Consider the following 51600-nt stretch of genomic DNA (forward strand, 5'->3'; position numbering starts at 1 on the left):
TCTGCAAAACCTGGACAAAAGAACCCGAACGCTTCAGGATCAACCCGATCCAGCACACCGTGGGACTAAACACCTAGAGGAGTTGGCTAACGTTCCACGCTTGCAAAAGGCGGGGCGAAATGACAGTTTCCGCTATCCCCAGGGGACGAAGCTCGATCAGGGCGGCCACTGTTTTTTGGGGTTCACTTGCTCCGCCTAGGTTTAGTTTCATCGATGAAACTAGTCCAACCCGTAACCGCAAAATATATGACATCATCCATGGCGGGGATGTCAACTCAAAGACCACGCTGCGGTAATCTATGTCCAAATATGCATTTGGACATATTTCCTCATTCGGATGCTAACGATAAATGGCTGTGAAACGAGCACTAAAACTCAAATGAACGCAGAAAATCCCAACGGTTTTAATCGATCAGTTGTTCGGAACCAAGACCCTTCGGCTGCCGTTGCTCTCCATCGAACTGACGATCCCGGCCACTTCCATCTGTTCAACTAGGCGGGCAGCTCGGTTATAACCAATGCGCAGGTGACGCTGAACCAGCGAGATCGAGGCTCGACGCGACTCGATGACGATGGCCACGGCCTGGTCGTAGAGGGGGTCGTTTTCCTCGCCATTCGTGGCCCGGCCCCCTTCTTCGGCCTCGCTGTCGGCGGGGGCACCCAGCACGGCATCGATGTAATCCGGGGCACCATATTGCTTCAGATGTTCGGCTAGTGCATGCACCTCGTCGTCGGCGACGAAGGCGCCGTGAACCCGTTGCGGATAGCCGGTACCCGGTGGCAAATAGAGCATATCGCCTTGGCCGAGCAGGGTTTCGGCCCCCATCTGATCGAGTATGGTTCGGCTGTCGACCTTCGAGGAAACTTGAAAGGCAATCCGGGTTGGAATGTTGGCCTTGATCAGGCCGGTGATGACATCGACGGAGGGGCGCTGTGTGGCGAGAATTAAATGAATCCCGGCGGCACGGGCCTTCTGGGCCAGACGGGCGATCAACTCTTCGATTTTCTTGCCGGCGACCATCATCAGGTCGGCAAATTCATCGACGACGACCACAATGAAAGGCAAGGGTGACAGCGGTGCGGGGCTTTCCTGGACCAGGGGATCGGGATCGACAATCGTCCGACCAGCGGCTGCGGCAGCGCTAATTTTCTGGTTAAAGCCGGCCAGGTTGCGGACGCCCAGCTGGCTCATCAGGCGATAGCGGCGTTCCATTTCGGTGACACACCAATGCAAGGCATTGGCGGCCAGTTTCATGTCGGTGACCACCGGCGCCAGCAGATGGGGAATGCCGTCATAGACCGAAAGCTCGAGCATCTTCGGATCGATCATCACGAAGCGCACTTCATCCGGGGTCGCCCGGTAAAGCAGGGAGAGGATCATTGCATTGACCCCGACCGATTTACCCGAGCCCGTTGTGCCAGCGACCAGCAGATGCGGCGCCTTGGCCAGGTCGGCAACGACGGGTTGCCCGGTAATGTCCTGACCGAGGGCCATTGCCAGTTTCGAGGGATGCTGCTGAAAGAGATCGGCTGAAAGAATGTCGGAGAGGCGGATGGTCTGACGCTGGCTATTTGGTAACTCAAGACCCATGTAGGTCTTGCCCGGGATGGTCTCGACGACACGGATCGACGTCACACTCAGGGCGCGGGCCAGATCCTTCATCAGGTTGACCACCTGTGCCCCCCGGACGCCAACGGCGGGTTCTACCTCATAACGCGTGATGACCGGCCCGGCACAGGCATCGCGCACCGCCACCTTGACGCGGAATTCACCGAGTTTTTCTTCGATCAGACGACCATGTTGACTCAGCGCGGCAAGATCGACCGGGGTTAGCCGGTTTGACGGTGCCTTTAGCAGGTTCAGCGGGGGGGCATAGTTGTCCCAGGCGCGCGATACGCTGCGGGCGGGGACGCATTTTTCCTCGGCCAACGGCGGGTGGTCAGCCTTTGCGGGGGCATAGTCGATGGTCGGTGCGCTGGCAGCAGACGTTGCTGGTGCCACGACGACCGTGGTTGGCCGGAGGACGAGGTGTGGTTTGACGGCTGGCGTTGGCGCGATGATCGGCGTTGCCAGGGGCGGGTCGGTTGCGATTGCCGATTCGGCAATCGATGACGAGGCGGTGGGTATTGCCCCGGCCGTGATGGCTGGAGAAACGGCTAGCGAGGCGTCGATGGAATTCAGGGGGGACGGCGTCACTGTCGGCGGGTGCGCGGCAGCGATCGGTATCGATGACCGGGATCCCAAGCGGGCGCTCAGCCTTGCCGAGATGGGTTGCCGGGGGGCTGGTGTGCTGCGTTGTGCTTTGACCACCGGCTTTTCCTTGTGGGGTGGAAAGTCCGATTTTTCAAGAGTGGGGTCCGGTGTTGGCGGGATGGGGGCCGGTTTCGTCGATGGGACGGTGGCCGCCTGTCGTGCCAGTGGTGGTTCAGTGGTAGCCGGGGCAATTGCCACCACCTCGACGGTCGGGACGGCCATCGCGTTTATTCCAGGCGTTATGCTCATCGTGCTTGCCGGCAACGGGGTATCGGCCAAGACGGTGGGCACGGGTGCGGGGACGTCGATGGGGGCCGGTTGCGGTAACGGAGCCGGCGCGGGTTTAACGACGGCGCTACGTGGCTTGGCGGAAATGCGGGGTGGGCGCGACTGTACGGTCGGGATGCCGGGGATTGACGCAGTCGGGGTTGCAGACGGCAAAGTTGAGCTTGTCGGGGCAACGGGCAGCGGTCGTGGCGTGGGTAGCGGGAGTGTTGGCTTTGCGGCAATGTGTGCTGCGGGGCTGGGTGACGCCGCGGCGACGACGGTGGTTGGCCGCCCCGTTTTGCCCGGCAGGCGGCCACCGTGGATTTTGAGCAGGCGAGCGCGGATGGCATCTTCGTCCATCGGCTCGGCGACCTGGGGGCTGGTGTGTGTGGGCGACGGTGGGTGACCGGGATAGCGGCGCGCCAGATTCTGACGGATCCAGGCGTGATCGGCGGCCAGGTTTTCGCGCCGGTCGGTCGTTGATGACGAAGGACTGGGGGTGGCCTGACGGGTTGGCATGGCCAGGGATAATGCCGTTCGTTGTTCTGTTTGGGTGTGCTCGAGTTCCGCCTGGGGGATTTCGCGTGAAGGCAGCGATGACTCGCACGGCGCTTCGAAATTGACCAGCTGTTTGAAGGCCGACCCGGCCTGCTTCAGGCGATGCCCCAGATGACTGAGCAGTTCGTTGAGCGGCCCGAGCCTGTCAGAAATTTTGTGTGTGAGGCATAACATGTCGCCAAGGAGCATGTATGCCAAGCAAGACGAGCAAGAAGAAGCCGGCAGCGGCGCTGCCCAGCATCCCGAAAGAACTCATTGATCAGATGGTCATTGGCCCGATGGACACCGAGGCGGTGAATGCCGCCTCGATGGCGTTCAAGAAGGCGCTGATCGAACGCATTCTGGGTGCCGAACTCAGCCATCACCTGGGTTACCCGCCCGGCGCCGAGAAACCGGGCGAGGTGGGCAACCACCGCAACGGCGCCACCGGCAAGACCGTGCTGACTGAAGACGGGCCGCTGCGCATCGACATCCCGCGGGACCGTCGGGGCAGCTTCGAACCCCTGCTCATTCCCAAGCACGAGCGCCGCTTCACCGGTTTTGACGACAAGATCGTCGCCATGTACGCCCGGGGCATGACCGTCCGCGAGATCCAGGGCTTCCTGGCCGAGCAGTACGGCACCGAGGTGTCGCCCGAATTCATCAGTTCGGTGACCGATGCGGTGATGGCCGAGGTCACGGCTTGGCAGGCACGTCCGCTGGAGCCGATGTATCCGGTGGTGTTCTTCGATGCTCTGCGGGTCAAGATTCGCGAGGATGCCGTGGTCCGCAACAAGGCGATCTATCTGGCGTTGGGTGTGCTGCCGGACGGCACGCGGGACATCCTCGGGCTGTGGATCGAGAACACCGAGGGCGCCAAATTCTGGATGAAAGTCTTCAACGACCTCAAGACCCGCGGCGTAGCCGACATCTTGATCGCCGTCACCGACGGGCTGAAGGGGATGCCCGAAGCGCTAGCAGCAGTGTTTCCGGCCACCACGCTGCAGACCTGCATCGTGCATCTGATTCGCAATAGCCTCGACTACGCCTGCTGGAAGGACCGCAAGGCGCTGGCGGCGGCGATCAAGCCGATTTACACGGCACCCAGCGCCGAAGCGGCATTGGCCGAACTGGAGATCTTCGCCCAAGGGCCGTGGGGCGAGAAATTCCCCACCGTGGCCGCGGCCTGGCATCGGGCCTGGGACCGGGTCATTCCCTTCTTTGCCTTCCCGCCGGCCATCCGCCGGGTGATCTACACCACCAATGCGATCGAGAGCATCAACGCCCGCCTGCGCAAGATCATCAAGACACGCGGACATTTCCCGAGCGATGCTGCCGCCAGCAAGCTGATCTGGCTGGCCTTGCGCAACATCACCGCCGACTGGGGACGGGCTGCCAAGGACTGGAAGGAAGCCATGAACCAATTTGCCATCCTCTACGCCGAACGCTTTGAAGCCGCCCGCGGATAAAATGACCACCGACTTTCCCACCGCGCCGTCTGCCTACGGTCTGAACGGACCTTCGGCAGCCGTCACCGTGGAAAAGTCTCCTCACGCCTCACACACAGAAATTCTGACACCCCCAGCGGCCCATCTTCAGCATTGTCTGGAGTCGGGGTTGCTGGATCCTTGGAATTCACGCCCATTCTCCGTGGTGTGATGAATTGAATTGCACCAGAATCAGGATCACTGCCGACACCGCGTAAAACGCGCTATTTTAGCCTACCCGCTCGCATGGCGCCGCAGTTACGGCATCGGCCAGTTGCTCACGTAGCTCTTTCCCGGCTTTGAAGTGCGGTACATATTTGCCGGGGATCGCGACCTGAGCACCGGTCTTCGGGTTCCGACCGCTGCGCGGTGGTCGGTAATTCAGGGCAAATGAACCAAACCGCGGATTTCGACGCTATTGCCGGCGGCCAAGGTGGCTGTAATCGTGGTAATGATCTCGGCGACGGCCTGTTCGGCATCTCTCTGCATCAGTTGCGAAAACCACTGGGCCAGGGCGGCAATCAGTTCGGAGCGGGGGGCACCATTGCTGCGCTCCAATGCAACTTTCGTTATCCCTTTGGCCAAGCAATCAAGCTGATGCTTGTTGGCATCTTCCTGGGTCTTAAAGCGATACACGCCATTAGGAATAAATGCCGTGTTCTCGGTTGGCAACCGATGCAGTTTATCGTTGATTTGAGCACCTTCAGCCAGGAGCATCACCTGATGCCAGAGGAGTAATGAGGCCCTCTTTGCGCTGACCGATTGTGCTCATGCCGACCTCCTTTCCTTGAATACTCAAAGGGTACTTCAGCTTTAGAGCTTCAGTAGGCACCATTCGTTTTCAGCACAGGGGGCTCGCGGAGATTTCGTTCCTTGCCGTTAGCCGCCCTGAAGTTAGTCCATGCGGATTCGTTGTCGAAGTCGAAGGCGATCTCCCTTCATTGCCGCGCAATCATTGCATTGGCACGACATGTTCCCTTTTGCTATCGGCGATAGGGTAGCGTCGGTACTGTCGGTTTCGTCGGTGTAATCAAAACACGGAAACCTCTTCCAATTGTGTTACATCGTCAGTCTTGCCGAAGTTTGGCGTGTGGTTCCAGTAATATTTCGTGGTCGGGCGGCCGGGTCCCTGTGTCAGTGATGAGTGCAAGTGGCCGTCCCGGACCAAGGTCTGCAGACGGTTTTCAATATCCATCGGAGTCTTTAGACCGGCTTTGCACAAATTATTCCGAGGGCGAATTTCCCCTACCCCGGACGGATTTAGGCTAGGCGCACGGTTTGCTGGGTACCAAGTTGGGTGAAGCGGTTGAGCAGAGCGGCGCGGATTTGCAGCTCTGCGACCTGGCGGTCGAAATCCCGTGCCATGACTCGCTCGCCCAGGAGCTTGAAACAGCGCATCTTGGTTTCCACCAAGCTGCGGCGGTGATAGCCGCTCCACTTCTTCCATAATTTTCGGCCCAGACGGCTGATGGCTCGCAGGATTTCATTGCGAACCGCAGCGCCTGACTGATTCTCCTTCCATGGCTTGCCATTCTTACGCGGAGGAATGATGGCCATCGCCCCGCGCTGGGCCAGCACGGCGTGACAGGCCTTCGTATCGTAGGCGCCATCGGTGGTCACGGATGCGACAGGCTCGGTGGGCGGAATCTGTTCCAACAGGCTTTTCAGCATGGGGGCATCCCCCACCGCATTGCTGGTCACTTCGATGGCTCGAATCTCCAAAGTCTCAGCGTCAATCCCGAGATGGACCTTCCGCCACTGGCGGCGATAGTCGGCGCCGTGCTTCTTGGTTTTCCATTCGCCTTCACCGAGCATCTTTACGCCGGTGCTATCGACCAGGAGGTTCAGGCCAGCCGAGCTCGGACGGTACGGAATCACCACCTCAAGGTCCTTCTGTCGTCGACTCAAGGTGCTGAAATCCGGCACCGGCCAATCCAGCTTGGCCATTTTCAGTAGGCTGGCGACCGTTCCCGTGGCTTGCCGCAACGGCAGGCCAAACAGCCCCTTGACCATGAGGCAGAACTGAATGGCGGTATCAGAAAAGGTGTCCGAGCGGCCACGTTTGCCGCTCCGACCGGCAAACCATGCCATATCGGGGTCAAACCAGACCAGCAAGGAACCGCGTGACTTCAGCGCAGCGTTGTAAGCAGACCAGTTCTTCGTGCGGTATTTCGGGGCTTCCGGCTTCGACATCACGCTTCTTCAACAGAGGAAAGCTTCTGCCTCAGCAGCATTCATGCCCGATTTGTGCAACAAAGCCTTTCTGGGATGGGTTGTAGCTGTTTTGGTAGCAATACTCCGTTGCTATAGTGTAGTAACAATGGCTAGGATGATGGTTGTTGGTTGGTATGTTTCCCTGTCAATTCTTGCTCTTTACGATTTTTTTTCTTCTAACGGTGCTGTGTCAGCGGATGTCATGATGTTGTTAGGGGCGGTATTTTTTTCCCCAACAGACTTGCTTGGTCGAAACAGTGACGCTTGCCAATTTGAATCGAAAGAAGTCTCGAATTTCAAGGCTACGGGGGAATGGGGTGAGTATGGATACCGGAAATAAAATTGGCGGCTAACTTATTAGCCTGACGTTGCATCTTTTTTTTCCTCTGTTTTAATCAACACGCCGCATGGAGATCCGGCTGAGAAAATGGTTTTAAATCCGGCACTCCAGAACCCTGTCTGATAACCACGCTTGTCCAATTCCCGCGTGAGGGTGCTGACCCGCTCGATATTCCCTTCAAATAGCCGGGCACCGCCTTGTGTTGAGCCAAAGTTGCTGGATAACACGTAGTCACCACTGGCATGGAGAACCGGCAATGTCGTCCCCTTGTAGGCCATGGCATGTATCTCGCAGCCACCCTTCGAGCAGAAGCCACCCGTCATCGTGTGCTTCATGAGGTTCCCCGAAGCCTCAACTGAAATCGAGGATGCGCCAAGCGCGAGCTGCGCAGCCTCCATGACATCCTTGCGCATCATCTCTTTTGCCTCCTTTGTGGAAGCGGCCTTGTCCTTGCTCAAGGAGAGGACAAGCGTATCGATCTCAGAGAGTTTCTTTGAAGATGGCAGGAAGGCGCCAAACAGGATTCCTCCTGCGCCAGAAACAACCGCGCCTGCTGCTGCCGTGAGAACGCCGCCAACGATAAAGGCATCCCCACTGGGCGCCTTGACCCCAGAGAGCGAGGCTAAGCCTTCCTTATCCAAGACCTTGGTTCGTATGAACTCATCCACGATCTCACTCGGACAAATTTTAGGTGTCTCCTGAGCCATTGCAGACAAGGAGAGGAGGGCTAGGCCAAGAACAGAAAAATTAAGTTTAATGTGCATTTAATTGTTTGAAAGACCTATTAAATAACAACGCAATTGCCACAAAAAGCTGGTGCTTAACTTGTAATGTCGACTGGCTTCCTCATCACATGCCAGCGAATAACAACCACGATCATGTGCCTTTTTGACCAAAAAGATTATACGCCTCAATGGAACATCCTAATATATCGACCTGGAAAGCAAAGAATTTGCAGACTGCACGGCAAAAAACCACCAGCCTCTTTCGGAAACTGGCTACAGCCCCAGAGAATAATCTCCTAACGCCCACACACCGGGAAAATTCTCCCGGTGTCGAGCGTTGAGGTTTTAGACGCAGCGCAGAAAGTTGATGGTGAAATCCTCCGAATACAACTACATTTTGCCCTTTGCCCAAGCCTTAATTTCTGTTTCAGTTGCTTCAAACCAACCTCCATTTTGAGATTCACAGTGATTAACCACGGTTTTACTGGTATAGAGGCAGTTTTTTTCAACCTCGTAGTCAATCTCATCGCCTGGCAAGCCAAACATCGATGAGAGAAATTTAATCATTTCTTGGAAAGTACCGAAGGTTCTTACAATGGGATGATTGTTATAACCACAGCCGGTCGAATTACCGATTCCTTGATGATGAGTTCAGGTTCAGGTGGTGATGGTTGCAGATAGAGAGCGCACTGCATGGTTACTCTCCCACCGCCAGGATCTCGTCGGTATAGCCGTCGCGAGTTTCCAGAAGACCATTAATTTCGATTGCATCACCAATGTTGCTGGACATCCCGATCATTTCATTGACCTGGGCTGCCAGTGCATCGCGCAATGCTTGCTCGTCCAGAGATTCGATCTCACTTTTTTCGAGGCCAATCGTCACGACGAATTTCAGAGTCACCTCAACGACCGCATTTACGCTGCCGTCATCAGCTAATTGACTCGCCGCTACAATTTTGTTGATCAGATCCTGCATTTTGTTTCCCCTTGCTGTAAGAAGCCCGGAGAGGTCTGCCCAGGTGGGCAAAACCCACCGGGTTGTTGAGAACAGATCAAAATCAGACGGGGTTGCCGTCGACCTCGATCAAATCGAGATTTCCATCGATCGATGCTTCGAAAAGCACCGGGCTGCCATCCGGCCACAGTCCCGCGTTACAACTGGACGCATCCAGGATGTCGCGGATTGTGGCTTCCGCCTCGGCCTGTGTTTTGGCCTTGATACGGATGGATGCCATCAGCTTCAGGTCGAAGAGATACTCTGTGTTGGCCATGATTGCTCCTTTCTGCCAAGTACCCGAAGGTCAGGCTTCTGCTTCAATCAGGCGATAGTGGGTTACAGCCGCTTCAACGGCCTCTTCCACCGACTCGTAAATATCCGCATCGCAGCCGGTAAAACCAAACAGCCCGGTCTCCAATTCAGATTCGTACACGGAAACATTGCACTCGTTATCCAGTACACGCAGCCACTGAGGGAAAGTCCGACCGCCGATACCAACGGGGCGCACTTCCACTTCCATGTCAAAGCTCAAACATCCGTCCGCTTCCTGATCGCGGGCAATTTGCTCGGCCATTTCACGGGTTTCTGCTTCAACCTCGATGCTGCAGGTCTTGGTGATCTTTACAACGTACTTGTTCATGGTTTTGACTCCAGAATAAGCCCGTAGGGATTCCACCCTGAGCGGGAAGGAATCCCACGTGGGCGGATTGATTGATAACCGGCAAGCCGGTTGGGTTACAGGGTTACGAGCGCCAGGTAGATGTCCCCTTCGCCGAAGCTATGGAGGCACATCATTTCGGCGACTTGTGACCGATGGTTGTCGAGATCAGCCGCAGCAGCGGAATCATCTTCCGACAGGCGGTACCCGACATGGGCTTGATACCAGTCATCCAGTTCCTTGGCCGACATGGTGTCGACAACTGAGAGGAAATGGTTGGCCAGCATCGTGGTGACACTCGCTTCGAGGGTGAAGTGAAGCGAGCACTGATTGCGGACAGTGATGGGTACGAAACACTTCCATTCGTAACCGTGCCATCGCGCATAACTCGGAATGCTTCCCCCTCTTCCGTCCTGATTACTGCGCCAGCAGGAGCCTTGGCAGAAAGCAAGCGCAGATCGGAGAGATCGCTGGACGTGGCTTCCGAGATACAGAAAGCCATGTTGATTCCTTGATTATTTTCGTCATCTGAAAACCAGATGTCGTGCCCGACTCTGCCTTCGTGGATTGCATATGCGGCGCATTCGACAACAAACTCATCTGCCAGATCCTCGCTAAACACTCGGATACCGGGAAACAAGCCTGAGCCTTGGTGCACCACATCAGGAACAAGTCCGCAGACAACTTCCTGCACCCCGACGTTACGGCGATAGGTTTGGAGTTTCATGACTGATAAGCGCCTTTGAACTCTGCGTGGATGGCGCGGATCAGCGTCAGCATCTGTGCATCGGTCAGCCGCTTCCGGTTCGGCGTGCCGCCGCGCTTCCATGCCTGATAGCCACTGACGCTGACGTTCAACATCGCGCACATCACCGGCAGCGGGTAGGCATTCCGCTGTCCGTCGATCCAGGCGTACTTCACAGCGCATCTTTCGCGAAGTACGCCGTCGCTTTTTTTAGGATTTCGCACTCCATCCTGAGCCGGGCGTTCTCGACTCGCAGGCGCGACAGTTCCATTTGTTCCGCTGTAACGACCTTGCCACCCGGCGGGTTGAGCTTTCCCTGCTCGGCCGCCTTGACCCAGTTGCGCAGCGTCTGTTCGACCAGACCCAGTTCCCGCGCAACGGCCCCGATCGTGAGTCCGGACTTCACTCGCTTTACAGCCAGCTCCCTGAACTCCGGCGTGAATTCCGGCTTCGGCATCTTGAACATCGACTTCCTCCATTTTTCCGTCATCCTACCTACTCTTCTGGAAGACGAAATTTCGGGGGAAGCTCAGTCCCGACATTGGCAGCGATTTTGTCCTTGACAGGAAACATCAATACTCCTAATGTCACATAAGCAACGAATATACCGATTGTAGTGAAACGAGGGTCCCATGAACGGAATGACTAAAGCGCAGCAAACCACTGCCACGCCAACTCGTACTTCCCTGCTGGCGTCTGTCGATGCGAGAACTCAGCTTGCCGGGACGAACCGCCTTGAGATGTTGTTGTTCACCTTGGGGATCGGCTCCAGCGGCATACGTGAAACCTACGGCATCAATGTCTTCAAAGTCCGTGAAGTGCTGCGTACCCCGCAGATCACCGCTGCGCCCGATATGCCTTCGTCCGTCAAAGGGGTGGTTTCCCTGCGTGGCGTCATTATTCCGGTCATTGACTTGGCAGAGCATTGCGGCGTCACCAAGTCACAGAATCCGCAGATTCTGATCATCACCGAATACAACCGATCCATGCAGGGATTTCTGGTCGAAGCAGTGGACACGATCCTGCGCCTGGATTGGGAGCAGATGCGTACCCCGCCCGGTGCGCTGGCCTCATCCGAGCGGCAAGGGTTGATCGTCGCAATCGCGGAAGTCGCAGAAAAGCTCATCTTGATGCTGGATGTGGAGAAGGTGCTGGTCGACGTCTTGGGCGATGCGAGTGCGCGAGAGCTTGATCTGATTGAATCGGTCAGCTCCCCAAGGGCCGCCGAGATGATGATTACCTATGCGGATGACTCGTCAATCGCCCGAAAGATTGTCGGTGCCACGATCCACAAGCTGGGCTTCCAAAGTGTGGCAGCCATCAATGGCAAAGAAGCCTGGGAAGCGCTGCAAGGCATGGCAGAGAAAGCTACGGCAGATCGTGTTCGTTTGGCGGAGCGCATGCCCCTCTTGATCACCGATGTCGAAATGCCCCAGATGGATGGTTATGTTCTGACAAAAAAGGTTCGGGCTGATCCTCGCTTTGAGGGGGTTAGGGTTCTCATGTTTTCCTCCTTGTCCTCGGTTAATACGCATTTGGGCGAGACGGTGGGGATTGATGCCTATATCCCCAAGCTCAATCCGAATGAGTTGGCTGCGGCCATCAAAAAGTATCTGCCGGAGTTTGTGTGATGGACCATGCCGAACATCTTGGCGCGTCGCTGAGTCAGGTCGAGGTGATTCACGGCACTGTTGAGCCATCGCAGATACTTGATACCCCCGACCGCCTGCTGACGTTCTCAATGGGCACACGCGAGACATTCGCAATTCCGGTCGACTGCGTCGCCGAGGTTTCCGTTGCCCCGCCGCTGGACAGTCTGGCGGGAGCCGGTGGTCATATCGCAGGTATGTTGGTCTGGCGCGGCGAAGTGGCTTATGTGTATTACTTGAGCGACTTCCTTCTGATCAATGCCCGGCCAAATCGGGTGCTGATGATGCTGACCGGTGTGAACGGGCGGCGCCCCTTTGGTGTGCTGATTGATGCCGTCGGCAAGGTCGTCGATGTGCTCCCCGCACGCTTCCATGAAGTGCCGGCCTACTGCAAGGTCAATCAAGCCATCGCGTCGGTGGTGATTGACGATAACGACCGACTGATTTCCGTCCTGAACGCCGAGGCGATGTTCGGGACTTCCTCAAGAAATTCCCACTAACCCTCCTAAGGAGAACTGCATGTCGTTCAATTCCTCCCGCCGTCAGGCACTGAAACTCGGTGCTGCAGCGCTAGCCATGATTCCCGTTGTTGCCTTCGCAGCCAAGAATGAAGGTCTTCGCAAGTCGATGAAGTACGTCGATCAGACGGCCAACCCGCAGCAGCGCTGTGACAATTGCGCGCAATGGGTACCGGGCGCAGATGCCAAGGCGCTTGGTGGCTGCAAGATTTTCGCGGGCGATACGGAAGTTCAACCGGCTGGCTGGTGCACCGCCTGGGCAAAAAAACCCTGATTGATCGTTAAACATCGGGCAGCAGATCGCTGCTGCCCACACAAATCGTAGAAATCGTAGGAATGCACATCATGTCACTCCCTGCAAAACACAGTTTTCCCATCTGGTTGCGTTTGACCATTGCGATCACGCTCACACTCTTGGTGGCGCTGTCCGCCATGTTTGCTTGGCAGAATGCTGAAAATCGAGCGGCAGCTTTGGTGCAATCCCAGGATACCGCCAATAGCCTTCACCAGATGACGATGGCAGGGCTGACCGGCATGATGATCACCGGGACCATTGACCAGCGCGAAGTATTCCTTGAACAGATCAAGCAGCTCGATGGCGTGCGTGATCTGAATGTCGCTCGTTCCGAAGCCGTGATCAAACAATTTGGGCCTGGCAAACAAGGCGAGATTGCACAAGACCCCGCTGCCCAGGAGGTGATTCGCTCCGGCAAGCCATTCATGCAAACGCAGACGGATACGGTCGGTGAATACCTGCACGTTATCAAGCCGGTGATTGCCCAAAGCAACTATCTTGGCAAAAACTGTGTGACCTGCCACGCTGTTCCCGAAGGGACAGTGCTGGGCACGGTTAGCATGAAAGTGTCCCTGGATAAGATGAACGCCGCGATCTTCAGCCAAGGGATCAAAATGGCCATCGCATCGCTGGTGATGCTCGGGGTGGTGGTATCGCTGACCTACCTGTTCATCCGTGCCGTGGTGATCAAGCCGATTGAATCAATGACCCATCAACTCAATGAAATTGCTTCTGGGGAAGGGGATCTGGCGCATCGGTTACCCGTCACCCAGATGGACGAAATCGGTCGCGCCTCCTTGGCCTTCAATAAGATGATGGATAAATTCGCCGCTTTGGTTGGCAAGATCAGTAATACGGCCGGTGAAGTCAAGCGCTCTGTCGGAGGACTGGTCAACGTCGCGACGCAGGTTGAAGCGAGTTCCGTGGAGCAGCAAGCGAAAGCGGCCGTAGCGACCGCATCGGTCGGTGCCGTGGTTGATGGCGTTTCTTCCATCGTTAGTTCGGCTGACCAGGTTCGTCATCAGTCGCATGCCAATCTTGATGACTCGAAGCGCGGCCACGAGAATTTGGGGTCGCTGGTGAAGTCGATGGACGCGGTTGAGAAGTCCGTGAATGGGATCGTTACCTCGGTTCGGCATTTTGTCGATAGCACCACGCAAATTACCAGCATGACCCGCCAAGTTAAGGACATTGCAGACCAGACTAATTTGCTGGCACTCAATGCCGCCATTGAGGCCGCGCGTGCCGGCGAGCAAGGCCGTGGCTTCGCGGTGGTGGCTGACGAGGTTCGCAAGCTGGCTGAAAAGTCGAGTAGTTCAGCGAATGAAATTGATCAGGTGACGCAACAGATCACAAATCAGTCGACCCAGGTGATGTCAGCCATTGAGGAAGGTCTACGCCATCTGACTCGGAGCCAGGAAGACGTCGGTTCAGTCGCATCGGTGCTGCAACGGACCTCCGGCGGGATTTTGGAAGTCAATCTAGGCGTCGATCAGATCAGTGACGCAACCCAGGCGCAACAGAAGGCGACGCGCGAAGTCTCAGAAAGTATCGGGCAGATTGCGGAAATGGCGCAAATGAATACCCAGGCCGTTAATTCCGTCGTGGATGCCGCCCGCCAACTGGAGGATCTGGCCCATGGCTTGGCGGATGCCGTAGGACGCTTCCGTCTGGGCAGCTTCGCTTAATTGGAGAGCGATCATGGGTCAAAGCATGGGTCAGAACGGGCTTTCCATCCTTGTGATCGATGACCTTGCGGTCCATCGCATGCTGATGCGCGAGGGGCTCAAGAGAATGAATCCTGGGTGCGAAATTAGCGAGGCATGTTGTGTCGAAGAAGCGAAATCGATTTTGCTGAGTGGGCAACATTTCGATGCGGTGGTGAGCGATCGCAGCATGCCGGGGGAAGATGGCACGGAGTTGGTCAAGTGGATGCGCCGCATGCCCTGCTTTAATCGCACTGCGTTTGTCATGATTTCCGGGCGCATTCAACCGGAGGACATCATTAGCGCCTTCATGGAAGCCAACGTGGATGGCTATGTCACCAAGCCGTTTGGCCTGGATGACCTCCAGTTAAAGCTTATTTCCACGGTCAGCCGTCGCCGAAGCCCGGTACTTGCCTACAGCGCACCGCCTGCTTAGGCGAAAGCTAAAGCGACTCTCCGTACTAAGAAAAGTCTGACCAAGTGCCTCCGCAAAAATCACGACGCGAAAGAATCAAAGGGTTACGTGCAACGGAAGTGATATTCGACCACTTGTTCAGTCCATCCCTAAATAAAAACCAATCGATATATCAAGGTGGCTTCAAATGAACCCAGTTAAACATCTCTTCCCTGCATGCCTATTCATCGCTTGTTCAGGGTTGGTTCATGCGGATGTTCCTCGCACGGGCAAGGAAGTCGTGAATTCAGTCTGCGGTGAATGTCATGTGTCTGGAAAAATGGGCGCACCGAAAGTCGGAGATCAGGCTGCATGGTTAAAACGTATTGCCGATCAGAAAGGCCTGGAAAATCTGACGAGCAATGCCATCCGTGGCATTCGAAATATGCCAGCCCACGGTGGCAAAGGCGAGGTCACCGATTTGGAAATGACGCGTGCCATCACCTACATGGTGACGCTGTCTTCAAATACACCGGAGGTCGCAAAGCCGTACAGTTCGCCGGTGGCGATGAGCGGCAAAACGATTGTCGAATCCAGGTGTGCTCAATGTCATGGCGAGGGTAAACATGGCGCACCACGGAAGGGTGAGTTGGCCGAGTGGACGCCACGCATGGCGAAAGGGCTTGATGTCATGGTCGGCAATGCGATTCGAGGTCATAACAATATGCCTGCCCGTGGTGGTCTAGCATCACTCAGCGATGCTGAAATGCGCAGTGCGGCCATGTATCTCGTCAATACCCAGACCTTCTAATCTTAGCCCGGGCGGGCTGACCTATTTATGAATACTCCACTTCCCAATCAACAAATCGCCGCAGCTCTTGAGCGTTGTGCGGCTGAGGTTATCCATCGCCCGGGGACGATCCAACCACATGGCTGTCTTCTCGCGATCGATGAGCAATTGATCGTCCGGCATGCCAGCGAAAATGTCGAGGGACTGCTTGGGTTGCCGTGTAAAAATCTGCTTGGCTTCCCGATCGCCGATTTTTTGGGCGAAGCCTTGGTTGTGCGGCTTAGCCAGCTTTTCGAGAAGCAAGAGTCGGGCAAAGCCGTGACTTTGCAGACGACCATCCAAACGAATCATGTACCGCGATCATTCAACGGTCAGGCGCACTTTCACGACGGAATTGTCCTGATTGAATTGGAACCGGCGCAGGTTGATGGGGCTAGTTACCAGGCCCTATTCGACCACCTGTTTATTCCTGTACGTGACCGGCTCTGGGAATTGGAGGCGGAAAACGGGATTGAGGTGTACCTCAACGGAGTCGCGGAACAAATTGGCCGCTTGACGGGTATTGATCGGGTCATGGTGTATCGCTTCGACAGCCAATGGGATGGCGAGGTGATCGCCGAATACTGTCAAAAACCGGTTGAGTCGTTTCTCGGGCATCACTTTCCCGCTTCCGATATTCCGCCGCAGGCACGCGATCTTTATCTCAAGAATCGGCTCCGTTTGATTTCCGATGTCGAAGCTGAGAACACGCCTATTTTTCCGGCCGTCAATTTGGAAACCGGGTTGCCGTTGGATCTGAGTTACGCCGCCTTACGCAGTTTTTCCCCTGTGCATCTGGAGTATTTGCGCAACATGGGGGTATCTGCATCCTTCTCAATCTCCCTGATTACCCATGGCAGACTTTGGGGATTGATCGCCTGTCATCACTATTCACCATTTAGGCTAACACCGCATATTCGTGAGCTCGCCGACTTCGTAGGCCGATCAGCTTCCTTGAAAATTACCGACCTTGAACAAGGTGAGCTTGAAACGCGCGTACGCGACGCCGAGACCGTCGTTGATCAGCTGAGTCAATCGCTCGTGCAGGGGACCGCTGCAGACGGAGCGGGGGAAGCCATACTGCAGTTGCTCGGGGCAACTGGGGTAATCATTTGCATTAACCAGCACAAATTCCATATTGGAAAGACCCCTGATCTAGCCTTCATCAATCATTTGGTGAATTGGCTGCGTACGCGTTCGTCGGGTATTTTTGCAACCGAGGCGCTTCCGGAATCCTTCGCCTTGGCCAGCACATGCAATGGAATTGCCAACGGGCTGTTGGCGATCCAGGCGAACGCGGACTATACGAACTACATTCTCTGGTTTCGCTCTGAAATCACGCAGTTGATCCGTTGGGCCGGTAACCCTGAGAAACTGATTGAAACGACTGACGCTGGCGTACGTATTTCCCCGCGCAAGTCCTTCGGCGCGTGGCTGCAATCGTATCGGGGTCGAGCTGCCAAATGGTCGTTCGGCGACATCGATTTGGGGCAACGCATTGCGATGGCGCTTCTCAGACAGATCGCAGACCGTTATTTCCATAGTGAGCAAACCCTGTCGACCCGCGACATGCTCTTATTGGACGCGCAGACAATCGTCGGGCGCTTCAACGAAAGATTCGCCTACGACTACGTTTCGAACAATACATTGGGCCTATTAGGCTTCCAAAGTAAGGAGCTGGTCTCCCATCATCTCGTCGATTTCATCTTCGAAGAAGATATCCCTCGAGTGATGCACTACCTTCTGCAGGTGCACACCGGCAATTCTGATACCGCGAACGTGAGTTTCCGCCATTGCCGCAAGGATGGGTGCTATCTCTGGTTGGAATTGGAGGCCAAACTATCGTCGCCCCGCAATGGCAAAACGCTTGAATTCCGGGCCAAGGATGTCACGGAGCGGAAAAAATATAGTGCCGGCATGGAAGAGTTGCATCGCCGGTACCATCGCACGCTGGATATCAAACGTGAAGGTATCCTGGTGCTCGATGCGAACCACCGAATTCTGCATAGTAGTCCGAGTGCTGCCGAACTGTTGGGTTACGAGGCGGATGCCCTCCGCGGTCTGGACTACTGCGCGCAATTGTGTGGCGCTGAGCATTGTCCGTCCACCCAGAGTCCCGGCCGCGATCCTCGTTGCAAGGTCTCGGATATCGCCATCAACCAGCAGAGTATGCAATTCCGTAATGCCTGCGGCGCGACCGTCGGTGTTGACGTGTATGCCATTCCGCTGCTCAATGCATTGCCGGCAGAGCCGAATCAGGTCGTCATCTTTCGTTGTCAGTCGTCAGATCAGACAGAGTTTGCGCCGCTTGAGGACGTGGCCAAGTGTATCGGGATCATGGTGACCGATCGACACGGTCAAATTCAGTCGGTGAACGATGGATTTACCCGGATCACCGGCTACCAACCGGCTGAGGCGATCGGTCGAAGCCCGTCCATGCTGCGCTCCAACGTCCACTCCCATGATTATTATCAGCAGTTCTGGCAGAGCCTTGCCGATCAAAAGCGATGGCGCGGTGAGTTGTGGAATCGCCGCAAAAATGGGGAAATCTATCCCCAGTTCAGTCATGTGGCTGCTGTTCAAAACGTCAGCGGCGAAGTCCGGAATTACATCGCGGTATTTCAGGATATATCGACATCGACGCAGTCGGGAGAGCGGGTCCACGCGCTCCCTGAACACGATGCACTCACGGGTTTGCCAACCCGGATCCTGTTTGAGCGGATCGTCAGTAACGCCCTAGCCTCGAAAGATCTGCTCAGCACATTTGCCATTGCCTTTATTGATCTCGACCACTTTGCAGAGATCAACGATGCACTGGGCCACATTACCGGCGATCGCCTCCTGTATCTGGTGGCCAATCGCCTCTCCTCCACGCTACGCGTGGATGATCGAATCGGGCGCTGGTCAGGTGATAAATTTGTGGTCTATCTCCCCGGCGTGGCGAATCAGAGCGATGCTCGCTCAGTCATGCAACGGCACTTGTCTTCCTTGACCGAGCCTTTCTCGGTCTCTGGGCAGTCGGTGCGACTGCAGGCGCGTGCGGGGATCAGTCTCTATCCGCGCGATGGAACGGATGTCGATACCTTGATGGGCGCCGCAGATCTGGCACAAAGTCACGCTAAGAAGTCGGGGCCAGGAACCATTGCGCTTTATGAAGCGGGTCTTGCCGCAGCAAGTGCTGACCGGTTCAACCTCGCTGCCGAACTGCGGCATGCCATTCAGGCGCAACAGCTTTCCGTGGCTTATCAGCCGCAGGTTGATGTGGTGACGGGGCGGGCTATCGGCTTGGAGGCCCTGGCTCGCTGGAAGCATCCTGATCGGGGTTTTGTTTCGCCGGCCGAGTTTATTCAGGTTGCAGAGGAGTGCCATCTCATTGAGGGTCTTGGGGCCGAGATTTTCCGGATGGTCTGTGCACAAATCAGTACCTGGCGGGCAGAAGGTGCTTTCGCTTTGACGGTGGGCGTCAATGTTTCTCCGGCCCAATTGAAACCTGGTTTGGCACAAAGCATGGCGGCCATTCTGCGCCAGTATCAGATTCCTCCCGAGCTGATTGAAATCGAGATTACTGAGAGTGCGCTGCAGCCGACACCAGAAATTCGCGCCATCGTGAATGAGATTAAGCAGCTCGGCGTGAACCTCGCGATCGATGATTTCGGGACAGGTTACTCCTCGCTGTCGCATCTCAAACTCTTCCCCTTCGATCGAATCAAGATCGATAAATCCTTTGTCGACGGTTTGCCAAACAATGCCGATGATCGGGCGATTGCTCAGACAATCATTGCACTGGCCAAAGCATTGAATGTCGAGGCACTGGCCGAAGGGGTTGAAACGGCGGAGCAAGCGGATTGCCTCAGGCAAGATGGCGCCCATACCATCCAAGGCTATTTCTATAGCAAACCACTCACTCCTGATGCCTTGGCCGAGTATCTGAGGGCATAGCGATGAACCATCCAGGAATGAATCCGCCCGCTTTGCCAGGCAAAACGTGTTTGCGCTCGATCTTGCGAGAGAAGACCCGCGACGATCATCGCCGGCTTGACCATCATCCCTTGTTAGGTCCGCTCGTCCGACCCGGATTGACCCGGGAACATTATGGCCGCGTGCTGCTCACTTTCTCCTGGATTTATGAGCATGTGGACGCACGTTTGCAGATGGCGCTCGACCAGTTTGCAGGCGAGCTTCCCTATTACATGAGTGATCGACGCCGTTGGCTTCATGCCGATCTCGACCAACTTGGCCTACTGAGCCAATCGCAAAATAGTCCATTGCACGCATGGACGGTTCCCCCCATCACTTCTACCGCACAACTCATTGGTCACCTTTATGTGGTCGAAGGCTCGACCTTGGGTGGACAAGTGATTGCTCGTCTCGTTCATGAGGGCATAGGGATCACCCCTGAGTCCGGAGGTCGATTCTTCCACGGCCACGGGGCCAAAACAATGGAGCATTGGGAAAGCCTGTGGACGCTCGCCGGAACATTGGTGTCTGCCGGGGATGAACCTCCCTGTGCGCAAGCTGCTTCACAACTTTTTGCAGCGCTCAATGACGCCTTTTGCATTGTTGCCAGGTACTGGCAGATGCCGGCAGACGACGGCCGAGATCAAGGAAAACCTTGAGCTGGGCAAAAAGAAGGGGCGTTGAGGAGCTTCGGTAACGCAAATGCCGACAGCCCGGCCATTCCTTCCTAATTAACGCTCGGCACTCTCTTCTCGAAAATGATCGCCAGCAGCCGGCTCGATGTGTCAGCCGGTGTTCAGCTCACCGCGGGTTGAACATATCGACCCCATCAATAGACGGTGACGATATCGATCGGGGTCTGAGCATCTTGCCGAAAACAATATTGACAAACAGAGCATAAACACCTAATTTACCTAATACGTTGAAAATGCCGATAACGATGACTTTTTTCGAGTTGGCGATGAGGCCAGCTAAGGCCGTATTGGAGGATGTCAGATCATGGAAGTGTTTGCATGGGATGCACGTTTCGAGTCGGGTATTGCCTCGATTGACGAACAACACCACCAGTTGGTCGATATCACCAACGAACTGGGGGACAAGTTGCTGGTTGGCAATGTGCCTGAAGAAGAACTCGATCGCCTATTCAAGAAACTGACCGACTACGCTCACTTTCATTTCAAAGACGAGGAAGGGTTGATGCACCGGGCCGGCATCGATGGGCGGCACGCACAACACCATCTCGCGATTCATGCTGAGTTTGTTCACCATTTGACGGGATTGTGGCAGACGCGCCATTCACTCAAAAATCCAGCGCAGTCGATGCACGGCTACCTCGCTTCCTGGTTGACGATGCATATCGTTGGGGAAGATCAGGTATTGGCGCGGCAGATTCGGCGGATCGAAAGCGGGGAAAGCGCGGCGAGCGCTTACGAGAATGAGCAGCGGCAGATTGATCCATCGGCGAATGTCTTACTGACGGCCTTGGGCCGACTCTATGGTCTGTTGTCCGAGCAAAACAAAAACCTGCAGGCCGCCAACCTCTTGCTTGAATGCCGGGTCGAGGAGCGGGGCCAACAGCTTGCCGAAGCGAATCGGCAATTACTTGAGTCCGAGAAAATGGTGGCGATCGGGCAACTCGCGGCGGGGGTTGCCCATGAAATCAACAACCCCATTGCCTTCGTGACCTCGAATATTGGCGCACTGAAGCAGTATTTCCACCAGTTGATGGCGGTGGTCGCGGCCTATGAGGCGCAGGAGCCAGCAAAGATTACGGTGGCGCGCCAGAGCGCGGATCTTGAATTCATGGCCGAGGATCTGCCTGCTCTACTCGACGAATCGCTGAGCGGGTTGAGTCGGGTGACTGCGATTGTTCAGGATTTGAAGGCTTTCTCCCATGTCGATCACGAGGGCTATGAGCGGGTTGATTTGAGTAAGGAAGTTGAGAGTGCGCTCCGCTTGAGGCAAAGCCAGGATCGTATGGCGGCGGAAATCGTCCACGAACTGAAACCGCTACCCGAAACGCGTTGTCAGCCCGCCAAAATCAATCTGGCCGTTATGAACGTGCTGAACAACGCGGTGCAGTCAGTCTCCACAAAGGGCCGAATCGTCTTGCGCTCTGGCACTACCGATCAGGAGGTTTGGTTAGAGGTGGAAGACAACGGCTGTGGTATTCCGACGGACCTGCAATCCCGGATTTTTGAACCTTTCTTCACCACCAAACCGGTCGGTAAAGGTAAAGGCTTGGGGCTCACCGTCGTCCACGACATTGTCGTCAAGGAGCATGGTGGGCGCATTGATGTGAGCAGCACACCAGGGCAGGGAAGTCGGTTCCGGATCAACTTGCCGCGTTCGGTCTAAACAATCCAAAAAACTGACTCTTCTCAGTGAGGTAAGGCTTGAAAGATAAAACTATTGTTCCGAATGGTCGGGAACGGCAAATGCGGGCACACGATTTCATCGTTTCCAAAACCGACCCGAAGGGCCGGATTACCTATGGCAATCCGATCTTCTTTGAGTTTTCCGGCTATTCCGAGGAAGAGTTGCTGGGCGTCCAACACAACGTGATCCGCCACCCGGAGATGCCGCGCAGCGCGTTCGCCTTCCTTTGGGCCACCATTCAGCAAGGACGTGAGTTCCATGCCTATGTCAAAAACCTTGCCAAGGATGGGTCATCCTACTGGGTGTTCGCCAATGTCACACCGGATTTTGATCGCGCAGGCAACATCATCGGCTACTTCTCGGTCCGACGCGCACCGCGTCCAGAGGCAATCCAAGCCGTGACGCCACTTTATGCCGCTATGTGTAAAGCCGAAGCACGCGCTGGCGCCCGTGACGCGATCGAGGCTGGAACGGCCGTTCTTACCCAATTGCTTGCTGACAAAGGCCTGAGCTATGACGAATTGGTTCTTGCACTGTAATCCTCGCTGGTATCTCGCGATTGCGGCGGGTGCGACCGGCTTAATGCTGCTCGCCATTGATCCGGCTCGTTGGCCTTATGCCCTGGTCGCGTTGGCGCTCCAAGGGGTCGTGGCCTTGTTGGCACTCGTTCAATTGCGGCGCACCCACCGCGATATTGAGGAAGTCAATCGTGTGGTTTCGGCGGTGTCCGATGGGCACTTCAGCGTGCGGGTGACTTGTGTGCACAAAATGGTGCCCGAAACGCAGGGCATTGCGTGGAGTCTGAATGCTGCGCTCGATCAGTTGGAGACGTTCTTTCGGGAAGCGAGCGTGTCGATCCAGCATGTGTCCGACGGGAAGTTTTACCGCCGGCCCCACCTGGTCGGACTACACGGGGATCTCGTGGACTCGGCGACGACCATCGCCAAAGCGATCGATGTGTTGGCCAGCCAAACGGGAACGATTGATAAGGCCCGCCTAGATGGCCAACTCAACGCACTCAATGCGCGTCACACGCTGGACAATCTTGCGAGCGCCCAAGGCCAGCTCTCCCAAGTCCAGCGTTCCATCAAGGATGTCGCCGGCGTGGTCTCGGAAACAGCCGATGTGATGACTGCCGGACAGCAAACCTTGAGTGCCGCCCTGGAGGGTCTGAAAGACACCGTCACGGCGGTCGACTCGGCGACGGCGCATTCCCGCATGCTGGATCAACTCTATGCGACGGTTGCCGGTCGAATGGCACAGATCCGCGACATCGCCGGGCAGACAAATTTGTTAGCACTTAATGCAGCCATCGAAGCGGCGCGGGCCGGCGATCATGGGCGAGGCTTCGCCGTAGTAGCTGATGAAGTTCGCAAATTGGCGAATGTCTCAGCAACCGTCGCCACTGAAGTTGACCAGAGTCTGAGCCAGGTGAGTGGCGCCATGGAACGCATGCTGAGCGAGATCACCGTTATTTCCGATAATGCGCACCAGACGGCTGAGTCGGTCGGCACCTACACCTCACAAATCGAGGCCGCATTCACCGCAGCGCAGGCCGCTCAGGAAGCGATTGAGCGTATCACCCGCGAAGTCAGTCTGCATGGCGCCACGGTAGCGCTGGTTGTGGCCAAGCAGCAATCCTACGTCGGACGCCGGCCGAATGATGACTTGCCCGAACTCGCAGGCGTCGAAGTTAGGGCTGCAGACCACATCCAGACGGTTTGGCATGATTTCCTGAGCAAGATGCGTTTGGCTGTAGACACGATGGCGAGCATCCAGAAAGCCGGGAACAACATGGCGAAACAACATGATCAACTGCTGTCCTTGTTCGAGGCTGCGGAACAGGACGGCGACAAGCTGACGGCCTTGACGGCGCCAACTTTGGCCTGACGAATAAGTGCGCCGAGTGACAAATGCAATTAAATCACCGAATATGATTGTTTTGAAGTGCATTCGGTATTAGACTTACCACTAAGCCATGATCCTGCGATAGAAAGGAAAGGCCGTGCATATCTCGACAAAATATTCCGGTTCGCAGCAACGCGAAGTGCCACAACTTGCACTGCTGCAAGCAACTTTAGATGCCGTAAAGGGACATCTCGCGATCCTCGATAACAGAGGGGTGATCATTGGCGTCAATCGGGGATGGATCGACTACGCAAAGATTAATCATTTACCCCATGCGGAGTACGGGGTCGGGTTGAACTACCTTGAAATTTGCAAGCCATCTGCCGATCTGCATGATCCCGATGCGATCAAAGTATCTGACGGCTTGGACTATGTGTTGTCGCATCCTGAACCCGACCGGTTTATCCATGAATACCTGTGCCCGCATCCTGGTGATCCCCGACGGAGTCGATGGTTTTCGTTAAGTTTGACCCCCTTCGATTTTGACGGTGAGCGATATGTCTTAATGGCGCACGAAGATGTCACCGAAAAGCACCATCTGGAACGCACCAGGAAGCTTTTAGAAGCGGGTATCGCGCAAAGTCGATCCGGGATCATGATTACCAATACCCTCGGAACCATTGAATATGTCAACGAAGGGTTTACCCACATTACCGGCTATGCCCCTATTGAAGTGATCGGCCTCAATCCCCGCATTCTAAAATCAGGGAAAATCAGTTTTGAAACTTACCTCGGTTTATGGTCTGCCATCTCCGCTGGGGATAACTGGAAAGGTCAAATTTGTAACAAGAAAAAGGACGGTAGCCTTTATTGGGAGGAGATGAGTGTGAGTCCTGTCAGGGATTCCGACGGGGTCATCACTCATTTTGTGGCTGTTAAGGAAGATATTACCCTTCAACGACAACAGGCGTTGTTACTTAAAGGGGTTATCGATGCGTCATCTGATGCATTCTTTGCCCTGGATGAACATCTCCGAATCGTGGAATTCGGACATCAGGCCGAAGCCTTCCTCGCTACGCCAAGAGAGTCTGTATTGGGCACCAATTTTGTGCAGCAATTTTTGACCGACGAAACAAGTCGAGATGCAATAAATACGAACTTTTTAGACTTTCCACGGGATTTTTTCGGGAAAACCGAGCGGATAAAAATGCGTAAAGGCAATGGCGATTTGTTGTCCGTTGAAATATCGATGACATCGCTTATTTTCCAAGGCGAACAGCGTTATTGCGGTTTTATTCGGGACATTACAGAAATTCTCCGTAAAGAAAACCTGCTGCTTGAAGCCCAGAAGATGGAAAGTGTCGGTCAAATGGCCAGTGGCTTGGCCCACGACTTTAACAACCATCTGCACATCATTATGGGGTGTCTCGATCTGGCACTCATGGAACCCGCAGAAGGAGAGCCCTTCTTACAAAACGCACGCTCGGCGGCCAAGCAGGGAATGGCGTTGACCCGGGCGCTCTCATCGTTTGCGCGAAAAAGTGTCGAACGGATTGTGCCCGCCAATGTCAATGAGCTTATTACTGAGCTGCGTCCGCTCGTTCAACAAACAGTTGGGAGGCGGACCAAACTTGCCATAGATCTAAATGAAGACATATTTCCAATTTTAATTGATGTAAATGCATTTAATAATGCTTTGATCAATTTAATGGTTAATGCCCGAGACGCGATGGAGGGCCCCCGTTCCAGAGTGACAATTCATACAAAGTCTCTGGAATTAGTAAACGTAGAATCTTCAAAATATGACCTGCCAGCAGGCCAATATGTCGTTGTGAGTATTGAAGATAATGGCGTAGGGATGACGCAAGAAGTCATCGATAAAGCCTTGGAGCCTTTCTTTACAACCAAGCCGGAAGGGACGGGGACGGGGCTTGGGCTCTCCATGGTTTACGGTTTCTGCCGACAATTTGGTGGGTCGGTGCATATCACCAGTGAGCAAGGTCGGGGCACGATCGTTGAATTGGTTTTGCCCGCGATGTCGATGGATGATCCATCATCACAAAGAATGAATTAAAACGCCAACCAAACCTTTATTGCTGACGATTGATGATGATCCGATGATCCGCCAGAACATCGTCAGCGTTGCCAATAGTGCTGGCTTTGAGTGCATTGAAGCCGGAAACCCCCAAGAAATCTCTTTGGCTTTGACGAAAAGGCCCGATATCATCGTTTTGGATTTAACAATGCCCGATATGGATGGCTATGAGGTCCTTTGGGAGTTGAAAAGAAAACATTTTAATTCGGGAATTATTTTGTCGAGCGGTTTTTTTGATCAGGTAGTTAAAGGCGCAGAGGTATATGCCAGAAAATCTGGGCTTAATTTTATGTGTCGTCTGGATAAGCCATACTCCCTCAGTTATCTTAAAAAAATACTTTCTGAAACTCAAAACGATTTTCAGAATCAACTGGAGATTCATCCATGTTAAGCCTTAAAGACACCTGCTCGACCCGTGAAGCGGCAAAGCGCCTTAATGTAGCACTTAGTACGGTTCAAGCCTGGGTGGAGATTGGGGCGCTTCAGGCCTGGAAAACACCCGGAGGGCATCGGCGAATTTTGAATTCCTCAGTTGATAAACTCCTCAATGAAGGAATGACACTTCCCAGACCAGGATCAAAATACGCGGAATCCACGCCTGAAGTAATCGTTGTTCGCACTTTGATTGTTGAGGACGAACACCTGACGCGTCAGATGTATGCGGAAATTATCAAGCATCAAAAGCTACCAATTTCAGCCAGTTTCTGTGAAAACGGTTACCAGGCACTATTGCGAATTGGGAATGAAATTCCGGAACTGATCATTACCGATCTGTCGATGCCCGAGATGGATGGTTTTGAGATGATTCGAGCGCTGCGCCAATTTAAACTGACTGAAGCAATTCCGATAATTGTAGTTTCTGGATTGACCGACTCGGAGATCAAGGTTGAGGGTGGGTTACCTGAAGGCGTCTTGTTATTACATAAGCCAGTATATACTTCTCAGCTGTGTCAAGCGATCCGAGATGCCCTTTCTCAGATTAAAACAAAATCTGCCCAGTAATTCCAACAACGCCCCGATTGGTTGATCCGAGAACCAGGAAGCCCCCACCTACAGCCCACAGGGCAAAGGTGGTGGGAGAATCATTCGAGTGTCCTTGACGGACTCGAATCGACCCAAAACGGCCTTAGCGGATTCCCGGAAGCTGCCTGTCAGCCAAAGCCACGTTTAGCGAACTGGACTGGCCGTTTGCTGCCGTCACGTGGCCAACTCAGTCCAGAGTCCGCAGCTCCGCCTTCAAGGCGTGAGAGCAGTCACCGTTCGCTTTGCCTTTTCAGACATGGCGCAATTCGAACTACAACGCAGGCAGATCCCTCCACGGTAAAGATCCCCCTGAACCGCCAACGCGCAATTTCTGATATTTGCACCGTAATCCAAAACAACCTGAAGGGTTCCTAAGCCAACGGGATCGATGTCATGAACATTAGAAAGTTCGATTTCGGTGTGCCTACGGAGCATCTTGGAGAAAGAAAACAACTGGCGTTTCACGTTTTCGCCAAGCTTTCCGGTTACCTCGATTCTGTTCCCGGTAACAACCGCAACGCCTGCCTCTTCGGGCACCAAAACGTCGAGAATCCGAGTATCAATCTTATGCGTGAAGCGTATGCCGTAACCAAAGCCTTTATTGCCGATCTGAAGCTGACGGGCAATCTTGCCTTGCAGTTTCATCAGGTTGCCATGGTAGGCAAACTCCAAGGTTGTTGCGTCTTGTAACCTGGGATCTCCGTCGATCGTCAGGATCTCGATCTGGCACCCGCTGCGTGATATGTCGCGAAGCTCGCCGAGGCATCGATAGCCACGTTCTGCATTTTCGATGGCCGCAGGTATTCTGGTGTTGATTCGAAAACGACTGTCTGTTCTTCGGTCACTGAACGGCATAGCTTTTCCCGGTGACGAAATTTAAAATTTCTGCGCTAGCTAATGGCTATCGATAAGACGGCAACCCTGCCCAAGGCATTTCCGCATACGATTTCAAGCCGCCATCGACATGGTTTCAAGATGGTTATCGATCCGAATGAAAGCCTCTTCGATCATATTTTTTTCTTGGAGCGTGCGTTGATGTGTTTTTTCCAGGTCTTTATATCGCGTTTCCAGCTCTGATTTTTCTTTCTGCAGTTGTTGCATTTCTTGCATGAAAATCATGTTCGCTTGAGAGTGTTCGTTGATCTCAGCCTGCATTTTCTTTTGAAGGCTGTTCATTTCATTTTTGACGCGATCCAATTCACGACTGGCGCGTGCCCGCTCGGCAGTTAGGGCGTGTGTCTTTTGATCCGACTCTGAAGCTTGTTTTTGCGGGGTGTGACGCAGACGCCGAATCGTCGTTTGTGCCTGAGCCAGCATTTCTTCCATTTTGCTGAGTTCCCGCCGCTGCAACTCGGAAGTGGCCAGCAACTCCTGGATGCGTTCTTGGTGGCTCCCTCGCCAATCAGATAATTGGCTGCTATCCGCTGCCAGCAGCTCCTTGAACAGTTCAGCCGATGAACCCGAAGTTTCATCCCAGCGCTGTTTTTGTTCGCTGAAAAGCTGAAGCGAGCCGTCTATATTGTCCAACAAGCCCGGGTCTAATGTTGAAAGCCGCGATTTGTCGGCCATCAATACTTTAAGTGCTGCATTGGTTTCGCCAGCCAACTCTGCGAGTTTCCCAACACGATCTTCCTGGTGCTCAACATGGGTCAGTACCCGATAAATTGCGTAGAGACACAAGCCAAGTGTCAGCGTGATCGTCAAGATTAGAATAAAGCTTGGCATGTTGTCTAATACTGAGAATTGCCTGAACATCATCCCACCTCCTTATTTGGCGAGTAATATCAATCGGCCCAACTCAAGATCTCCGCGCTGCACCATAAAATCTTTGCGAATTGCGCTGCGCCGAATAATTTCATGAAACTGTGGTCCTGCTTGATGCATCACCTGTGCCTTGCCTAACTGGATTGGCTGGTCGTTACTGCTGCGATATAAAGCAGGAAGGCAGCCGGCCAGGAACGGGGTGACTCGACTCATTAACTCCGGGGGGGCAATCTTCACTGCATGAATTTTGCGAATCTCTGGGTGCGACCGCTCAAGTAACGTCCCCCCAATGGTAATAACCCCGGGTGAATCGAGAATACAAAGCCCACGAATAGCGCCGGTTGCCAAACTCCAAAGCGTGACATGCGCAGGTAGTCTCAAGCCCGAAATATCCGCTGCCGGCGCAACTTGAAACTGGACTTTATTTTGCAGGGCTGACGCCAGGTGAGTGGATATTTGATCCTCTGGCGTCAATGAAACCGTAACTGCATCAGCCTTCCCAGTTGGCTGATCGGTTTCTTCCATCGAGCTTTTGATATGGGCCAACAAATCTTCCTGCTGGAACGGCTTGTTCAGGATGAACATTGCGCCATGATTTTTGGCTTCCTGCAGACTTTCAGGTGAAGACTCAGTGGTGATAAAACCCACCTTGAGGCTTGATGAATGGCGTGCTCGGATCGTCTTCAATAACTCGATGCCTGACATCCCTGGCATGTGCCAGTCGGTGATCACCATATCAGGCTGCCAACGACCGACGATATCGAGCGCCGCATGTCCGTCACCGGCCAATTCAATTGCGAGGTTCGGCAAGCCACTCTCCAGAATTGCGCGACGAAGCAGTGATTGAACGGCACGACTATCATCCACGATCAGAAAACGCATGTGGCACTTCCCCTTAATGTATTTTTATGACTCGTATCGTCGGTGACCCTGCCAGGTTTGTTGCGACAAACTGGCACAGCAGGGTGCCTCGGGCGAATAACTCAGTCAGTTCAGAATGAGAGAGCGTTTGTGGCAAACCAATGCCAAAGCCATGCATCTCATTTCCAAACAATTTTGTGCAGCAAGAACCGAGAACGTTACAGAGTTCGCGTCCCACATCGTCGATGTCGTCAGCCTCGACCGCCGCCTGATCGATATCAAACATGACGGCAGCCGCTTGAATTAAATCGGTTTGCGCGACGAGCAGGACTGCTGCATGTTCTCCCCATGCATTGCCCCCAATCGACAGGGTGAAGAACCCCACATCGTCCAAATTTCCGATGGTTCGATTTGTATCGAAGGACAATTCATGTCCGAGCATCAGCCGCCATGAACGACTCAGGTCGTGGGTTACTTCTGGCAGCATGGCTAGTTTCACAGGGGGTCCCTTCCAGAAATTTGCAGTTGCAGGGCAAAACAACAGACTGTCTGTAAACACTATAAACGATTGAAATACCGAAATCAATGATTAAACGCAAAGTATTGCAGGGGAACTACGGCGCCGAAATCACTTCAGGCATCCGCTCTTGGCATTTGACGGATTTCCATTGGCAAAACTGCAATTTCAGCCGTGTCCTGCATTAAAAAGACGGTGGGGGATGGTGCAAAAATTAACCTCATGAACTCAAAACATTTTCGCCGCATTTATCCCCGCTATCTCATCGAGACCAAGGTGCTCGGTACGATTGAGTCCGGTGGCTGTCGGGTAATTGGGGATCTCTACGACATCTCGGCAAGCGGTGTCGCTTTGACAGCGCAGTCGGATAGTGGGCCGCTTCCAACCAAGCCATCTCAGTTCCCAACGGATATTTTCGAGTTCTTTCTGGACGGTACTTTGCACCAAATGGAAGGACGGCTTGTTCGGGTCGACACGCAGCGTGGCCTGTGCTGCTTCTCGTTCAACGACCATCTTTCCGATGCGTTGCTCACTTCGATTACGAAGGGACTTTCGAACGGCTTCTTCGTGCGTGGAAACACCTTGCACGTTACTGGCCGAATCTGTATCCGCAGTGATGTCCAGATTCGGCGGTTGTGCCAGGAGCACCATCTGCGGCTGGATCTTGCGAATGTCAAAGAGGTCGATCAAAAAATGCTTTCAGTGATTCTGAGTCTTGCGGCCCATGTTCAATTGCAGAATTGCACGCCCAGCATGAAGGCCGCTCTCGAACGATATGGCATTTGCAATTGCTGCTCTTCTGATTGCCGTGGCGTAGCGTTAAAGGCGAAGCTAAGCGCCCATTCGAAATTGAGACACCCTGCCGAAGCGCCACGAGGCATTCCTGCACCTTGTTTTGCCTGACCTGAGCGCCTTTTAGTGTGATTGCTGCAACGAAAATCCGCCTCTATCCAACCGCTGACCAGGAGCAACTTCTGGCAGCGCAGTTTGGCTGTGCGCGGTTCGTCTGGAACCGGGCGCTGGCGATGAAGCGTGCCGCCTGGCAGGAGCGGAAAGAATCGCTCTCCTGCTACACGATCAAGGGCATGTTGCCCCTCTGGAAGGACGGCGAGTTTCCCTGGCTCAAGGACGCTGATTCGCAAGTGATGCAAGAGGTGATTCGGCATCTCGACCGCGCCTATCGCAACTTCTTCGAGAAACGCGCCCGACTTCCGCGCTTCAAGAAGAAGCACGCCGCCCGGCAAAGCATTGCCTATCCGCAGCGCGTGAAGCTCGACGGCAACCTTGCCTATCTGCCGAAGGTCGGCTGGGTAAAGGCGGTGGTACACCGCGAGATCATCGGCAAGATCAAAACCGTCACCGTGTCACGGGAATCAACGGGCAAGTATTATGCCTCGATCCTTGCTGATGACGGCCTCCCGGAAATCGAACCGCTGCCCCATATTGAGTGCGTCACCGGCATCGATCTGGGACTGAAGGATGCGCTGGTGTCCAGTGCCGGCCACAAGTCCGGCAACCCGAAGCCCTTGCGCCGGGCGCTCTCGAACCTGAAACGCAAACAGCAGGCGCTGTCGCGCAAGATCGAAGCCGCGAAACGCCGCTTTGAAGCCGCCAAGGCGGCTGACGAGGGCAAGACATACCGGCTGCGGGACTTCTTTGGCGCGAACCTCGCCAAGGATCGGAAACGGGTCGCTGTCGCCCACGAGCGCGTGCGCAACGCACGCGACGATTGGCAGCACAAAGCGTCTCGGCAACTGGCGGACGAAAACCAAGCCGTTGCCGCCGAGACGCTGAACGTCAAAGGTATGATGAAGAACCGGCGCCTCTCCCGCGCCATCGCCGATGTCGGCTGGGGTGGCTTGCTGCTCAAGATCGACTACAAGCTGAAACGGCGTGTCGGTCGTCTCGTGAAGATCGACCGCTGGTTCCCGTCGACCAAGAGCTGCAGCGCCTGCGGCGCGATACACGACGGGCTGACGCTCTCGGATCGCGCCTGGCTGTGTGGCGCTTGTGGCACGCTGCATGACCGTGACGCAAACGCCGCCGAGAACATCCGGCGGCAAGGAATTCTGAAACTCAAGGCCGAAGGACTGTCGGTCTCAGCCCATGGAGGCGGTGTCAGTCGGGTGCCTAGCGCACCCGCAACCACCGACGAAGTGGGAAGCTCCCGCCTTTAGGCGGGGGAGCAGTCACACGCGTTGCATAAGTAATTGTGAAGGTTCGGAATTGGCCAAAGCGGTGGAAGCAATGGACGCTGCTTTGCGGTGGGCCGCAAGACAAGAGAGGACGCTCAACACGACAAACGTTAGGGCAGCCATTTCGAGAGTTGTCGGCAGACGAGCTGCCCAGACGAAACCGTAGAGCAGCGCAAATAGTGTCCCGAAGAGAATCATTTGACCGACAAGCGCCAGCGGAAGCAGACGGCTCCTGCGATTCCACAGTGCGTTGCCAGCGATGAAAGCCAAAATCGCAATGCTCATGGAAATGACTTCCAGTCTCGCCCAGTCACCCCAACCATGGTCATCAACGCCGAGGAAGAGCACCAACGGGGTCAAGGCGATTGCCTGCATGCCGGGGACAATTCCAGTGAGCAGGTTCCATTCGTGCGCAGTGACCTTCGCCAAGCTTTGTAGCGCCCGAGCATTGCCCACGGCATAGGCGGTCCAAGAGACCAGGGCACCCAAGGCACAGAGCAGACCGATGGCTGAATCGCCGAATAGGCTGTCAGCAGGCCCAACCAAAGCCTCACAACCGATGCAAATAGGGGCGGCCGCGCATAGCAGCAGCGAGGGCCAGAGCCGGGCAAGAGGCTGCTTGTTCATTGTCTCGTAAGACTGAACGGCAGCCAAGCGCTGGGTTGCCGCCCGAGTCGGCACACCAGTCCACTGACCGCTTCGGCCGAGTACGTTGAATTGATCGTCCGGCAGGTTCCGAAGTGCATCGGCCGTTCAGATGGCGGTTAGGTAGAAATGCCGAAGGTCAGCAGTTGGCCGATTGCACGTATTCCCCTGCCGACCCGAAACCAGCCATTCTTAATTTGGCAGAACAATGAGTTTCTGCCTACCCCGTTAGCAATACTGGGTGCGGCGAATACCACTCGTTACATTTCGGCGGCGTCACTCATTGGCGCAGCCGCTGATGCGGTCGCTGCTGGCTCATCGACGGGCATCAACAGCGTATCGATCAGGTTTTTTACATCTTCCGGCTCGGCCCACTGCTTGCCGGATTTGGCCAGCAAGTGCTGCGTAATTTGCAATTGCACGGCCAGCATATGATTGAGGAGGGCGGCGTCCGCATCTCCTTGTTTGCGCGTTTTCACCGGAAATCCCAGAATCGTGTTCAACAGGTCGAACTGAACGGCCGCATCATCGGCGAGCAATACGCTTACTTTACGCGTTCTCATTGTTTATCCAATATTGAAGAGAATAGGTTGTATTGGCAGGATATCACCGATTGCGGCATTTTTGATTGATCATCGGTTTATGCGCAATTTTTCGCGATAACTGAAATTCCGCCGGATAAAGACGAGCAGTGATATTCATGAAGTTTATGGATTTTTAAGTTCCATGTACGCCGGAATCCTAGGTTATGGTTGGTAATTTGCCGCGCGCTACGCGGCGATCAGCCACCCTGTTGAGGTGGCAGTTACGGGGATTGACCCGCTTCTCGCCCTTTGTTATGGTTGGAATAACTTATTCCAACCATAACGAGCGGGATATGCGCACCGCGCCCTCGGGAAATTTACCCCTGGCACGCTCCGACCGCTTCAGAAGATGAGGGATCATGGCCAGATTGGCGAAACCAGATCAGGTAAAAGCACTGGAAACGCTCGATCTTGGGCATTTCCGCGATTTTTTGGCGTCTTCGCGCTTTTCGGCAAATCCGTACTCGACAGGAACAATCGATCGATACGGCAGAACCGCGATGTATTTCGTTGATTTTCTCAAAGGAGCGGGAATCCGTGATCTGGAGGAGGTCAACGCATCTTGGGTTCGTTCCTACCTTACTGGGCAAAAACCGGACGGGACGCCACGTTTTAGTCCCAGCACGCGAATCGTGCAGCAAAGCGCCTTAACCGCTCTGTGGTGTTTTGCTCAGGACAACGGTTTCGCCCTGGACAACCCGCTCGACAAGCTGGCCGCTGAGCGTGCGGCCGATCGGATGAAATTGCGCGGAGGCCGGAAGCCGGCGCGGCTACCAAAAGTTCTCACATGGGACCAACAAGCCGACCTATTACAGGTAGTCCTCGAGAACCCGCGCGCGGATACGAGCGCCCGGGATTATTTGATGGTGACCCTGCTCCTGGTGACGGGCTTGCGAAAAGAGGAACTCTGCTCCTTGAAGCGCGCCGATTTCCATCCCGGGGAGGGACGCCTGCGCGTCGTGGGCAAAGGCAACAAGGAGCGGCTTGTCCGCTTCGATGCGACCGAAGTTCTGCCCGCCTGGGAACAGTACGCGCCAGTGCGGGCACGTGGCGGCGATGCCCCGGAGCTTCTGGTTACCCGGACGGGTAAGCCATTAACGGGCAACCTGGTCTACCAACAGGTATCGGCCTACTTGGCGATGCTGGACGGCGATCTCCCCGCCCACGGCCCCCACCTGCTACGGCATACCAGCGCCAGCCGGCAGCTGGCCATGAACGTGCCGATCACGACGGTCCAAGCCAATTTGGGCCACGCCGGCCTGCGCACCCTGGAAATTTACGCGCACCTCCTGCCGCCCAACGGCAAGAAACCGACCACTGCCGGCTAAACGCCCATTCCGTAACGGCGCGCCGCATCGACTGCCAGGCCCGCGCCAATGCTGCCGAAGAGGTCACCTTCGACGATCCTGGCCAGGGGCAACAGCGCAGAAATACGCCGACGCAGCAGCGGGATGCCGCTCGATCCGCCCGTGAAAAAGATCGTGTCGATACCGGAGGCGTTCACGCCCGCCTCGGGCAGTAGTCGAGCCACAGCGCCCTCGATCTTTTCCACTAACACCTGGGCGGCCAAATCGAATTGGCTGCGTGTCAGCACCGATTGTTGGCCCGGAGCGAATCGCGCAAAGGAAAGCTGTGCCGTCTCTTGGTTGGACAGGGCAATCTTTGCCTCCTCGACCTGGTGGGCCAGCCAATGGCCGGCCCGGTCCCGGATCAAAGCCAGGAGGCGATCGAGTTGCTCCGGCGCGATGGCTTCGAAATACAGCCGCTGCTGCTCGGCCCAGACTTGGCGGCTGTAGGCAAAGTTGATGGTGTGCCAGGTCGCCAGGTTGAAATAGATGCTGGACGGCATTTCCCGACCGCTCTTCAACTGGCTACGATGACCCAACAGGGGCATCACTTCCGCCAGGCTCAGCTGTTTGTCGAAATCGGTGCCGCCGATGTGGATGCCGTCGTTGGCCAGGACATCGCTCCATCGATCGCTGGCCTGCGCTCGATCGGGAGAGAGGCGAACGATGGAGAAATCGGAAGTGCCCCCGCCGATATCGGCCACCAGAACCAGTTCTTCCCGGGCAAGGCCGGTTTCGTAATGGAAGGCGGCGGCGATAGGCTCATACTGGAAACTCAACTCCTTGAACCCCACCGCTCGGGCAATATCGCCCAGCGTGGTCTCGGCCAGCTGATCGGCGGCGGTATCGTCATCCACGAAATGCACGGGCCGCCCGAAAACGGCCTGGTCGAAGGGGCGCCCGCCGTGCGCTTCCGCCCGTTCCTTGAGGGTGGCGATGAACTGGGTCAGCAGATCACGAAAGCGAATGGAGCGCCCCTGGACTTCGGTAACCCCGTCAATCAAGCTGCTACCCAAGAGGCTTTTGAGGGAACGCATCAGCCGCCCCTCGTAGCCCTCGAGGTAGTCCTGGAGACCCGCTCGGCCGAAGCGGACCGAATCTTCCTCGGCGTTGAAGAACACGACGGAGGGCAAGGTCGGCTTGCCATCTTCCAGTGGGAGCAGCGTTGCTTGCTGCGGCCTCAGCCAGCCGACGGTTGAGTTGGAGGTGCCGAAATCGATGCCGCAGGCATGAGCTGAAGTGGGTGAAACCATGGAGGTGCTTTTGGGAAGGGGCGGCGATGCTACTGCGCCTCCCTTTGCCTGTCCAGGAGGTTAAGGCCGATGCTAACCGCTACCTTGGTTTACCACGCGTTCAACGCCGCGCTCACCTCACCTGCCGCAACCGCATCGACCTGACCGCCTTGCAAAGCGAGGGGAAGAAGTCCGAAGCCGATTCCCGCACCGCGTGGTCGGCGATGACCGAATGGGGCGTTTCGAACGGATTGACCACGACCACCAGCGCGCCGCTGTTCTTGGCGAGTGTCGCCAATCCGGCCGCGGGCTGGACGACCCCCGACGTTCCGACGACGAAGAACACGTCGGCCGCTTCAGCGGCTTCTTCCGCCACTTCGAACAGCATGCCGTCCAACGATTCGCCGAACCACACGACGTCGGGTCGCACCTGGGCCGCGCAAATCGGGCATTTGCGAGGCACGTCGCCGACCCAATTCGCCACGTAGCCGCAACGTCGGTGGCAACGTACCCGCCGAGTCGTCCCGTGGATCTCGAGGACCTTGCCGCTCCCGGCTTCCTGGTGGAACCCGTCGACGTTCTGGGTGATCACTTGGACGGTAGCCGGCTGAAGCAGCATTTCGAGCAGGGCGATTCCCTCATGCCCCGCGTTCGGCCGGGCACCGGCAAACGTCTTACGCACCTCCTCGTGCCATGCCCATACCCGTTCCGGATCCCGTTCGAATCCGTCGAGGCTGGCCACGACCATCGGATCGACGTTCGACCACAGGCTGCTCGTGGCATCCCGGAAAGTCGGAATCCCGCTCTCCGCGGACAGCCCGGCACCCGACAGGACGACGACGCGCTTGGCCGTACGGAGGCGCTCGAGGATGTTCGGTTCGATATTTCCCATTTTTGAGGCCCTCAGTCGGTTTGTTTGCGCAAGAACGCGGGGATGTCGTACCGATCGACCGAAGATGACAGCCGACGATCGCCTCGCAATCCGTTGAGGCAGCTGACGATCATGACTACGAGCTCAATCTCCGGGACGGCATTGCCGATAGCGGCGGCGATCTTCTTCTCCAAGCCCTGGTCGATCTGCCCTTTTCCGTCGTGTTCGAGCAGCGCCTGGTAAAAGGACGCAATGAGTTCCGCTTCCGTATGGCTGGCGAGCAGCAATTCGAGCAGTTCGGCCAATTTCGCGGGAAGCGGAAGGTCCTTCAGGCCCGAGTACGATTTCGGCAGTCCCGAGCGGATCTTTCGCTTCGCCCGGGCCCGCAGGGCGTTCATCATGCCGTCGTAGCCGTTGTCGGCCAATGCGGTAGCCAAGCTGGTATTCCGACAGCGTAAGACTGTCGGCCATTCGTGATGCGAATAGTCCGGACTGGAACTGAACGCGACGGCGTCGTAGGCGCCGGTCGCCTGGACCTGGATAGCCTGGCGAAACTCGGGAGATTGGCGTGACTTGGAATACCGGACGGAAGACGTCCCTCCCCATCCAGCGGGCAGCATCTGCGGCTGGGCCTGCAACTCGGGAAGTTCTTCGGCTTTTTCGCCGACGGAGCGCTCCATGGTCACCAAGTAGTCCGTCCGGTCGGTAATGAGCTGGTATTCGACCGCCCAGGCTTGTTTCTCCTCGTCGTGAAGTTCCTCCAGGCGGTGCCTCGCGGCCAGGCGGACGATCGCGTCGGCCGAGTCCCGCTCGGCGGATAGGCGCACTATCGCCGACTGGCCTCCTTGCCCGGCGAACTCGAACGAAACGGCCACGCTCTCCGCCTCCGCGGACGATTCGGGAAGCGCCGCAAAGACGGTGTAGGCATCACCGGCGAAGCAGGCCTGCTTGGGGCGGCTTTCCCACAAGGGAGTCGCTGGCCAGTCGATACGAAGGTCGCGCATCTGCGGCTGGCGCATCCGGTTGAAATGGCGGTAGATGCGGACCGACATGTCTTCCGTCGGGGATACCAGCTCGCAAGCGCCGCCGGTTTCCTGCGCCATCATCCGGATCGACTCCTCGGCCACGGCCGAACCGATCCCCATCGTGAAGATCCGCACCCCTTTTTCCTTGGCGGACGGTACCGATTTCCCGGCTTGCCAATCTTGGCCATCGGTCAGGAGCAGGATATCCATCGGGTTGCCGTCGTGGAGGGCGAGGGCGAGTTCCAAAGCGCCGTTGATAGCCGTTCCGCCCAGGTTTTCCAGGTCATTGACCCAGCTGCGTGCCATATTCAGGTTCATCCGGTTGGCCGGCTGAAGGGATTTGTCAAACTGTCGGAAGCTGGTGCCGAAAGCGACGACGCCGAAGCGCTCGTTGGGTTCGAGGCTGCCGAGCGCGAGAAGCACGCCTTCCTTCGCGAGCCGGAGGCTATCGCCCTGCATCGATCCGGAGCAGTCGATGACGAGCACGACGTCGCGGCCTTCCTCGGGGCTTTCGGTCTCGGGCGGCAGGAGGGTGAGCATCGTGATGCGCGTGTCCCTCGCGTAAGCGGACACCCCGAGCGAATGCACCTGCTCGTTCTCGATCTCGAGGACGAAATCCCGATCCATCGTCGCGCCGTCGGCCAGCGCGATCGATAGCCCGTCCGGCAACGCTTTCATCCCGATCCGGTGGCTGGGGCAGGCGATCGCGCTCTGGGCCAGTGCTCCCGCGATTACGACGCGGACGCTGAGCGGGTACTCGGCTGCCAGGTCGGTCACGGGCTTTTGCCACGGCTGGAATCCGGTCGGTTGGCCGTATCGAGGCGCGATGGTGGTCGGCAGGCAATAACGGACGCTCTTGCCGTTCCAGGCCAGGGTCTCAGCGTACCGCAGCGTGATTTCCACCGCCTCGCCGGGCATCACGTTCCCCAGGGTGGCGTTGTACGTGTCGGGTCGGATTTCCTGGAGGCGGAAGGCGGAATTGCCTTCGCCGATGGCTTTCTCGTACGCGGTTTCGGCAACGGTCCGCGGAACCACCGAGCCCTCGAGCTTCTTGTCTCCTATGGACACGGAGAACGCGAGGAGGGTGCCGGCCACCGGCAAGGGGAACGTGTAGGTCAGCTCGAGGTTCGCGTCACCGTCGTTCCGGTATTTCTGCACCAGCCTCGTTTCGGCCAACAAACCCGACACGCGGGTAGATACGTCCACGCCTTTCAAAGCGAGCGCTTCGCCCGAGTGGGTTGCTTGCAATCCGTATTCGCTATTCATTTTCGTTCCCCGGAGTGGTGTTCTTGGATTCTTGGTAAGCGCCCATCACCTTGCGGAAGAAGGCGCGCAGCTGTTCCGGACTGAGGCCGGCGGTACCGGCTTCGACGTTGAGTTCGACGCCCGGCGCGACGAGGAGGCGGCTCCAGACCTCGACCGTCCCGGCCGCTTTCGGCTTCGGTGGCAGATCGCCTGGGTCACCGTGCAGCAGTTCGCGGATCCGCTCGAGCGACAATCCGGCGCCCTGCCATTTCTTGATGCTCAGCAGTTGCTCGACGTGGATCGCGCCGTACCTGGCCCAACGGCCAACGCCTTCCGGCCGGTCGACCAGGCCCGCCTGGATGTAATAGCGGACCTTCCGGGCGGGGAGATCGACCAGCGCGATGAGTTCTTCGAAGCCGTAAGTAGGGAGCGTGTCCATGTCTTCCATTCCGTATCTGACACCACTATATTACACCGTCAGTGTTATGTAAAGGTGTCAAGTAGATACTGCCCGGATGGATACGGATGCTATCGGGGGATAGCGCTGCGGACGGGAATTCCCCTACTTTTGTCCGGTGGGGTCGGTGACTGTCAGTCGGCGATAGCGAACGCTTCAAGCATCCGGGAGAACATCGTTCCCTTTTCCGAATACCCGGTTCCAAGTCCTCGACACGGCGTTCCCGGCCGACTGCGCGGAACGCGTGACCGTTCCGGCGGCGGCGGTAGCCGCCTCCTTCGCGCCCTTCACGGCCGAATCCACCGTTCCCTCGAACAGGTCGCGGACGACGCCCCACGAACGTTCCACCACCTTGCCGCCCTGTTCCTTGGCGATCTGTCCGACGAGCCCCAGCGCCGTGGCGGTCGCGGACGAACGGACGGCCTTGCCGTCCGGCCGGGAGGTCGCCGAGCAATAGGATTTCGCGACCAGGCCCGTACGGAGGGTCAGGAACGCGTTCGCGCTCCCGCTGGCCAGGCTGTTGACGAGCAGGTTCGCGACGCCCTGCAGGCCCGGAACGGCGCCTTTGACCGAAGGGACGATGGAAGCCAACAAGGGCGCGGCCAGTTCGGCCACGTCGATTTCCTGGACGTTTTCGGCGACGATCGAATTGGCAGCCACGTTGCCGTACAGGTAGAGCATCTGCCTGGGCGAAGGACGCCCGTGGTAGATGCTGGCGATCCGCCAGACCATCCGGCCCTGGGACGCGAGGACGGCAAGGGCGTCGAGCCGGCCGTTCTGCATCACGGCGGTGCTCAGGAAAACCGCTGCGGCCGTTTCCTTGACCACGGCATCGGCTTCCGCGCCCAATTTCGCGAACGCGGCCTCCAGGTCGTCACCGGTAGCGAGCGGCATTCCGGCCAGTCGCGGATTACCGGCCATCCGGGTGCGGAGCTTGCCTAGGTACGCCTCGAACTCTGGACCGCAATCGGCCGCGGGCGGCACCAGTGCCGCGGGCAGCCGGTAATACATGGCCGCGGGCACGGCCGCCACGGCGGAGAGAAGCACCAGCAGGAACCAGAAAACGGGCTGGCCGAGACCCGGGCTCACGCGGTCTGCCGCATCGGCCAACTGGGAGACGTCGGCGACCACGGAAACGGCGACGTAGGCGACGACCGCTATCGCGATGGATCCGAGGATCTTGGGGATGGCCCGGTCCGCGGAAGGAAGCTTTTCGGAAATCACGACGGCATTATTCCATGGAACGGCCCGGGAGGGTTTTGGACAATCGGCCTCTCACCGTCAATACGTGGTTTCAGCTATCGACGAGCACGATTCTGAGCGACTGGGCCGTTTGCTCCTTCACGGAGATGCCTTCGCCTTCTGCCAACGCCGTCTTACGGAACAGTACGGCGGTCCGGATCTTGGTAACCGTCCTGAGCCTCCGGTTCACGGCACCTACGAAACTCCTTTTCAGGTCGTTGAACGTCTCGTAGGGATTGCCTTCGCCGATCAGCGAGTCGAGCGAGACGGTCACGCCATCGGCGAAGCGCTTCAGCGTCTCGATGCTTTTCGGACTGAGATTCGCTACGAGCTTTCTCGTTTGCTCGACGTCGGTTTCGACGACGACCTTGGCATCCGCTACGGGGTAAGACCGTTCCCATGGATCGTCTCCGGGTTCGGCCGGGTCCGCGTATTCGAAAGCCGGAGGCACGTCGTCAGTGGCGAACTCTTCCCCGTCGGAAACGGACCCGAACAGGAGGGCCTGCAGCTCTTCCCGGGTCGAGGGCGAAAGCCTTTCCAAGTCTTGTTGGGTAAGAACGATATGCATGACCGGGATCCTATGGTGTGTTTCGAAGATCATATCATATAAATTTATCCGTAAAATATCCTGGCACCATGCGGATATGTCGGCTTATCATGCGCTAACATTGTCGTATGATGCCTGTGTGCACTTTGGAGGATTTGGGTATGGCATCGGTAAACAAGGTAATTCTCGTCGGAAATCTCGGAGCCGATCCCGAACTACGGGCGTTCGCCGACGGGAGTCCGGTATGCAACCTACGGATCGCGACCACCGACACCTGGAAGGACAAGCGTTCCGGGGAAAAGCGGGAGTCGACCGAATGGCACCGGGTCGTCCTCTACCGCGGGTTGGCGGAAATCGCTGGCAAGTACTTGCGGAAAGGCTCCCAGGTCTACGTGGAAGGGCGCATCCGTACCCGGAAATGGCAAGACAAAAACGGCGCGGACAGATATGCTACTGAGATAGAGGCGGCCGAGCTGACCATGCTTGGATCGAAGCAGGGCTCCGGGAATGTGGAGCCCTCCCAGGGTCCCGACCGCCAATGGCTGGACGAATTCGGCGGCGTCGGATCTACCGCTGCGCCGAAATGGCTGGATGACGGGATACCTTTCTGAGGCGAGCGGACTATGGCCGCGATGGAACGGGAGTCCGTCAGGCCATGAACCCGCAAGGAAACGCACGTGCCGACAGAATCGATCTCTCCGCCGTACGAGGAACTCAGTTCCTTGGCGCAACCGCTCACCGAAGGGGAATGGAAGTTCCTCGAGTGGCTCCGGAAGAACCTGACGTCGGACTGGGAGATCTACGTCCAGCCGTACCTCAACGGACTCAGGCCGGATTTCGTCCTGCTCAGCCCGAAGAAGGGGATCGCCGTCTACGAGGTTAAGGACTGGAACCTCTCGGCGATCAGTTACTGCTACGAGGGAGTTCCGCCGAAGCTCTTCGGCGAAGACGGGGGAAAGCGCTTCAAGATCGACCCATCGCAGGATCCGGTCGCGAAGATCATGACGTACAAGTCCGAAATTTTCGATCTCTACTGTCCGAGCCTCGCCCGGACGCACGGTTTCGGATCGATCGTCGGCGGTATCGTTTTTCCGTTCGCGACGACGGAACGGACCGTGGAACTCCTTGCTCCGGCCCTCCAACACAACCAGCTCACCAAGTACCCGAAGCACAACGTGGTTATCGGGAGCGACCTCTTGTCGGAAAGCCCCGGCGATAAGGAACTGAAGAAGGTGCTCCCCTCGATTTATGGGATCAACAGTGAAATGTCCGCGGATGTCGCAGACGATCTCCGGCACTGGCTGGTGGAACCGGAACCGCCGATGGACCAACGCCGGAACGCCTTCGACGATCTGGACGAAAAACAACGGGTAATGGTGACGAAAAGAAATCCTTCCGGAGGCCAGCGGATAGAAGGGGCTGCCGGTTCCGGCAAGACGCTCGTGCTCTGCGGCAGGACCGCGCGCTTGGTCGGAGAGGGGAAACGGGTACTCCTCGTAACCTTCAACATCACGCTTCTGAACTACTTGCGGGACACGATCGCGCGGTTCTTCGCCGGGCTTGGCACGAGCCGCCGGTGGGTCGCCAAGCAGTACGAGATCATGAATTTCCACCATTTCTGCCGCCGTCTCGCCGAAGCGACCGGCCACGAGGACGAGTACCGGCAGATCTGGAAGGACGCCTACGGCGGTACGCCGGACGACGGCAGGGAAATTCCCGACGAGGCACTTGAGGGCGTTCTCGCCTCGGTGTTGCCGGCGTACGCGGCCAGTTGGGCCGACGAATTGCCCGAGGGTGAGAAGTTCGACGCGATCCTCGTCGACGAAGCCCAGGACTTCCGGCGGGAATGGTGGGATATTTTGTTACGCTGCCGTAAAGACGGCGGTGAGGCGATGCTCGCGGCAGACCGCACTCAGAACGTTTATGGTATTGACCAAACTTGGGTAAATAAGTCGGTAAAGGGGTTCAGAGGAAACTGGGCACTCCTCTCAGTCAGCTACCGCCTGCCGCCTGAAGTCGCTTCGGAGGCGGGAAGATTCATCGAACGCTACCTTCCGGATTCGGAAAGCGCCAAACCCGTCCCGCCGAAGGCCCAGGGCGGGCTGTTCTCGAGCGACCAGCAGGAAAAGCTGGCTTGCCTGCGGTGGATCGACGCAGCCCCCGGTAAGGAGGAGAAGGTAGCCGCCTGCCTCGCGGCGATGGAACTCATGATCAAGGATTCCGAATCCTCGTCGAGCCCGCTGAATTACGCGGACCTGACGTTCCTCGTCGAGAGCGAGGAGGTCGGAGTGGCTTTGCGGCGGGCAATCGCCGACCTCGGTATCCGCGTCATAGACACATTCGATTCCGACTCGCGCCAGGCACGCCGGAAAAAGATGGCATTCCGGAAGGGGGACGGCCGCGTCAAAATCACGACCGTCTTCAGCTACAAGGGGTGGGAGACGCGCGCTCTTATCCTGCAGGTCGGACACGCCCGCAGCCAGCGCGACCACGCGCTGTTCTATACCGGTTTCACCAGGCTCAAGGTTTCCCGGCCGAAGTCCTACATGACGATCGTGAACAGCGCGCCGGAGTACCGTTCCTGGGGTGAGTCATGGAACCGGACCTGAGCGCTGGGAGGAAACATTCGTACGATTTCACGCTCAGCGTGGAGCCGTCCAAACATGCGGTATGCCGGATCGGGGACCGACTTTCGATGGATCCGAAGGACGTTCTCCAGCTGATCAACGAAGGCCGGGCAGTCCGTCTTTCCAATCCATTCACCAACGGCCAGAACCGCGGCCGCTATCTCTTCTACTCGGCTCCAGACAAGGATTTCTTCGTGGCAATCATAGCCGTCTCAGAGATATCCCACACGGGATTCCTGATCACGATCCTCACTCGCGAGCAACACGAAAAGGATACGGGGAACCTGCTCGAATCCGGATACCAAAAAAGGGCAGTCCAATCGGCTCTGACCAACAAGGAATACGCGGTATGGGTAGCGGACCATTTCCCGCCGCCAGAGAACGCCGTAAATAAGGCCGGAAAGTACAAGAACATCCGACTGAACGTCGAATACTGGGACGAAAACAACGGGAGAAAGCTGGTTTTCATATCCAATCCGCCCATCAGCGCCGACGAATTGCGTTCCACGCCCATCCGGAAACTCCTGGACAACGGCGTTTTCGCCCAATGGCTTTTGGAAAGGTTGAACAAGAAAGCCGTTCCCATAGACAGGATCATCAGCTTCAACATGATCACCGGCGTGAACGAGACAACGGAGCTCGTCATCTGACGCCCATCCTCCGCACTATTCCGACTTGAAATCCCCCTGATTATGGATACCTTCTGTACCGCATCGCTTACGTGCGCGTACGCGCCATGAGCGGCGATTACGGTGAAACCTTCCCCGGGTGCGTCGTCCAGGTCGAAAAAATAGAAGGCGATACCGTCCACGCGCAAATCCGCCTGGACGGCACCGTCGTGAAGCTCGCAAATGTTCCCTGGTCAACCGTCGGCAAGAGCATCGGCATCGCCTTCAGGAGCATCGAGGGAAAGTCCGAGCATGCCGAGGATGACGTGTAGCTCCGCCGCCTGGCAACCTTTTTTCCGTTCGTACGGAAAGTGACCCCGTCCGATACGGGCTGATGCCCCAACTCGCCCACCGGCAACGGCGGGCGTTTTTCGAATTTGACACGGGGTGAGTAACGCATAAAATGCAACGTAATACATGTAACGCAGGAGTGGCAAAATGACGACCAGAACGATGAACGTCCGGATACCGGAAGCCCTCTACGGGCAGATCGAGGAACTCGCTCGGGCGACCGCGCGGACGAAGAGCTTCCTGGCCATCGAGGCTTTGAAGGGCTACGTCGAGAGCGAGTCCTGGCAGGTACGAGACATCCGCGCGGGCATCGCCGAAGCTGACGCGGGCGATTTCGCCTCCCCGGAGGAAGTAGCCGCGACGTTCGCCAAGCATGGCGCTTAAATGGACGCGGACCGCGCTCCGCAACCTCGACGATATCGCCACCTACATCGCCCATGACAAGCCGCCGGATGCCACGCGCTTCGCCAAGGAGCTCAAGGCGGCGACGGAAAAGCTCCAGTCCTTTCCCGGCATGGGGCGGGCGGGCAGGGTGCCCGGCACCCGCGAACTCGTGCTGCACGCCAACTACCTGGCCATCTACCGGGTAAGGGGAGAGGACGTGGAAATACTCCGCATCCACCACGCGGCGAAATCGCTTTAGGCAGGGCTGGACAATCGGAAACCGTATAGTATCCATCGGTTTACGGATACCTACCGGCGATATCGAGACGAACACTCAGCCTGCGTGCTCGATACCGGGCACGGGCTTCTTGCCATGACGATTCCTCCCGCGGCGGACGCCAGCGAATACCTCGGGGGATAGACCCCGAACCCTTCACATAAGATAAGTATGTGGAGCGTTTTCGTTTCCGCAGCGCCATTCATACCGGTTCCGATTCCCCTGGTATTCCGTTTGACATGGCGTTTCGCCCGGCCTATATTGGTTCATCGCGCCGATTTGAGGTTCAGCTTGCGGGCGCGCAACAAATGCGGCTAAAGCTTGGGAACCCGACTGAGCGAACGCTAAGCGGGTTTTTTCATTCCGGAGACCGAACTACACCATGCGATCCACCTGAAACGTCTGACACGAGCTTAACGGTTATCTGCGCAGTGCACCCGCATTGCGTCCTGATTCCGCACGCTCTATCAACTTTCAGGAGATTGCCATGAAACATGAACAGAATGCCGGTCGCCGGCTTGGCCTCGGTCGCAATTGGATCGGCGAAACGAAACAGCCACCGGCCGAACCGCTGATCCGGGTCCGTTCCGGAACGAACGTCGCAACCGGGCGGATGATCGGCGGAGCCCACCAGCCTAGGGCCTTCGTCTGGGTCGACGAGGCTGCCAACGAACCGAAGCGCGAACTCGTGGTCTGCCCCGACTTGGAGGGCAACTGGCTGTGGGAGAACGGCCAGGCTACTGATGCAGAAGCGGCTTTTCCGGGCAACAAAGAGGTTCATCGCCTGGCCGGGAAATTCGAGTACTGGCTGAAGTACCTCAAGGAACACTGGACGCCCGACAGGTCGCAGCGCTTCTTCTGGGGCCGTTTCCACGATGAGGGCGTCGGCATCGCCCGGCAGCTACAGGCGCTGGTGATCGAGGAAGCCATCGTGCGCTACTGGCGCCCGGCGCAGGATGCGCGCAGCGCCACCGATCGCGAGATACGGCTGTAACCTTAGCACCGGATCGGGAAGTTACTTCTTCCGGTCCGGTGCATTACTTCGGGAGTTAATGCTGGTTCTCGGTGCAATCGCTACCCAATTGGTGTCCGATCGCAACGCCTGGATTATGAATTTTACATAATCTTTATTATGCGTATGGAATTGTTTATTCGGTAAGGAGCATGTCTCAGAAGGGCATATCCGCACTGTCTTCCAGAAATTTTCCGATATGGAGAATGTTCCGGCACTCCTTTTTGGCTTTTTCCGCAGCAGAAGTCATCCGTGCGGCAGAGAGAGCGCGCGCGATCTCTAAATCGTCCTCCCTTTTCCAGTTAGTTACCGATCGTTTTGCCAAAATCACTATCGTATGGCGCAGGTCATGCAACCGGGGCGCTGCGTGCGCGCCACGATTCACCCAGCCCAGGTCGTCGCGTAATGCGTTGAAGACGCGATGCGCCTGTCGTTCGCCGAGCGGCTCCCCCAGTCGCTTGCCACGACTGCCGATCAGAAACGGCATGTCAGCCGTCGTGGGTGGGAACATATCGAGCCCGCTACCGCCACATTTATGGTTGCCTGATAATGTTTATTATCAGTCCTGCGGTTATTGTATGAATAACGCGATTTTGGCGAAATAGAAGCGAAACGCAGGCTCGATTGGCAAGTCGATCACTCGTCCGCAACTGAACTTGGACCTTCTGCATACCGCCCTGCAAGCACACAAGAGTTGGCTTTTATCGTGCTTGGGTTAGCCTCGGGCTTAGAGGTCAACTGACGGTTATCATCCGCCAAGGCAGCAATGCCTCGAAGTCGTCGGCGGTTTTCGCGGTCGGCATTTTTGCCGAAGAGGCTGACGAGGTAGGCGTAGGGGTGGATGTCGTTGGCCTTGCAGGTTGCTGCGGGTCAAGCGCCTAACAGGCGGCGAGCGAGTACGGATTGCATGTCAAGACGTCCGTCCGCAATCAAGTAAATAATGACCTGGTTGCCTGTCACACGGTAGATCACGCGGTAGGGTTTGAAGAATGTCTGGCGGTATTCTTTGATCCCAAGGCCGCCTAGCCCGCAAATTTCACCAGCCTCCAATGTGTTTCATTTCAGAGGGTGCGAGAGCTTGATTGCGGAGGGCGGAAGAGGTTTTGCCCAAATATTGAGCAATGTTGCTGATTGAAGACGGACTATCCCCTACCCCCGATGCTCAACGTGTCGGGGACGCACGCAGGAATGGCTACGGAGAAGCCAGTGTATTGGCGGCCATCAAGTAAGCATCGCGCAACGGATGATGAGAGGCCAACAGGATGCGGATGCGCCGGGTGTTGCGCAGTACGGCAGCACCGATTTTGAGCAAGCGAACACGAATCGTGGCTGCCGAGGCCTTGGCCAGTTCGGTGTTCGCCAGCGCCAATTCTCGCAAGCCCTGCATCAGCGTGTAGGCCAGCGCAGAGAACATGACCCGCAGCCAGTTGGCGAGAAAGCGCTGGCAACTGGCACGGGTTCCGAATAGATCAAGTTGGGCTTCCTTGATCCGGTTCTCGGCTTCCCCGCGTTGGCAGTAAAGACCATCGTACAAGTCGGTCGCCATGCCTTCGAGATTGGTCACGATGAAGCGTGGATTGCTACCCTGTGCGCCGAACTCCAACCGTGTCACGACCCGCCGTGGGCGATCCCAACTCTGGGCGGCATAGCGAAACTCACGAATCAACCGCTGCTTGGTGCCTGTGGCTGCGTAGGCATGCTCCATCAGGCCTTCCCAGCCTTCAACCTGGCGGTGCAGAACGGCGTTTCTCGCCAGGCCGATGACATAGCCGATGTCCTGACGCTCGCACCAGCGGATCAGGCGTTGCCGGCAGAATCCCGAATCACCGCGGACGATAATTCGCACACAGGGCCAAGCCTGACGCAGACACGTCACAATCAGCTTGATCACCGCCGCAGCATGCCGGGCACCGTCAATGCGGCTTCGGCGCAGCACACAGGCCAGCATGGCTTTGCCACAGAAGACGTAGAGCGGCAGGTAGCAATGGCTGTCGTAGTAGGCGTGGAATTCCTTCTGTTCCTGATCACCGTGCAGTGGAATATCGGAGGCATCGATATCGAGCACCAATGCCTTGGGAGGACAAGCATGGCTGGCGATGAACTGCTCAACCAGTACCCGGTTCAAGGCGACCACATCCGCACGAGTGGCCCGCTTCTCCAAGCGGCACAGGGTCGGGCTGCTCCCCAACTCCTCAGTGCGGCCGACCGCCGTCTGCATCAGCGGATCACGCCGCAAGGCAGCGTGGTCGTTCAAATCCTCATAGCCACAACACAGGGCATACAGCCGCTGGGCAACCAGGTCGCGCATTTCATGCACAATCATCTCCTGATTGCGCGGATCGTGCAGCGCACCGGCCACCGCCTTGGACAAACCGATCCGACGATCCACCTGCCGAAGCAGCATCAGGCCACCGTCCGAACTCAACGCACCACCTTCAAAATTCGCTTCGATCTCACAACGACCAAGGCGCCCAAATGACATCAACCCAGCGGTACAATTTGGCATCGGCGGAACTCCTCTCAATACGGCTTCGACACCTGTATTAGAGCGCCTTTCCGGCTGTTCCGCCGACCTATCTATGAAATTTCCGGGCTAGTTCTTTCGGATAGCTGCCGCGTTCCGGGAATTTCGACAGACTCTCCACAACGTCCATTAACTTCCGTTATTCTGGCACGCTACGAAAAAACTGCGGAAGCTTCCTTTTAAGCTCACCTAGTATGGCCCAAAACATCGAGGTTCGTCGATCCAGCAGGAGGATTGCGAAGCGTACAAAGACTTCCTGGCAGCCCCGACCGCCGCCTGGATTGGCCCGAAAACCCGGCGCCATTCGGCGGCCTGGCGACCGTTCGCCGGAACGCCCGCCGCCGCTTCGCAACGCTACGCCGTGCAGGCGATCCGCACTTTCTTCGCCTGGCTGGTTAACGTGCGCTACCTGGCGGGGAATCCCTGGATCACGGTCAGCGACCCCGCCGTCGCCCAAGCGCTGACCCCCATTCAGATTGACAAAGCGCTCACCCAGTCGCTCTGGCAAAAACTTACCGATCCCGGCGGTATTCTCGACCAACTCTGCGCGCAATCTCCTCTCGCCTTGCAGCAACGCTACAAGATGCGCGGGGCGGCGGCGGAGATCTCATTACCGGCGCAATATCGCCTGGTCCGGGCCGCCCTCCTGCTGCTCGGTACGTCCGGTGTGCGTCGCGAGGAAGCCGCCTATGCCACTCGTGACAAGCTGAAACCGGTGCCCGGTGAGGCGGGTCTCTGGGAAATGGATGTCCTGGGCAAGCGGGCCAAGTGGCGCACCGTCTTTCTTCCCTTGCGCACCGTCACTGCCCTGCAACAGCATTGGGCAGACCGGGCCTTGGATTTCAGTTTTGGCCTAGCCGATCTACCGCTTTTGTCCCCGTTGGTGACCCCGGCGTTCGAGTCGGCCCAACAAAAGCACAGGACGCCAATAGGCGATCGGCGCGAGAGCGGGTTTTCACAAGACGGACTGTATCGGGTGATCAAGACCGCACTGCGGCGGATCTCCGAAGACGACAGTTTCGATCTTGACCCGGCGGAGCGGGCCCACTTGCGCCAGGCCGGACCGCATGCCTTCCGGCATACCTTCGGTACCCAAGCGGTAGCTGGCGAGGTGCCCCTTGATGTGCTACAGCGCGTCCTGGGTCACGCCAACCTGCAAACCACAACCATCTATGTGCAAGCGGAGAAAAAACGGTCGATTGCAGAGCTAGGGAAGTTTTTTCAGCGGTAGTAACAACCGGCAAGTGCTGGAGACCCCCGCTTGCGCTTAAGTACGCTAATTTCTGTTAGGCTTACGTACCCGTACGCAAGCTTAACTTCAAAACAAAACAGTAGGCCGGCTATCGCCGGCTAACTGTCTTTAACAACATCAGCCACACCCTCGTTTTTTCCTAGGCACCTACTATGAGTCGCAAAATATCTTTTCCTGTTGCTGAGCAATGGATTGAGGATCAACTCAGCGATCGCTCCTCACATCGCTCATTGTTCCAATCGGCAACCGGAGCCTATGCTGAAATGCAGATTGCGATTGTCAGCGAAGGCGCTAGAAGCAGTTTGTCAGTCACGGCAGCCGGGGTTTTTGGTGGATTCATCAAAACCTGGAAAGCAGGACTGATCGCATCGATCACAAAAGACATCATCCAAAAACTTGAAATCGATGTCAGTCGCGAGCGCATCAGGACCCTGCAGTTCGATATCTTTGGCCGATCTCAAGCTTCCAAAGATCTGAAAAACTACGCCATTGAACGACGCAATGGCGGAGGACGTGCCGCTCCACTGCCTGAGGTTCCCGATTCATTGAAAGCTGATGCCTATCAGTTCTTCCTGTGCCATGAAGACGACTTGAAACTCGCTGTACATAATCGACAATAGAATCATTTTAAAGAGAGGCGCCTTTATTTCGTTTTTGATCGGAATACGCGAAACATGCGCCGCTTCGCCGGGGCGTGTCGGTTCGTCTTCAACCAGGCAGTGCTACAAAAAACAATGACGCAGGCCAGGTTCATCGGTTACGTCGTCGTGGCGAAGCACCTGACGGCGTGGCGCAATGGAAAAGAAACGCCGAAGCAGAAAGATGCGCCGGTCCATCCCTTGCAACATGCGCTCAAGGATTTGCAACGGGCCTATTTCCCGCGCTTCAAGAAGAAAGGACCGGGCGATAGCTTCCTCTGCCCCGATCCCCAGCAATTCAAGCTCGATGTCGGAAATCGTCGCATCTTCCTGCCCTAGCTCGGCTGGATGCAGCTGCGTCTCTCCCGCGAGGTGCTGGGCATGCCCAAAAAAATGCCACGGTCTGTATTGACCCAGCAGAACCTGCTCAACTTACGCTGCTAATGCGAATGCCTCAGCAGGGGTTTTCATACCGAGCG

The 51600-nt window shown here is 56.5% G+C and carries 50 protein-coding genes and 3 pseudogenes; 30 read left to right on the top strand and 23 right to left on the bottom strand.

Annotated features, from left to right (window positions below):
- Positions 1-412: 412 nt before the first annotated feature.
- Positions 413-1870, bottom strand: a pseudogene (locus AACO21_RS15345) (DNA translocase FtsK); the annotation flags it as partial.
- A gap of 166 nt (positions 1871-2036) precedes the next feature.
- Here AACO21_RS15345 and AACO21_RS15350 point away from each other — a divergent pair.
- Together AACO21_RS15350 and AACO21_RS15355 are read left to right on the top strand one after the other, a co-directional pair.
- Complete coding sequence (locus AACO21_RS15350; protein ID WP_346193403.1) at positions 2037-2927, top strand: hypothetical protein; 891 nt, start codon at positions 2037-2039, stop codon at positions 2925-2927.
- A 343-nt stretch (positions 2928-3270) separates the two neighbouring features.
- Positions 3271-4527 carry an IS256 family transposase gene (locus AACO21_RS15355; protein ID WP_346193404.1) on the top strand — a complete coding sequence of 419 codons (1257 nt, stop codon included), beginning with the start codon at positions 3271-3273 and terminating at the stop codon, positions 4525-4527.
- 247 nt (positions 4528-4774) lie between these two features.
- On the opposite strand, the pseudogene AACO21_RS15360 reads toward AACO21_RS15355, so the two are convergent.
- Together AACO21_RS15360 and AACO21_RS15365 are read right to left on the bottom strand one after the other, a co-directional pair.
- Positions 4775-5034 (bottom strand): annotated as a pseudogene (locus AACO21_RS15360) (HU family DNA-binding protein).
- Positions 5035-5805: 771 nt separating this feature from the next.
- Positions 5806-6738 carry an IS5 family transposase gene (locus AACO21_RS15365; RefSeq protein ID WP_346193405.1) on the bottom strand — a complete coding sequence of 311 codons (933 nt, stop codon included), beginning with the start codon at positions 6736-6738 and terminating at the stop codon, positions 5806-5808.
- Positions 6739-6781: 43 nt separating this feature from the next.
- Between AACO21_RS15365 and AACO21_RS15370 the strand changes: the two genes are divergently transcribed.
- Entirely contained in the window at positions 6782-7099 is a 318-nt protein-coding gene (locus AACO21_RS15370; protein ID WP_346193406.1) for a hypothetical protein, read from the top strand.
- A 17-nt stretch (positions 7100-7116) separates the two neighbouring features.
- Here AACO21_RS15370 and AACO21_RS15375 read toward each other — a convergent pair whose 3' ends face one another.
- The 6 genes and pseudogenes from AACO21_RS15375 to AACO21_RS15400 all read right to left on the bottom strand — a co-directional run.
- Complete coding sequence (locus AACO21_RS15375; RefSeq protein ID WP_346193407.1) at positions 7117-7863, bottom strand: hypothetical protein; 747 nt, start codon at positions 7861-7863, stop codon at positions 7117-7119.
- 658 nt (positions 7864-8521) lie between these two features.
- Entirely contained in the window at positions 8522-8800 is a 279-nt protein-coding gene (locus AACO21_RS15380) for a hypothetical protein (RefSeq protein WP_346193408.1), read from the bottom strand.
- Positions 8801-8882: 82 nt separating this feature from the next.
- Positions 8883-9095, bottom strand: a complete 213-nt coding sequence (locus AACO21_RS15385) for a hypothetical protein (protein ID WP_346193409.1) — start codon at positions 9093-9095, stop codon at positions 8883-8885.
- 30 nt (positions 9096-9125) lie between these two features.
- Positions 9126-9461: a hypothetical protein gene (locus AACO21_RS15390; protein WP_346193410.1), complete on the bottom strand. Its 336-nt coding sequence runs from the start codon at positions 9459-9461 to the stop codon at positions 9126-9128.
- A 151-nt stretch (positions 9462-9612) separates the two neighbouring features.
- Complete coding sequence (locus AACO21_RS15395) at positions 9613-10206, bottom strand: hypothetical protein (RefSeq protein ID WP_346193411.1); 594 nt, start codon at positions 10204-10206, stop codon at positions 9613-9615.
- Positions 10206-10690 (bottom strand): annotated as a pseudogene (locus AACO21_RS15400) (transposase); the annotation flags it as partial. The gene AACO21_RS15395 and the pseudogene AACO21_RS15400, both read right to left, overlap by 1 nt.
- Positions 10691-10856: 166 nt before the next feature.
- Here AACO21_RS15400 and AACO21_RS15405 point away from each other — a divergent pair.
- The 14 genes from AACO21_RS15405 (at position 10857) to AACO21_RS15470 (ending at position 26896) form a co-directional block, all read left to right on the top strand.
- Complete coding sequence (locus tag AACO21_RS15405) at positions 10857-11855, top strand: chemotaxis protein (protein ID WP_346193412.1); 999 nt, start codon at positions 10857-10859, stop codon at positions 11853-11855.
- Positions 11855-12373, top strand: a complete 519-nt coding sequence (locus tag AACO21_RS15410) for a CheW domain-containing protein (protein WP_346193413.1) — start codon at positions 11855-11857, stop codon at positions 12371-12373. Before AACO21_RS15405 ends, AACO21_RS15410 begins: the two co-directional genes overlap by 1 nt.
- A 19-nt stretch (positions 12374-12392) precedes the next feature.
- Entirely contained in the window at positions 12393-12665 is a 273-nt protein-coding gene (locus AACO21_RS15415) for a high-potential iron-sulfur protein (RefSeq protein WP_346193414.1), read from the top strand.
- 71 nt (positions 12666-12736) lie between these two features.
- Positions 12737-14374, top strand: coding sequence for a methyl-accepting chemotaxis protein (locus AACO21_RS15420; RefSeq protein ID WP_346193415.1), 1638 nt, complete (start codon positions 12737-12739; stop codon positions 14372-14374).
- 13 nt (positions 14375-14387) lie between these two features.
- Complete coding sequence (locus tag AACO21_RS15425; RefSeq protein ID WP_346193416.1) at positions 14388-14828, top strand: response regulator; 441 nt, start codon at positions 14388-14390, stop codon at positions 14826-14828.
- A 166-nt stretch (positions 14829-14994) separates the two neighbouring features.
- Positions 14995-15597 (top strand): c-type cytochrome, encoded by a 603-nt coding sequence (locus AACO21_RS15430; RefSeq protein WP_346193417.1) that lies wholly within the window; start codon positions 14995-14997, stop codon positions 15595-15597.
- Between the two features lie 27 nt (positions 15598-15624).
- A complete protein-coding gene (locus tag AACO21_RS15435) occupies positions 15625-19554 on the top strand; it encodes an EAL domain-containing protein (protein ID WP_346193418.1) in 3930 nt (1309 codons plus the stop codon).
- 2 nt (positions 19555-19556) lie between these two features.
- Positions 19557-20231, top strand: coding sequence for a biliverdin-producing heme oxygenase (locus AACO21_RS15440; protein WP_346193419.1), 675 nt, complete (start codon positions 19557-19559; stop codon positions 20229-20231).
- Positions 20232-20571: 340 nt separating this feature from the next.
- A complete protein-coding gene (locus tag AACO21_RS15445) occupies positions 20572-21930 on the top strand; it encodes an ATP-binding protein (RefSeq protein WP_346193420.1) in 1359 nt (452 codons plus the stop codon).
- Between the two features lie 38 nt (positions 21931-21968).
- Positions 21969-22490, top strand: a complete 522-nt coding sequence (locus tag AACO21_RS15450; protein WP_346193421.1) for a PAS domain-containing protein — start codon at positions 21969-21971, stop codon at positions 22488-22490.
- A complete protein-coding gene (locus AACO21_RS15455) occupies positions 22465-23841 on the top strand; it encodes a methyl-accepting chemotaxis protein (protein WP_346193422.1) in 1377 nt (458 codons plus the stop codon). The genes AACO21_RS15450 and AACO21_RS15455 overlap by 26 nt, the downstream gene beginning before the upstream one ends.
- Positions 23842-23956: 115 nt before the next feature.
- Positions 23957-25873 carry a PAS domain S-box protein gene (locus tag AACO21_RS15460; protein ID WP_346193423.1) on the top strand — a complete coding sequence of 639 codons (1917 nt, stop codon included), beginning with the start codon at positions 23957-23959 and terminating at the stop codon, positions 25871-25873.
- Between the two features lie 19 nt (positions 25874-25892).
- A complete protein-coding gene (locus AACO21_RS15465) occupies positions 25893-26285 on the top strand; it encodes a response regulator (protein WP_346193424.1) in 393 nt (130 codons plus the stop codon).
- Entirely contained in the window at positions 26279-26896 is a 618-nt protein-coding gene (locus AACO21_RS15470; RefSeq protein ID WP_346193425.1) for a response regulator, read from the top strand. Before AACO21_RS15465 ends, AACO21_RS15470 begins: the two co-directional genes overlap by 7 nt.
- Before the next feature lie 234 nt (positions 26897-27130).
- On the opposite strand, the gene AACO21_RS15475 is transcribed toward AACO21_RS15470, so the two are convergent.
- The 4 genes from AACO21_RS15475 to AACO21_RS15490 all read right to left on the bottom strand — a co-directional run bounded on the left by AACO21_RS15475 (position 27131) and on the right by AACO21_RS15490 (position 30029).
- On the bottom strand, positions 27131-27772 hold the full coding sequence (locus AACO21_RS15475) for a PilZ domain-containing protein (RefSeq protein ID WP_346193426.1): 642 nt from the start codon (positions 27770-27772) through the stop codon (positions 27131-27133).
- A gap of 93 nt (positions 27773-27865) precedes the next feature.
- Positions 27866-28675 carry a hypothetical protein gene (locus tag AACO21_RS15480; protein ID WP_346193427.1) on the bottom strand — a complete coding sequence of 270 codons (810 nt, stop codon included), beginning with the start codon at positions 28673-28675 and terminating at the stop codon, positions 27866-27868.
- A 9-nt stretch (positions 28676-28684) separates the two neighbouring features.
- Entirely contained in the window at positions 28685-29563 is an 879-nt protein-coding gene (locus AACO21_RS15485) for a response regulator (RefSeq protein ID WP_346193428.1), read from the bottom strand.
- Positions 29564-29576: 13 nt separating this feature from the next.
- The gene (locus tag AACO21_RS15490) at positions 29577-30029 is read right to left on the bottom strand and encodes a hypothetical protein (RefSeq protein WP_346193429.1); all 453 of its coding nucleotides are present in this window, start codon (positions 30027-30029) and stop codon (positions 29577-29579) included.
- Positions 30030-30233: 204 nt separating this feature from the next.
- On the opposite strand from AACO21_RS15490, the gene AACO21_RS15495 reads away from it, so the two are divergent.
- Together AACO21_RS15495 and AACO21_RS15500 are read left to right on the top strand one after the other, a co-directional pair.
- The gene (locus AACO21_RS15495; RefSeq protein WP_346193430.1) at positions 30234-30962 is read left to right on the top strand and encodes a PilZ domain-containing protein; all 729 of its coding nucleotides are present in this window, start codon (positions 30234-30236) and stop codon (positions 30960-30962) included.
- Positions 30963-30979: 17 nt separating this feature from the next.
- Positions 30980-32236, top strand: a complete 1257-nt coding sequence (locus AACO21_RS15500) for a transposase (RefSeq protein WP_346193431.1) — start codon at positions 30980-30982, stop codon at positions 32234-32236.
- Between the two features lie 12 nt (positions 32237-32248).
- Here AACO21_RS15500 and AACO21_RS15505 read toward each other — a convergent pair whose 3' ends face one another.
- Entirely contained in the window at positions 32249-32908 is a 660-nt protein-coding gene (locus AACO21_RS15505) for a DMT family transporter (protein WP_346193432.1), read from the bottom strand.
- A 251-nt stretch (positions 32909-33159) separates the two neighbouring features.
- Positions 33160-33462 carry a hypothetical protein gene (locus tag AACO21_RS15510; RefSeq protein WP_346193433.1) on the bottom strand — a complete coding sequence of 101 codons (303 nt, stop codon included), beginning with the start codon at positions 33460-33462 and terminating at the stop codon, positions 33160-33162.
- A gap of 380 nt (positions 33463-33842) precedes the next feature.
- Here AACO21_RS15510 and AACO21_RS15515 point away from each other — a divergent pair, with 380 nt between their 5' ends.
- A complete protein-coding gene (locus tag AACO21_RS15515; protein WP_346193434.1) occupies positions 33843-34811 on the top strand; it encodes a tyrosine-type recombinase/integrase in 969 nt (322 codons plus the stop codon).
- Here AACO21_RS15515 and AACO21_RS15520 read toward each other — a convergent pair.
- The 6 genes from AACO21_RS15520 to AACO21_RS15545 form a co-directional block, all read right to left on the bottom strand.
- Positions 34808-36082: an Hsp70 family protein gene (locus tag AACO21_RS15520; RefSeq protein ID WP_346193435.1), complete on the bottom strand. Its 1275-nt coding sequence runs from the start codon at positions 36080-36082 to the stop codon at positions 34808-34810. The genes AACO21_RS15515 and AACO21_RS15520 overlap by 4 nt on opposite strands.
- Positions 36083-36194: 112 nt before the next feature.
- Positions 36195-36953 (bottom strand): NAD-dependent deacylase, encoded by a 759-nt coding sequence (locus AACO21_RS15525; RefSeq protein WP_346193436.1) that lies wholly within the window; start codon positions 36951-36953, stop codon positions 36195-36197.
- An 11-nt stretch (positions 36954-36964) separates the two neighbouring features.
- A complete protein-coding gene (locus AACO21_RS15530) occupies positions 36965-39223 on the bottom strand; it encodes a VIT and VWA domain-containing protein (protein ID WP_346193437.1) in 2259 nt (752 codons plus the stop codon).
- Complete coding sequence (locus AACO21_RS15535; RefSeq protein WP_346193438.1) at positions 39216-39641, bottom strand: MerR family transcriptional regulator; 426 nt, start codon at positions 39639-39641, stop codon at positions 39216-39218. Before AACO21_RS15535 ends, AACO21_RS15530 begins: the two co-directional genes overlap by 8 nt.
- A 174-nt stretch (positions 39642-39815) precedes the next feature.
- The gene (locus AACO21_RS15540) at positions 39816-40883 is read right to left on the bottom strand and encodes a DUF697 domain-containing protein (RefSeq protein WP_346193439.1); all 1068 of its coding nucleotides are present in this window, start codon (positions 40881-40883) and stop codon (positions 39816-39818) included.
- A gap of 70 nt (positions 40884-40953) precedes the next feature.
- Positions 40954-41469: a hypothetical protein gene (locus AACO21_RS15545; RefSeq protein ID WP_346193440.1), complete on the bottom strand. Its 516-nt coding sequence runs from the start codon at positions 41467-41469 to the stop codon at positions 40954-40956.
- Between the two features lie 140 nt (positions 41470-41609).
- Here AACO21_RS15545 and ssb point away from each other — a divergent pair, with 140 nt between their 5' ends.
- The 7 genes from ssb to AACO21_RS15580 all read left to right on the top strand — a co-directional run bounded on the left by ssb (position 41610) and on the right by AACO21_RS15580 (position 46689).
- Complete coding sequence (gene ssb / locus AACO21_RS15550) at positions 41610-42059, top strand: single-stranded DNA-binding protein (RefSeq protein WP_346193441.1); 450 nt, start codon at positions 41610-41612, stop codon at positions 42057-42059.
- Between the two features lie 111 nt (positions 42060-42170).
- The gene (locus AACO21_RS15555) at positions 42171-44057 is read left to right on the top strand and encodes a UvrD-helicase domain-containing protein (protein WP_346193442.1); all 1887 of its coding nucleotides are present in this window, start codon (positions 42171-42173) and stop codon (positions 44055-44057) included.
- On the top strand, positions 44042-44725 hold the full coding sequence (locus tag AACO21_RS15560) for a hypothetical protein (RefSeq protein WP_346193443.1): 684 nt from the start codon (positions 44042-44044) through the stop codon (positions 44723-44725). Before AACO21_RS15555 ends, AACO21_RS15560 begins: the two co-directional genes overlap by 16 nt.
- A gap of 86 nt (positions 44726-44811) precedes the next feature.
- Positions 44812-45015 (top strand): hypothetical protein, encoded by a 204-nt coding sequence (locus tag AACO21_RS15565; protein WP_346193444.1) that lies wholly within the window; start codon positions 44812-44814, stop codon positions 45013-45015.
- Positions 45016-45181: 166 nt separating this feature from the next.
- Positions 45182-45418, top strand: coding sequence for a CopG family transcriptional regulator (locus AACO21_RS15570; protein WP_346193445.1), 237 nt, complete (start codon positions 45182-45184; stop codon positions 45416-45418).
- Entirely contained in the window at positions 45408-45677 is a 270-nt protein-coding gene (locus tag AACO21_RS15575) for a type II toxin-antitoxin system RelE/ParE family toxin (protein ID WP_346193446.1), read from the top strand. Before AACO21_RS15570 ends, AACO21_RS15575 begins: the two co-directional genes overlap by 11 nt.
- Before the next feature lie 505 nt (positions 45678-46182).
- The gene (locus tag AACO21_RS15580) at positions 46183-46689 is read left to right on the top strand and encodes a hypothetical protein (RefSeq protein WP_346193447.1); all 507 of its coding nucleotides are present in this window, start codon (positions 46183-46185) and stop codon (positions 46687-46689) included.
- Positions 46690-46864: 175 nt separating this feature from the next.
- Here the strand turns inward: AACO21_RS15580 and AACO21_RS15585 are convergent, their stop codons facing one another.
- Together AACO21_RS15585 and AACO21_RS15590 are read right to left on the bottom strand one after the other, a co-directional pair.
- On the bottom strand, positions 46865-47194 hold the full coding sequence (locus tag AACO21_RS15585; RefSeq protein ID WP_346193448.1) for a hypothetical protein: 330 nt from the start codon (positions 47192-47194) through the stop codon (positions 46865-46867).
- A gap of 705 nt (positions 47195-47899) precedes the next feature.
- The gene (locus tag AACO21_RS15590; protein WP_346193449.1) at positions 47900-49213 is read right to left on the bottom strand and encodes an IS1380 family transposase; all 1314 of its coding nucleotides are present in this window, start codon (positions 49211-49213) and stop codon (positions 47900-47902) included.
- Positions 49214-49592: 379 nt separating this feature from the next.
- On the opposite strand from AACO21_RS15590, the gene AACO21_RS15595 reads away from it, so the two are divergent.
- The 3 genes from AACO21_RS15595 (at position 49593) to AACO21_RS15605 (ending at position 51460) form a co-directional block, all read left to right on the top strand.
- Positions 49593-50462: a site-specific integrase gene (locus AACO21_RS15595; RefSeq protein ID WP_346193450.1), complete on the top strand. Its 870-nt coding sequence runs from the start codon at positions 49593-49595 to the stop codon at positions 50460-50462.
- A 173-nt stretch (positions 50463-50635) separates the two neighbouring features.
- Positions 50636-51103, top strand: a complete 468-nt coding sequence (locus tag AACO21_RS15600) for a hypothetical protein (protein ID WP_346193451.1) — start codon at positions 50636-50638, stop codon at positions 51101-51103.
- Between the two features lie 54 nt (positions 51104-51157).
- Positions 51158-51460 carry a hypothetical protein gene (locus AACO21_RS15605; protein WP_346193452.1) on the top strand — a complete coding sequence of 101 codons (303 nt, stop codon included), beginning with the start codon at positions 51158-51160 and terminating at the stop codon, positions 51458-51460.
- Positions 51461-51600: the final 140 nt, after the last annotated feature.

This window comes from Dechloromonas sp. ZS-1 (genome assembly GCF_039649255.1).
Taxonomy (GTDB): Bacteria; Pseudomonadota; Gammaproteobacteria; order Burkholderiales; family Rhodocyclaceae; genus Azonexus.

Excerpts from the sequence above, each read along its gene's own strand:
- AACO21_RS15355 (WP_346193404.1), top strand. The coding sequence starts at position 3,271 with ATGCCAAGCAAGACGAGCAAGAAGAAGCCGGCAGCGGCGCTGCCCAGC.
- AACO21_RS15365 (WP_346193405.1), bottom strand. The coding sequence starts at position 6,738 with ATGTCGAAGCCGGAAGCCCCGAAATACCGCACGAAGAACTGGTCTGCT.
- AACO21_RS15370 (WP_346193406.1), top strand. The coding sequence starts at position 6,782 with ATGCCCGATTTGTGCAACAAAGCCTTTCTGGGATGGGTTGTAGCTGTT.
- AACO21_RS15375 (WP_346193407.1), bottom strand. The coding sequence starts at position 7,863 with ATGCACATTAAACTTAATTTTTCTGTTCTTGGCCTAGCCCTCCTCTCC.
- AACO21_RS15380 (WP_346193408.1), bottom strand. The coding sequence starts at position 8,800 with ATGCAGGATCTGATCAACAAAATTGTAGCGGCGAGTCAATTAGCTGAT.
- AACO21_RS15385 (WP_346193409.1), bottom strand. The coding sequence starts at position 9,095 with ATGGCCAACACAGAGTATCTCTTCGACCTGAAGCTGATGGCATCCATC.
- AACO21_RS15390 (WP_346193410.1), bottom strand. The coding sequence starts at position 9,461 with ATGAACAAGTACGTTGTAAAGATCACCAAGACCTGCAGCATCGAGGTT.
- AACO21_RS15395 (WP_346193411.1), bottom strand. The coding sequence starts at position 10,206 with ATGAAACTCCAAACCTATCGCCGTAACGTCGGGGTGCAGGAAGTTGTC.
- AACO21_RS15405 (WP_346193412.1), top strand. The coding sequence starts at position 10,857 with ATGAACGGAATGACTAAAGCGCAGCAAACCACTGCCACGCCAACTCGT.
- AACO21_RS15410 (WP_346193413.1), top strand. The coding sequence starts at position 11,855 with ATGGACCATGCCGAACATCTTGGCGCGTCGCTGAGTCAGGTCGAGGTG.
- AACO21_RS15415 (WP_346193414.1), top strand. The coding sequence starts at position 12,393 with ATGTCGTTCAATTCCTCCCGCCGTCAGGCACTGAAACTCGGTGCTGCA.
- AACO21_RS15420 (WP_346193415.1), top strand. The coding sequence starts at position 12,737 with ATGTCACTCCCTGCAAAACACAGTTTTCCCATCTGGTTGCGTTTGACC.
- AACO21_RS15425 (WP_346193416.1), top strand. The coding sequence starts at position 14,388 with ATGGGTCAAAGCATGGGTCAGAACGGGCTTTCCATCCTTGTGATCGAT.
- AACO21_RS15430 (WP_346193417.1), top strand. The coding sequence starts at position 14,995 with ATGAACCCAGTTAAACATCTCTTCCCTGCATGCCTATTCATCGCTTGT.
- AACO21_RS15435 (WP_346193418.1), top strand. The coding sequence starts at position 15,625 with ATGAATACTCCACTTCCCAATCAACAAATCGCCGCAGCTCTTGAGCGT.
- AACO21_RS15440 (WP_346193419.1), top strand. The coding sequence starts at position 19,557 with ATGAACCATCCAGGAATGAATCCGCCCGCTTTGCCAGGCAAAACGTGT.
- AACO21_RS15445 (WP_346193420.1), top strand. The coding sequence starts at position 20,572 with ATGGAAGTGTTTGCATGGGATGCACGTTTCGAGTCGGGTATTGCCTCG.
- AACO21_RS15455 (WP_346193422.1), top strand. The coding sequence starts at position 22,465 with ATGACGAATTGGTTCTTGCACTGTAATCCTCGCTGGTATCTCGCGATT.
- AACO21_RS15470 (WP_346193425.1), top strand. The coding sequence starts at position 26,279 with ATGTTAAGCCTTAAAGACACCTGCTCGACCCGTGAAGCGGCAAAGCGC.
- AACO21_RS15475 (WP_346193426.1), bottom strand. The coding sequence starts at position 27,772 with ATGCCGTTCAGTGACCGAAGAACAGACAGTCGTTTTCGAATCAACACC.
- AACO21_RS15480 (WP_346193427.1), bottom strand. The coding sequence starts at position 28,675 with ATGATGTTCAGGCAATTCTCAGTATTAGACAACATGCCAAGCTTTATT.
- AACO21_RS15485 (WP_346193428.1), bottom strand. The coding sequence starts at position 29,563 with ATGCGTTTTCTGATCGTGGATGATAGTCGTGCCGTTCAATCACTGCTT.
- AACO21_RS15490 (WP_346193429.1), bottom strand. The coding sequence starts at position 30,029 with ATGCTGCCAGAAGTAACCCACGACCTGAGTCGTTCATGGCGGCTGATG.
- AACO21_RS15510 (WP_346193433.1), bottom strand. The coding sequence starts at position 33,462 with ATGAGAACGCGTAAAGTAAGCGTATTGCTCGCCGATGATGCGGCCGTT.
- AACO21_RS15515 (WP_346193434.1), top strand. The coding sequence starts at position 33,843 with ATGGCCAGATTGGCGAAACCAGATCAGGTAAAAGCACTGGAAACGCTC.
- AACO21_RS15520 (WP_346193435.1), bottom strand. The coding sequence starts at position 36,082 with ATGGTTTCACCCACTTCAGCTCATGCCTGCGGCATCGATTTCGGCACC.
- AACO21_RS15525 (WP_346193436.1), bottom strand. The coding sequence starts at position 36,953 with ATGGGAAATATCGAACCGAACATCCTCGAGCGCCTCCGTACGGCCAAG.
- AACO21_RS15530 (WP_346193437.1), bottom strand. The coding sequence starts at position 39,223 with ATGAATAGCGAATACGGATTGCAAGCAACCCACTCGGGCGAAGCGCTC.
- AACO21_RS15535 (WP_346193438.1), bottom strand. The coding sequence starts at position 39,641 with ATGGACACGCTCCCTACTTACGGCTTCGAAGAACTCATCGCGCTGGTC.
- AACO21_RS15545 (WP_346193440.1), bottom strand. The coding sequence starts at position 41,469 with ATGCATATCGTTCTTACCCAACAAGACTTGGAAAGGCTTTCGCCCTCG.
- ssb (WP_346193441.1), top strand. The coding sequence starts at position 41,610 with ATGGCATCGGTAAACAAGGTAATTCTCGTCGGAAATCTCGGAGCCGAT.
- AACO21_RS15560 (WP_346193443.1), top strand. The coding sequence starts at position 44,042 with ATGGAACCGGACCTGAGCGCTGGGAGGAAACATTCGTACGATTTCACG.
- AACO21_RS15565 (WP_346193444.1), top strand. The coding sequence starts at position 44,812 with ATGAGCGGCGATTACGGTGAAACCTTCCCCGGGTGCGTCGTCCAGGTC.
- AACO21_RS15570 (WP_346193445.1), top strand. The coding sequence starts at position 45,182 with ATGACGACCAGAACGATGAACGTCCGGATACCGGAAGCCCTCTACGGG.
- AACO21_RS15575 (WP_346193446.1), top strand. The coding sequence starts at position 45,408 with ATGGCGCTTAAATGGACGCGGACCGCGCTCCGCAACCTCGACGATATC.
- AACO21_RS15580 (WP_346193447.1), top strand. The coding sequence starts at position 46,183 with ATGAAACATGAACAGAATGCCGGTCGCCGGCTTGGCCTCGGTCGCAAT.
- AACO21_RS15585 (WP_346193448.1), bottom strand. The coding sequence starts at position 47,194 with ATGCCGTTTCTGATCGGCAGTCGTGGCAAGCGACTGGGGGAGCCGCTC.
- AACO21_RS15590 (WP_346193449.1), bottom strand. The coding sequence starts at position 49,213 with ATGCCAAATTGTACCGCTGGGTTGATGTCATTTGGGCGCCTTGGTCGT.
- AACO21_RS15600 (WP_346193451.1), top strand. The coding sequence starts at position 50,636 with ATGAGTCGCAAAATATCTTTTCCTGTTGCTGAGCAATGGATTGAGGAT.
- AACO21_RS15605 (WP_346193452.1), top strand. The coding sequence starts at position 51,158 with ATGCGCCGCTTCGCCGGGGCGTGTCGGTTCGTCTTCAACCAGGCAGTG.